General features: G+C 50.6%; 48 protein-coding genes and 10 tRNA genes (2 of these 58 cut by a window edge). 25 read left to right on the top strand and 33 right to left on the bottom strand.

Annotated elements, in window-relative coordinates; translation table 11 throughout:
- Positions 1-173 carry the 3' portion of an outer membrane beta-barrel protein gene (locus BGL48_RS08430; RefSeq protein ID WP_069362242.1) on the top strand. Its footprint begins 415 nt before the window's first position, so 173 of the gene's 588 nt are visible here — the last part of the coding sequence; its start codon lies off the left edge, out of view; it ends in the stop codon at positions 171-173.
- 416 nt (positions 174-589) lie between these two features.
- Positions 590-1759, top strand: a complete 1170-nt coding sequence (locus tag BGL48_RS08425; RefSeq protein WP_069362241.1) for an MFS transporter — start codon at positions 590-592, stop codon at positions 1757-1759.
- Positions 1760-1905: 146 nt separating this feature from the next.
- On the opposite strand, the gene BGL48_RS08420 is transcribed toward BGL48_RS08425, so the two are convergent.
- Together BGL48_RS08420 and BGL48_RS08415 are read right to left on the bottom strand one after the other, a co-directional pair.
- Positions 1906-2790 (bottom strand): sterol desaturase family protein, encoded by an 885-nt coding sequence (locus BGL48_RS08420; protein ID WP_069362240.1) that lies wholly within the window; start codon positions 2788-2790, stop codon positions 1906-1908.
- A gap of 159 nt (positions 2791-2949) precedes the next feature.
- A tRNA-Ser gene (locus tag BGL48_RS08415) sits at positions 2950-3040 on the bottom strand.
- A 182-nt stretch (positions 3041-3222) separates the two neighbouring features.
- Between BGL48_RS08415 and BGL48_RS08410 the strand changes: the two genes are divergently transcribed.
- Positions 3223-3582: a HopJ type III effector protein gene (locus BGL48_RS08410; protein WP_069362239.1), complete on the top strand. Its 360-nt coding sequence runs from the start codon at positions 3223-3225 to the stop codon at positions 3580-3582.
- A 72-nt stretch (positions 3583-3654) separates the two neighbouring features.
- Here BGL48_RS08410 and BGL48_RS08405 read toward each other — a convergent pair whose 3' ends face one another.
- Entirely contained in the window at positions 3655-4641 is a 987-nt protein-coding gene (locus tag BGL48_RS08405; RefSeq protein WP_069362238.1) for an arginine deiminase-related protein, read from the bottom strand.
- Between the two features lie 327 nt (positions 4642-4968).
- Between BGL48_RS08405 and BGL48_RS08400 the strand changes: the two genes are divergently transcribed.
- Positions 4969-5940, top strand: coding sequence for a sensor domain-containing diguanylate cyclase (locus BGL48_RS08400; protein ID WP_069362237.1), 972 nt, complete (start codon positions 4969-4971; stop codon positions 5938-5940).
- Between the two features lie 23 nt (positions 5941-5963).
- On the opposite strand, the gene BGL48_RS08395 is transcribed toward BGL48_RS08400, so the two are convergent.
- From BGL48_RS08395 to BGL48_RS08375, 5 genes are all read right to left on the bottom strand, one after another.
- A tRNA-Gly gene (locus tag BGL48_RS08395) sits at positions 5964-6039 on the bottom strand.
- A gap of 151 nt (positions 6040-6190) precedes the next feature.
- Positions 6191-6267: transfer RNA gene (locus BGL48_RS08390), tRNA-Met, on the bottom strand.
- 36 nt (positions 6268-6303) lie between these two features.
- A tRNA-Gly gene (locus BGL48_RS08385) sits at positions 6304-6379 on the bottom strand.
- 151 nt (positions 6380-6530) lie between these two features.
- A tRNA-Met gene (locus BGL48_RS08380) sits at positions 6531-6607 on the bottom strand.
- A 28-nt stretch (positions 6608-6635) separates the two neighbouring features.
- Positions 6636-6709, bottom strand: a tRNA-Cys gene (locus tag BGL48_RS08375).
- Positions 6710-7045: 336 nt separating this feature from the next.
- On the opposite strand from BGL48_RS08375, the gene BGL48_RS08370 reads away from it, so the two are divergent.
- Positions 7046-8542: a M20/M25/M40 family metallo-hydrolase gene (locus tag BGL48_RS08370; RefSeq protein WP_176719649.1), complete on the top strand. Its 1497-nt coding sequence runs from the start codon at positions 7046-7048 to the stop codon at positions 8540-8542.
- A gap of 97 nt (positions 8543-8639) precedes the next feature.
- Here BGL48_RS08370 and BGL48_RS08365 read toward each other — a convergent pair whose 3' ends face one another.
- The 3 genes from BGL48_RS08365 to BGL48_RS08355 all read right to left on the bottom strand — a co-directional run bounded on the left by BGL48_RS08365 (position 8640) and on the right by BGL48_RS08355 (position 11348).
- The gene (locus BGL48_RS08365; protein WP_069362261.1) at positions 8640-9206 is read right to left on the bottom strand and encodes an alpha-ketoglutarate-dependent dioxygenase AlkB family protein; all 567 of its coding nucleotides are present in this window, start codon (positions 9204-9206) and stop codon (positions 8640-8642) included.
- Positions 9207-9322: 116 nt separating this feature from the next.
- Positions 9323-9931 carry a 2OG-Fe(II) oxygenase gene (locus BGL48_RS08360; RefSeq protein WP_069362235.1) on the bottom strand — a complete coding sequence of 203 codons (609 nt, stop codon included), beginning with the start codon at positions 9929-9931 and terminating at the stop codon, positions 9323-9325.
- A 121-nt stretch (positions 9932-10052) separates the two neighbouring features.
- Entirely contained in the window at positions 10053-11348 is a 1296-nt protein-coding gene (locus BGL48_RS08355) for an NAD(P)/FAD-dependent oxidoreductase (protein ID WP_069362234.1), read from the bottom strand.
- 297 nt (positions 11349-11645) lie between these two features.
- Between BGL48_RS08355 and BGL48_RS08350 the strand changes: the two genes are divergently transcribed.
- The 7 genes from BGL48_RS08350 (at position 11646) to BGL48_RS08320 (ending at position 20163) form a co-directional block, all read left to right on the top strand.
- Positions 11646-12689, top strand: coding sequence for an ABC transporter substrate-binding protein (locus BGL48_RS08350; protein ID WP_069362233.1), 1044 nt, complete (start codon positions 11646-11648; stop codon positions 12687-12689).
- A 167-nt stretch (positions 12690-12856) separates the two neighbouring features.
- Positions 12857-13867: a low-specificity L-threonine aldolase gene (gene ltaE / locus BGL48_RS08345; protein WP_069362232.1), complete on the top strand. Its 1011-nt coding sequence runs from the start codon at positions 12857-12859 to the stop codon at positions 13865-13867.
- A gap of 173 nt (positions 13868-14040) precedes the next feature.
- Positions 14041-16413 carry a Lon protease family protein gene (locus tag BGL48_RS08340; protein ID WP_069362231.1) on the top strand — a complete coding sequence of 791 codons (2373 nt, stop codon included), beginning with the start codon at positions 14041-14043 and terminating at the stop codon, positions 16411-16413.
- Positions 16414-16636: 223 nt separating this feature from the next.
- Positions 16637-16864, top strand: coding sequence for a FeoA family protein (locus BGL48_RS08335; protein WP_069362230.1), 228 nt, complete (start codon positions 16637-16639; stop codon positions 16862-16864).
- Complete coding sequence (gene feoB, locus BGL48_RS08330; protein WP_069362229.1) at positions 16864-19191, top strand: Fe(2+) transporter permease subunit FeoB; 2328 nt, start codon at positions 16864-16866, stop codon at positions 19189-19191. The genes BGL48_RS08335 and feoB overlap by 1 nt, the downstream gene beginning before the upstream one ends.
- Positions 19142-19363 carry a FeoC-like transcriptional regulator gene (locus BGL48_RS08325; RefSeq protein WP_069362228.1) on the top strand — a complete coding sequence of 74 codons (222 nt, stop codon included), beginning with the start codon at positions 19142-19144 and terminating at the stop codon, positions 19361-19363. Before feoB ends, BGL48_RS08325 begins: the two co-directional genes overlap by 50 nt.
- A gap of 155 nt (positions 19364-19518) precedes the next feature.
- Positions 19519-20163: a Fic/DOC family protein gene (locus BGL48_RS08320; protein WP_069362227.1), complete on the top strand. Its 645-nt coding sequence runs from the start codon at positions 19519-19521 to the stop codon at positions 20161-20163.
- Here the strand turns inward: BGL48_RS08320 and BGL48_RS16225 are convergent.
- From BGL48_RS16225 to BGL48_RS08295, 6 genes are all read right to left on the bottom strand, one after another.
- Positions 20146-20298 (bottom strand): hypothetical protein, encoded by a 153-nt coding sequence (locus tag BGL48_RS16225; RefSeq protein ID WP_167483330.1) that lies wholly within the window; start codon positions 20296-20298, stop codon positions 20146-20148. The genes BGL48_RS08320 and BGL48_RS16225 overlap by 18 nt on opposite strands.
- 179 nt (positions 20299-20477) lie before the next feature.
- Positions 20478-20564 (bottom strand) — tRNA-Leu (locus tag BGL48_RS08315).
- Between the two features lie 39 nt (positions 20565-20603).
- Positions 20604-20679: transfer RNA gene (locus BGL48_RS08310), tRNA-Gly, on the bottom strand.
- 35 nt (positions 20680-20714) lie between these two features.
- A tRNA-Met gene (locus BGL48_RS08305) sits at positions 20715-20791 on the bottom strand.
- 25 nt (positions 20792-20816) lie between these two features.
- Positions 20817-20890: transfer RNA gene (locus BGL48_RS08300), tRNA-Cys, on the bottom strand.
- A gap of 238 nt (positions 20891-21128) precedes the next feature.
- Positions 21129-21716: a TfoX/Sxy family DNA transformation protein gene (locus BGL48_RS08295; RefSeq protein ID WP_069362226.1), complete on the bottom strand. Its 588-nt coding sequence runs from the start codon at positions 21714-21716 to the stop codon at positions 21129-21131.
- A gap of 301 nt (positions 21717-22017) precedes the next feature.
- Here BGL48_RS08295 and BGL48_RS08290 point away from each other — a divergent pair, with 301 nt between their 5' ends.
- From BGL48_RS08290 to BGL48_RS08280, 3 genes are all read left to right on the top strand, one after another.
- The gene (locus BGL48_RS08290; protein WP_069362225.1) at positions 22018-22605 is read left to right on the top strand and encodes an LON peptidase substrate-binding domain-containing protein; all 588 of its coding nucleotides are present in this window, start codon (positions 22018-22020) and stop codon (positions 22603-22605) included.
- A gap of 135 nt (positions 22606-22740) precedes the next feature.
- Positions 22741-23664 carry an HDOD domain-containing protein gene (locus BGL48_RS08285; protein ID WP_069362224.1) on the top strand — a complete coding sequence of 308 codons (924 nt, stop codon included), beginning with the start codon at positions 22741-22743 and terminating at the stop codon, positions 23662-23664.
- A 110-nt stretch (positions 23665-23774) separates the two neighbouring features.
- A complete protein-coding gene (locus BGL48_RS08280) occupies positions 23775-24683 on the top strand; it encodes a lysine exporter LysO family protein (protein ID WP_069362223.1) in 909 nt (302 codons plus the stop codon).
- Between the two features lie 58 nt (positions 24684-24741).
- Here BGL48_RS08280 and ptsG read toward each other — a convergent pair whose 3' ends face one another.
- The 14 genes from ptsG to yceD all read right to left on the bottom strand — a co-directional run bounded on the left by ptsG (position 24742) and on the right by yceD (position 37313).
- The gene (ptsG, locus tag BGL48_RS08275) at positions 24742-26172 is read right to left on the bottom strand and encodes a PTS glucose transporter subunit IIBC (protein ID WP_069362222.1); all 1431 of its coding nucleotides are present in this window, start codon (positions 26170-26172) and stop codon (positions 24742-24744) included.
- A gap of 614 nt (positions 26173-26786) precedes the next feature.
- Positions 26787-27566 carry a TatD family hydrolase gene (locus BGL48_RS08270; protein ID WP_069362221.1) on the bottom strand — a complete coding sequence of 260 codons (780 nt, stop codon included), beginning with the start codon at positions 27564-27566 and terminating at the stop codon, positions 26787-26789.
- A 1-nt stretch (position 27567) separates the two neighbouring features.
- Positions 27568-28560, bottom strand: coding sequence for a DNA polymerase III subunit delta' (holB, locus tag BGL48_RS08265; RefSeq protein WP_069362220.1), 993 nt, complete (start codon positions 28558-28560; stop codon positions 27568-27570).
- Positions 28557-29195, bottom strand: coding sequence for a dTMP kinase (gene tmk, locus BGL48_RS08260; RefSeq protein WP_069362219.1), 639 nt, complete (start codon positions 29193-29195; stop codon positions 28557-28559). The genes holB and tmk overlap by 4 nt, the downstream gene beginning before the upstream one ends.
- Complete coding sequence (gene mltG / locus BGL48_RS08255; protein WP_069362218.1) at positions 29192-30208, bottom strand: endolytic transglycosylase MltG; 1017 nt, start codon at positions 30206-30208, stop codon at positions 29192-29194. The genes tmk and mltG overlap by 4 nt, the downstream gene beginning before the upstream one ends.
- Positions 30202-31011 carry an aminodeoxychorismate lyase gene (gene pabC / locus BGL48_RS08250; RefSeq protein ID WP_069362217.1) on the bottom strand — a complete coding sequence of 270 codons (810 nt, stop codon included), beginning with the start codon at positions 31009-31011 and terminating at the stop codon, positions 30202-30204. The genes mltG and pabC overlap by 7 nt, the downstream gene beginning before the upstream one ends.
- A gap of 108 nt (positions 31012-31119) precedes the next feature.
- Positions 31120-32358: a beta-ketoacyl-ACP synthase II gene (gene fabF / locus BGL48_RS08245; RefSeq protein WP_069362216.1), complete on the bottom strand. Its 1239-nt coding sequence runs from the start codon at positions 32356-32358 to the stop codon at positions 31120-31122.
- Between the two features lie 92 nt (positions 32359-32450).
- Positions 32451-32687 carry an acyl carrier protein gene (gene acpP / locus BGL48_RS08240; protein ID WP_046075439.1) on the bottom strand — a complete coding sequence of 79 codons (237 nt, stop codon included), beginning with the start codon at positions 32685-32687 and terminating at the stop codon, positions 32451-32453.
- A 157-nt stretch (positions 32688-32844) separates the two neighbouring features.
- Positions 32845-33579 (bottom strand): 3-oxoacyl-ACP reductase FabG, encoded by a 735-nt coding sequence (gene fabG / locus BGL48_RS08235; RefSeq protein ID WP_069362215.1) that lies wholly within the window; start codon positions 33577-33579, stop codon positions 32845-32847.
- 67 nt (positions 33580-33646) lie between these two features.
- Positions 33647-34588, bottom strand: coding sequence for an ACP S-malonyltransferase (gene fabD / locus BGL48_RS08230; protein WP_069362214.1), 942 nt, complete (start codon positions 34586-34588; stop codon positions 33647-33649).
- Positions 34589-34606: 18 nt separating this feature from the next.
- A complete protein-coding gene (locus BGL48_RS08225; RefSeq protein ID WP_069362213.1) occupies positions 34607-35566 on the bottom strand; it encodes a beta-ketoacyl-ACP synthase III in 960 nt (319 codons plus the stop codon).
- Positions 35567-35574: 8 nt separating this feature from the next.
- Complete coding sequence (gene plsX, locus BGL48_RS08220) at positions 35575-36597, bottom strand: phosphate acyltransferase PlsX (protein ID WP_069362212.1); 1023 nt, start codon at positions 36595-36597, stop codon at positions 35575-35577.
- A 9-nt stretch (positions 36598-36606) separates the two neighbouring features.
- Positions 36607-36777, bottom strand: a complete 171-nt coding sequence (rpmF, locus tag BGL48_RS08215) for a 50S ribosomal protein L32 (protein WP_046075434.1) — start codon at positions 36775-36777, stop codon at positions 36607-36609.
- 5 nt (positions 36778-36782) lie between these two features.
- Entirely contained in the window at positions 36783-37313 is a 531-nt protein-coding gene (yceD, locus tag BGL48_RS08210; RefSeq protein WP_069362211.1) for a 23S rRNA accumulation protein YceD, read from the bottom strand.
- Positions 37314-37639: 326 nt separating this feature from the next.
- Here yceD and BGL48_RS08205 point away from each other — a divergent pair, with 326 nt between their 5' ends.
- The gene (locus BGL48_RS08205) at positions 37640-38233 is read left to right on the top strand and encodes a Maf family protein (RefSeq protein WP_069362210.1); all 594 of its coding nucleotides are present in this window, start codon (positions 37640-37642) and stop codon (positions 38231-38233) included.
- 76 nt (positions 38234-38309) lie between these two features.
- Here BGL48_RS08205 and BGL48_RS08200 read toward each other — a convergent pair whose 3' ends face one another.
- Both BGL48_RS08200 and rluC read right to left on the bottom strand, forming a co-directional pair.
- Positions 38310-39026 carry an HAD-IA family hydrolase gene (locus tag BGL48_RS08200; RefSeq protein ID WP_077458559.1) on the bottom strand — a complete coding sequence of 239 codons (717 nt, stop codon included), beginning with the start codon at positions 39024-39026 and terminating at the stop codon, positions 38310-38312.
- A gap of 4 nt (positions 39027-39030) precedes the next feature.
- Entirely contained in the window at positions 39031-39993 is a 963-nt protein-coding gene (gene rluC / locus BGL48_RS08195) for a 23S rRNA pseudouridine(955/2504/2580) synthase RluC (RefSeq protein WP_069362209.1), read from the bottom strand.
- Positions 39994-40687: 694 nt separating this feature from the next.
- Between rluC and rne the strand changes: the two genes are divergently transcribed.
- The 9 genes from rne to BGL48_RS08150 all read left to right on the top strand — a co-directional run.
- Positions 40688-43636 carry a ribonuclease E gene (rne, locus tag BGL48_RS08190; RefSeq protein WP_069362208.1) on the top strand — a complete coding sequence of 983 codons (2949 nt, stop codon included), beginning with the start codon at positions 40688-40690 and terminating at the stop codon, positions 43634-43636.
- A 308-nt stretch (positions 43637-43944) separates the two neighbouring features.
- Positions 43945-47349 carry a hybrid sensor histidine kinase/response regulator gene (locus tag BGL48_RS08185; protein WP_069362259.1) on the top strand — a complete coding sequence of 1135 codons (3405 nt, stop codon included), beginning with the start codon at positions 43945-43947 and terminating at the stop codon, positions 47347-47349.
- Between the two features lie 875 nt (positions 47350-48224).
- Positions 48225-49913 carry an ABC transporter substrate-binding protein gene (locus BGL48_RS08180; RefSeq protein WP_069362207.1) on the top strand — a complete coding sequence of 563 codons (1689 nt, stop codon included), beginning with the start codon at positions 48225-48227 and terminating at the stop codon, positions 49911-49913.
- A gap of 83 nt (positions 49914-49996) precedes the next feature.
- Positions 49997-50989, top strand: a complete 993-nt coding sequence (locus tag BGL48_RS08175; protein ID WP_069362206.1) for an ABC transporter permease — start codon at positions 49997-49999, stop codon at positions 50987-50989.
- Positions 50986-52014 (top strand): ABC transporter permease, encoded by a 1029-nt coding sequence (locus BGL48_RS08170; protein WP_069362205.1) that lies wholly within the window; start codon positions 50986-50988, stop codon positions 52012-52014. The genes BGL48_RS08175 and BGL48_RS08170 overlap by 4 nt, the downstream gene beginning before the upstream one ends.
- Positions 52011-52997, top strand: coding sequence for an ABC transporter ATP-binding protein (locus tag BGL48_RS08165; RefSeq protein ID WP_069362204.1), 987 nt, complete (start codon positions 52011-52013; stop codon positions 52995-52997). Before BGL48_RS08170 ends, BGL48_RS08165 begins: the two co-directional genes overlap by 4 nt.
- A 27-nt stretch (positions 52998-53024) precedes the next feature.
- Positions 53025-54020: an ABC transporter ATP-binding protein gene (locus tag BGL48_RS08160; RefSeq protein ID WP_069362203.1), complete on the top strand. Its 996-nt coding sequence runs from the start codon at positions 53025-53027 to the stop codon at positions 54018-54020.
- A 20-nt stretch (positions 54021-54040) separates the two neighbouring features.
- On the top strand, positions 54041-56017 hold the full coding sequence (locus BGL48_RS08155) for a glycoside hydrolase family 9 protein (RefSeq protein ID WP_069362202.1): 1977 nt from the start codon (positions 54041-54043) through the stop codon (positions 56015-56017).
- On the top strand, positions 56017-57671 hold the 5' portion of the coding sequence (locus BGL48_RS08150; protein WP_069362201.1) for a beta-N-acetylhexosaminidase. Its footprint extends 310 nt past the window's final position; only the first 1655 of its 1965 coding nucleotides appear in the window; its start codon is at positions 56017-56019; its stop codon lies beyond the right edge, outside the window. Before BGL48_RS08155 ends, BGL48_RS08150 begins: the two co-directional genes overlap by 1 nt.

Below are 57671 nucleotides of genomic sequence, written 5' to 3'. Positions count from 1 at the left end.
TCAGAGACTCTGGCCTAGCGAGCGACGTCAATCTCGGCCTTGGGTATCGTTTTAACTCCGGTATCGCTTTGGAAGGCGGTCATAAATACGGCTTAACGAAACAAAAGTATGCGGAAGGTATTTCCTTCAAGAACCCAAGTGTGTTTTACCTCGACGTTAACTATAAATTCTAACAACACGCTCACAGACGACAGTTGGCTAAACTTACGCGGACAGACCGTTTAAGCTAAGACAAAGACACTATCTCACCCCTTACCCAAATAGGCATCCACTCAGTGGGTGCCTATTTTTCTTACAATAGCGATGATTGGTTAAATACCAGTTCTAAGTGTCAACTCAATCACCCATTGATATAAAGGCCGACTCATCGCGCCCTTTATTATAGTCAATTGTTTACTCTGTAAAAAATACTTGCCTGCTCCTCTACCTATATTTGCTGGCGAGTGTTTTCGCCCAATGTAATACTTTGTTACATTTCCTGGACATTATAAAGTTGTACGCTTGATAAGGGGCTCTTTCCCCATCGTCATCTGCGTGTAAATTGACGGCATACCCGCAACTTTTCAAAGACTCACGCGCTAGGCTATCCATGAAAAACATTTTATTTTTACCCATTGCGATGTTTGCGTTCGGTATGGATGCCTATGTCGTGGCAGGCATTATTCCGGAAATTTCCACCAGTTTTCAGATCACAGAAGCACAAACCGCACAAATGGTGACGGCTTTTACCTTGTGCTACGCCCTTTCTGCGCCAATCTTGGCGACATTGTTGGCAGGCTTTCCGACCAAAAAGGCACTCGTGCTATCGATGCTGGTGTTTATCGCCGCTAATCTTGTCACCATTTTCAGCACGCACTTAACCATGTTACTGGCAAGCCGCGCGCTAGCCGGCATAGGGGCCGGCATTTTCTCGCCTTTAGCCGCGGCAAGTGCCGCCTCTTTGGTGCCAGCAGAGAAGAAGGGGCGTGCATTAGGGCTGTTGTTGGGTGGTATGAGTGCGGGTACCGTTGTTGGGGTTCCCGTCGGTCTCGCTCTCGCCACTTGGCTTGGATGGCAAGGCGTGTTTGCCGTCGTGATCGGTATCGCGCTCATTGGGCTTATTGGCGTGGTGCTGGGTGTTCCTCAGATCTGTGTCGCCCCGCCGCCATCGCTAAAAGCACGCGTCGCGTTACTCGCCAGTCGGTCCGTGTCTGCCACCATTAGTGTCACCTTCTTGACGGCTGTCGCCAGCTTGGGGCTCTATTCTTATCTCGCACCTGTGATTACGGGCATCACACAAAAAACCAACCTCACGCCATATTTATGGGTTTGGGGCCTAGGCGGCATGGTAGGCAGCTTCACCATCGGCCATTTAATTGACTGGGTAAAACGTCCAAGGACAATCCTGCTCAGCGTTCTGACGCTCATGTTCGTCGCCATCTTCAGCATTCCGAGTAGCTTGCCGTTGCCCTCAATCATTGCCTTTGTGCCATTCTTTTTATGGGGTGCGGCCGGTTGGTCGTCGCTCGCACCACAGCAACACACACTGATTAGCCTCCAACCGGAGCAAAGTGCCGCCGTTGTCGCACTCAATAGTTCATCAAACTACCTTGGTGGTGCGGTGGGTACCCTTTTGGGTGGGCTGTGGCTCGGCCACGGGATTTCCGTGATTCAGCTTGTCTACGCTGCCGCCGCGGTAGCGGCCGTAGCCATCGTTATTCAGGTTGGGATTCTGCGCCAAGGCGCCAACGCCGTGACAAAGGAGTGCAAAAGCATCTAGCCTGCTAACAATCAACTCGGCTCATATTTCAAACGTTGCGTTTACTCGCCTCCATAGGCAGGAATGCTACACGTGGCGGTGTTGGCACCCGATAACAATGAGTTATATCCTCAAAATGCGTTTGCTTGCAGCAAGCCAGCAAACTGCTACCTCTTACGTGATGCTTGCTCGTCTGTCGTGTGACCTTGTGCGTGTCCTGGCGGTGCAAACAAGCACTGCCATCGTTGCCGAAAATTCAAATCAGGCTGCGTGACATCGCGCCACATTTGTTGCCATTCTGCAAAGGTCACCACCAGAGGGTTGAAACTGTTTACTGGCTTGGGGATCCCATAGCGCACCGGTTCAGATTCCGGCTCGAAGGTGCCAAATAATTTGTCCCAAATGATCAAAATGCCCGCGTAGTTTTTGTCGATGTACTGGGGGTTCACGCCATGATGAACGCGATGATGAGACGGGGTATTAAAAACCCATTCCACAGGCCCGAGTGTCTTTATCCATTGAGTGTGGACAAAAAACTGTAACCCTAAATTCAGCAGCACAACAAACACCACCCATTGCGGCGGAAATCCAATCACCACCAGCGGCAGCCAAAACAGCCACATCCCTGCCAGCGGATACATTAAGCTTTGGCGAAACGCGGTGCTAAAGTTCATCCGCTCTGAGCTATGATGCACCACATGCGCCGCCCACATCCAGCGAACACGATGGCTGGCGCGGTGGAACCAGTAGTAACAAAAATCTTGTGCGACCATCAGCAACAAAAACAGGCTCACCGACATCTCAATGTCGAACAGCCGCCAGCCAAACCACCATAAATAGACCTTAGCAATCAGCAACCCGGTCAGTAGATCGGCAGCTTGATGCAGCCCCGCCAAGGTAAAGTTACAGAGCACTTCCGGCACGTGATAACGCGCATTATCGCCCAATTTCCCCCGGCGCAGCGCCACCCAATACTCCCCCAGCATGCATAAGAAAAACACGGGAGCCAATACAAGCAGTAGCCATTCTGGATGGGAGATCAGTTCAGTCACGGAGCCTTTATCGCACAGTACAGTTTCTTAACATATTAGGTGTTTCAGCCCAACCTGTAAGGAAAAGCATCACCAAGCTGTTAGTTTGCGCACAAAAGGAGAGTAAGCGGATATACAGATACAAAAAAGCCGCTGATTTCTCAGCGGCTTTTCGGTATGTGGCGGAGGGACAGGGATTCGAACCCTGGAAGGGCTATTAACCCTTGCCGGTTTTCAAGACCGGTGCTTTCAACCGCTCAGCCATCCCTCCGAACTGGGTGGTATACTAATGTTGCCCCGAGTCAATGTAAAGCACTGCAACAAAAAATTTGGTTTAAGTGATGGATATTTATCCATTAGTCGCTTCTCTTGGCTTCACATTGGTTAAACAAGTTGGTACAACGTGCACATACTCTCGACGAGAGCTCGCATGTTATTAACTCAGGAACCAACATGACCTTAGACAGCTTTCTCGCTAAAGTCACTCAAACCCCAGATATGGTAATGTTTGACGAGACAATAGCGGTGATAGATGCCCATTACGACTATGCCCCCACTCGATTCACTAACGGTGATCTGGCTAATAAAGCAGGCCAGAACACAGGGTCTTGCAAAGTCCTCGCATTCTGCCAGCTCCATGAGCTTACGGAAGCACAGACACTCTCCTGCTTTGGGGGGTATTATCGCGAGGACGTGCTGAGCAACCCTTCGGGGACGGATCACAAAAACATTCGCAACTTTATGGTCACTGGATGGAACGGTGTCTCATTTGACAAAATGCCACTTAAGGCCAAAACACGCGCGCACTCGTAGCATGAAAGCAACGTGAAACGGCGACCCTAAGTCGCCGTTTTGCCTATTAAACCGACGTTTTAACCGACGCCTTTAACCCGATATCGCGGCTTGATGACGAGGTAGAAATACTTCTCCCATCATACAACGCACGCTTCCCCCACCCACGGTTTCAATTGTGTTGACATCGACAGGTACCAATTTACCAAATTGGCGCAGCGTGCGTTTTTGCTCTTCAGTAAACGCACTGTAGGCCGACAATGACATGACGATGAGTGATTCACCATGGCGATTGCGCAATTGTAAAATATTGCCACAAAGCTGGTTCATTTGTGATTCACTAATGAATACCAAGGTTTTATCTTGACTCAATGTGTTACACACAAGATCGCGCTGCCCCGGTTCTATCACCTCATCGCACACAACGGCAAACTCTTCACCCACCGCCATCATCACATTGGTATGATAAACCGGATTGCCATCGCTCATTTCCGTGTTAAAGCTCACGACTTGTCGCATGCCTACCTTTGCTGCCCACTCAGTGAGCAAAATGCTGTCACAACGGTGTGAAAGCGCCGCATAAACACGCTGGTTGAGATGGTCGATAACCATCGCGCCCGTACTTTCAAGAAACGCATCGTCCTTGTCATGACACTTCACTTTGTGTACGTGATTGACGGCATAGCCTGCACGGTCTAATGCAGTCATTAAGCGCTCGGGTTTCACCTCTAACTGGCGGTTTGGGCACGCCATAGGGTAAAGGTAGAGCTCGCCACTGGGGAGCGTACTAAACCAATTATTGGGAAACACGGCATCAGGCGTTGCAGGGTCAGAGTCTGGGTACTCCATCACCACCACATCGATACCATGGCGGCGGAGGATCATCACCATGTTGTTGAATTCTGCCATCGCGCGCGCTTTTACTTCTTCATCCGGTAGTGACGGCGCATGCTGAAAACCATTATCCTCACTCGTTTGCGCATTAAATTTAAAATGGAGCGGGGGCACCATCACCACAGCAGACGCCGCATGTGGATGAGTCAGCGGATATTGGGTATCACAGCTCGCTAAAAACGCCATAAGCAAACCTTCTAAAACAACAAGTATTAAGAGTATAGAGTCGCTGTCACGCACGCGATCAATCCGGGTGCGTCACCGCCTCTTCCAACAGTGTGAATACTGAACAAGCGGAGGAAAATATCATTGAAACAAGTTTTTTACAAACTGAGTTTCTCAGCCTCTCGCACACCTACAGACACTTACAGCCAGTTCTCCTATATCTCACTGAATTAATGATCTTTTTAAAAGCTTCTCGGGGTGGCAGCGATATTCACCGCTCCGAACAATTATTGCCCCTACCCTGTGTGTGGTTGGCTACAATAGAAATAGCGGCAAGGAGGAAAAGGCATGGAAACGGCGCGCCCCACTCACAATGAGCAGCAAAGACTTCACGCATTGCACGATCTAGGCATATTAGATACTGGACACGAAGACAGATTTGAGCGGATTGTAAGGGTAGCGGCATACGTTTCTGACTGCCCCGTTGTCGCAATTAGCCTCGTTGATGAACAGAGACAATGGTTTAAAGCCAAGCGTGGTTTAGCCGTCAACCAAACAAGCCGCAGCGAATCGATTTGTGGTCATGCTATTCAGCAATTAGAGCCATTAATTGTTGAGGATACGCTCAACGACAGTCGCTTTGCTGACAACCCGTTGGTAACCGGCCCTCCTTATATCCGTTTTTATGCAGGTTTTCCCTTTAGCCTGGATAGCGAACACCTGCTTGGAACGCTCTGTGTGATCGATCATCACCCTCGCGAGCTTACGGATGCCTGTCAGCGCGCGCTGTCAGACCTCGCGCGTATCGTCGAGCATGAGTTGGTCATGACGCAACAAAATGTCATTGATCCGCTAACAGACGTCTTTAATCGACGTGGCTTTTACAGAGAAGTAAACAGTTATCTAACAGACGACGTTGTCATTGAAGATCAACATACGTTATTACACTTTGACGTTCGCCAGTTACAAGACGTCAACCAGCGCTATGGCAAGCATGCGGGCGACAAAGTCCTGAAAGAGTTTGCTGGCTGTCTAACAGATGTGTTCGGTGATTTGGGCTGGGTTGGTCGCCTAGAAGGCTGTGAATTTGCGATATTATTGATTCAACAGGATGTCGATGCGGTCGAAGCACAATTGGATCGCTTCTATCTCCGGCTTTGTCGCCGATTATCCTTAGAACGCTATCCGTTCAACTACTCAGTCGGCCTTGCGCACTTTTCGCAGATTGACGAAACCGTCACGCTAGAAACAATGCTTCTAGACGCTACAAGTGATACAAGGCGCTACGCTGTGCCTGAAGAAACACGTCATATAGGGTGAAGTCGATGGAGAGTTATGAAGATTGGAGCGACATACGAGGTTCGAACTCGTGACCTCGACCTTGGCAAGGTCGCGCTCTACCAGCTGAGCTAATGTCGCCTTATGCAATTAAGCGTTGCATGACGCTGTGTAAAATTGGTTGTGAGGAGCTGATTTAACGCGGAATGCAATTCGCGCCGTGCAACGGCGCCGACCGAAGGTCGTATTGACTTATCATCAATTGTTAAGTGCTTCTTCAGCAACCTAAAATTGGTTGCGGGAGCTGGATTTGAACCAACGACCTTCGGGTTATGAGCCCGACGAGCTACCAAACTGCTCCATCCCGCGTCCGTAACATCAATACTGCTTGATGTGGGCAAAACTTGGAGCGACATACGAGGTTCGAACTCGTGACCTCGACCTTGGCAAGGTCGCGCTCTACCAGCTGAGCTAATGTCGCCTTATGCAATTAAGCGTTGCATGACGCTGTGTAAAATTGGTTGTGAGGAGCTGATTTAACGCGGAATGCAATTCGCGCCGTGCAACGGCGCCGACCGAAGGTCGTATTGACTTATTATCAATCGTTAAGTGCTTCTTCAGCAACCTAAAATTGGTTGCGGGAGACGGATTTGAACCGCCGACCTTCGGGTTATGAGCCCGACGAGCTACCAAACTGCTCCATCCCGCGTCCGAATTATACTGCACTAAGAGAAACATGGAGGCGCGTCCCGGAGTCGAACCGAGGTCCACGGATTTGCAATCCGCTGCATAGCCACTCTGCCAACGCGCCTTAACGCTGCTGCCTCTTGAGTACGGGGAGGCATTCTACGGATTAACGTGATCGAGTCAACACTTATTATTTAAAAAAAGTGTCACCTGCCTGTTTTGCAAACGAAAACATCAAAACCCATCCAGTTTGCGGATCTTTTCAGCATGGTTTGCCTTTTTATTATTCACTTCCTGTTTTATCTTCGCCTTATCTCTTATTAACATTTTTGTGACAAGTTTCATGTCCACAACATGCCTGTCTTAATTTTTAAACAACGTGTCTTTTTCCTCTACAGTGAATGGGTTGCAAGGAGTAATGCGACGCTATGTAAATCAAGGAGGAAACATGAAATACAAAATGACAATGCTCGCTTTCGCGCTGGCCACCAGCTTTGCCCACGCGGGTCAAGACGACGATAAAGTCTGGATTTCCATTGGCGCTGATGCACAACAAACGGCGCGTCATGCTGGTGCCAGACCGATGTTGTCACACGCTGTTGCAAGTAATGGCAAAGCATGGGTAGGTGAAGTCAGTGAATCTCAACTGGCCGCGCTGTCTCATGAGATGCATGAAAATCATCACCGCTGTGGTGGCTATATCGTGCACACCTCAGCACAAAGTGCCATGGCAGCCAGCAATATGCCGGTGTCCCGCGCAAGCTTTACGCCACCGACCATCAGTCAGCAGGCACTCGTAATGCCTTGGCTGGACCAAATTCAATCAAGTTTAATCGTGAATACCATCGATCGCCTGACCGACTTTCCCAACCGCTTCTACACCACGACATCGGGCGCACAAGCATCCGATTGGATAAAGGCACGCTGGCAATCGCTCGCTCAGGGGTTAAACGGTGTGGCAATCTCTCAAGTGTCGCACAGTGGTTATAACCAAACGTCGGTTATGATGACTATCGAAGGCACAGAAAGCCCTGACGAATGGGTTGTGATTGGTGGGCATCTCGATTCCACCATTGGTGCACGCACAGACGAGCAAAGTATCGCACCTGGCGCCGATGACGATGCCTCCGGGATTGCAGCAGTGACAGAGATCATTCGTGTTTTATCGCAGAATGACTTTCAACCAAAACGCAGTATCGCCTTTGTCGCTTATGCCGCCGAAGAAGTTGGACTTCGTGGCTCGCAAGCTATCGCCAACCAGTTTAAACAACAAGGCAAAGATGTACGTGGCGTGTTGCAGCTTGATATGACCAACTATCAAGGCTCAGCAGAAGACATTGTCTTTATTACCGATTATACCGATAACGGCCTCACCCAGTATCTCACTCAGTTACTCGATACCTATTTGCCTACACTCAGCTATGGCTTTGATACATGTGGATATGCGTGCTCCGACCACGCGTCTTGGCATCAAGCAGGTTATCCTGCAGCCATCCCGTTCGAAGCAAAATTCAATAACTACAATCCCAATATTCATACCCCTCGCGACACACTCGCCAACAGTGATAGTGAAGGGCGTCATGCGGCTAAGTTCACCAAACTCGGTTTGGCCTATACGGTAGAGTTAGCTAACGCTGCCTCCCAGCCCAATCCTGGTAATGGTTTGAAGCTCGGTCAGCCTGTCGACAATATTTCAGGTGCCCGTGGCAGCGAGCGCACCTATCGCTACCCGTTAGAGACCACCAGTGATGTCGTCATCCGCACATACGGCGGTACTGGCGATGTGGACCTTTATGTTAAACAAGGTGGTCAAGTTAGCACTGATAATTGGGATTGCCGCCCCTATCAAGGTGGAAATAACGAAATCTGCCGGTTTGATGGCGCATCGCCCGGCGAGTTTTCAGTCTTGCTTCGGGGCTATCGGGATTACCAAGGCGTCAGCTTGATTGTTGAATAACCGCAATCGCTCAAATAGGTAACGGCGAGCGACTCATCGGCTCGCCTTCTTACAGGCTTTGTGAGTAACCGTGAATGAAAGGCGCCCGCGTGGCGCCCTATTTGTCAGAGGGGGTAAGGAAGCGAAATGTTAAGTTGATTCGCTCACTCGTTGGCTTTTGCGTTTTCGGCAAACTGTGCTGCCAATGTGTTTGGGTTGTGCCTCTCATCACCAGCAAGGATCCATGATTCAATAAAACCTCACGCTTTTCTTGCCGCTTAGGATGGCGAAAAAGAAAACGACGGCTCGCCCCCAAGCTGACAGAGGCAATCGTAGGTTGCTCCCCCAGCTCAGGCTCATCATCTCGGTGCCACCCCATGTAATCGCTACCGCTGCGATAGCGATTTAACAGAACAGTGTTAAAGGAAGTCTGACACTGCGCCTCTACCCAACCTTTGAGTTGGCGCAAGGGATGTGTCCAAGGCAGCGGCTGAAGCGTGAGTCCGCTGTAGGTGTAAGGATGATCACCATACCATGCCAATAGACGTGGCTGCATCACGGTGCGGCCAAACAACGAAATCGGCAATTGTTGCCAGGGGGTTTGCGCGAGTAAGGTTGAGAACAATGTGTCTGCACACCCCGCTGATAGCCACTCAGGCCACCAATCCACCTGAGCATCAGGCATATCAGTGTTCGGGTGGCTATCAAATGCCGCATCAGAAAAGAAACTTTGTTGCTCGGGAGAGCGAGCCATAAAACACTGCCTCGTTCAATACTGTTAGACAGTGAGTATGGCTGTCGTTAGCGGATTGGATCAACGCGCTGCCCGCTCATACCATTCAATCGATACCAGCCGGCAATACTAAAACGCTGTCTTTTGGCGGGAAGCACCTCATGAGGGAAAGCTTCGGATAAAAACGTCACCAATCGTCCCGCTTTCGGCCATAACGTTTGTCGATGGCTACCGTCGGGGTTGTAAATGACGATTTCGCCCCCGTCTTGTTCAGACCAATCTTCATTAAGATACAACACGGTGGTCACTTTACGGTTTGAGCGCCCTTCGAAGGCATCATAATGTTTGGCATAAAAGTCACCAGGGTTGTACTTGGCAAAATGCGCTTCATATTCAAATAGCCCCAAAAAAAGGTGACGATTGAATGCCTGCTGAAGATCGGCCATTTTAGCTAGTAATGCATCCACGGCAGGCTGGCTCCCTCGTTCTAGCCAGTGAATTTTATCCCGACGAATTTGCGTATTAGTGTGCTGTTTTTGTTCGCGCCCAATCGTGGCTTGCGCCCATTGGGCGGGCAGGCATGTGTGTAAGTCATGCACCTCTTGCGCTGACAAAAATCCGTCACACACACTGAGTCCATGTGTCGCAATATCATCGATGATAGCCAGGTTGCTCAACCACTTGTCTCCGCCTAGAAATGGAGACGTTACCTTACTGCCTTTAACCGGCAGGACAACATGCGTTGTTTATCGTGACCATAAGCATAACTCATCGATAGCGTCACTCTCTCTCAACATATCAACCGAGCAAATCCTCGAGTTTTGCTTTCCAAATCGCGAGCGCCAGCGCTGGGCTACGTAGCATTTTTGGCGTGGGTATCCAGCCATGTTTGAGGCGAGCAAACACATCAAAGCGACTGGCTTGGCCATCGATGGCCTCGGCAACCACTCGTCCCGCAATATTGGTTAATCCAACGCCATGCCCCGTATATCCATGTGCGGTATAAATATCATGACCTAAATGCGCAATGTGCGGCATATAACTACGCGTCACAGCAAACATTCCGCCCCAGTGATAGTCCATCTTTACCTGGCCCAGTTGAGGGAAAACCTTAGTCATCCGATGGTGGAGCCGCTGCGCCGAATCCTTATACTCGCGATTAAACGGATGATTGACGCCACCAAACAATAAGCGTCCCTCTGCCGTGGGACGGAAATAGTCTAAACAGTTGTTGAGATCCGACATCGCCATGCGATTGGTAATTGGCATACGCTCACCAAGCGGTTCGGTCACAGCAATAAACGAGGCAACGGGCAGAACCTTGGCTTGTGCTTGGCGGTGTAAACCCTCTAGATACGCGTTACAGGCAAGCAAAACGCGGGGCGTATTCACTCGACCTTGAGGTGTGATCACCGCATGAGGTTGCCCTTTGACCAAACGTGTAGCAGGAGTGTGCTCATAGATTTTCACCCCCATTTGCTCAGCCGCACGGGCAAGCCCCAGCGTGTAGTTCAAGGTATGAATATGCGCACTGTTGGGGTCATATAACCCTCCGAGGTATCGCTCGGTGTTAGCAACCTCCGCCACTTGCGCTTTGTCCCACCACTGGGCGTCTGGGTATTGGTAACGCCCTTGCTTTAATGCATGCCAGCTTTGCAGCTCCTTTTGCTGCGCGGAATTTAAAGCAAGCTCGATATAGCCCGGTTGAAAGTCACAGTCAATCTGGTGATGCTGGATCCGTTCGCGAACGATATCAACGGCTTCAACCGACAAGTCCCACAACTGTTTGCCCCACGCTTGCCCATAGGTTTCATCAACTTCTCTCAGCCCAAGGCAATACCCCACGAGACACTGGCCACCATTGCGGCCAGACCCTCCCCATGCCACTGTTTGTGCGTCTAGAACGGTGACACTATAGCCACGCTGTCGCAATTCAATGGCGGCGTTCAGGCCCGTTAAACCCGCCCCAATAATACACACATCTGCCTCTTGTGTGCCTGCCAGTGTAGGAAATGACAGCGTTTGGTTTTGGGTTGCAACATAGTAATTTGTCGCCGCGTTGAAGTCATTATCAGGTCGAACCGTCTTGACCATGCTCTCAATGGTTACTCTTGTTATCAAAAAAGAAAAAGTATTAAAAAACCAGCAGTCTGGTTTCGCGCCATCACACGCTCAGAGGCGGCAAATACTGGCACTGTCCTCCCTCTCTGGCAAGCTATTATTCTCGTCACTTTACCCGGCCATTTGGGGGAGATGGCAACCGATATGCTAACGTTAGCAAGGTATTGCCCCCTATCAAGGTTGGTAAAAAAACTCGTTGACACTAAGGTCAAGTACAATATGATGCGCTCGACGTGTACTCGGCCAGTCAGCCATTGAAGGATCATGACAATGAAAAAAATGTCTCACGGAATCACCGCCACAACACTTGCGCTTTCAGCCCTCTTTGCAAGCGCCGTTCATGCAGACGATAAGGTACTCAACCTCTATAACTGGGCAGAATACATGCCAATGGACGTGATTGAAGCGTTCGAAGAGGAGTATCAAGTCGACGTCAATTACTCGACGTTTGAGAGCAATGAAGCCATGTATGCCAAGCTCAAACTCCTGAATAGCGAAGGCTACGATCTGGCATTTGCCTCAACCTATTTCATTGAGCGAATGGTCAATGAAGAAATGCTCGCCAACATTGATAAGAGCCAAATCAGTCATTTTGACAACCTGCGCCCAGGCTTACTGGGTCAACCTTTTGACAAAAATAATGACTATTCGCTGCCGTATGTGTTTGGTGTGACTGGCATTAGCTACAACAGTGATTATGTCGATGGCAGTAAAGTGGCCAAGTGGGCAGACTTATGGCGCGACGACTTCAACGGCCAAGTCATGCTCTTGAATGATGTGCGTGATGTGTTTGGCATGGCGTTGAAAGCACAAGGTCATAGCATTAACAGCACCGAAGAGGCTGAAATTAAGCAAGCCTATGAATACCTCCGTGAGTTGCGCGACAACGTGGTGGTGTATAACTCTGATGCACCGCATGTGCCATTTGTAACCGGTGAAGTGAGCATTGGCCAACAATGGAACGGTAATGCTTACATGGCGCAACAAGAAATCGAAGGCATTGAGTTCGTCTACCCACAGGAAGGGGCGATTTTATGGATGGATAACTTTATCATCCCCAAAAACGCCGAACACAAGACCTTGGCACACCAGTTTATCGATTTTATGTATCGCCCTGAAAATCAGGCGAAACTGGTGGAAGAATTTGGCTATCCAGCTCCGAACACCAACGCGGCTGAGTACTTAGAGGCCGAGCTAAAAGAGAACAGCACCATCTTCCCATCCGATGAAGCGGTGAACAAAGGTGAGTTCACCAATGATGTCGGTGAAGCGGTGAAAATCTATCAAAAATACTGGCAGATGTTGAAAAGCTAATCGCGCGTCTGTGATAACAATTTTCCCCAAGGCCTCATACGAGGCCTTTTTTATTATCTAAGTCAATATCTCACGCTTGTCACTATTTTTAGTCAATGGGTTTTTGCTATGCTCAACGTAAACACGCATTAATCCACTTAAATCACTGACGACAAGGACGTTATTCCATGATTGACTTTCGCTCTGACACCGTGACCCAACCCGATGCATCCATGCGAGACGCCATGGCTAACGCCCCTGTCGGCGATGATGTGTATGGCGACGACCCAAGCATTAACGCGCTGGAAACATGGGCGGCTGAACGACACGGTTTTGAAGCTGCACTTTTTACCACCTCGGGAACCCAAGCTAATTTATTGGCCCTGATGGCGCATTGCGAGCGCGGTGATGAGTATGTGTGTGGTCAGCAAGCGCACAATTACAAATACGAAGCAGGCGGTGCGGCCGTATTGGGCTCGATTCAACCCCAGCCCATTGAAAATGAGCCAGATGGGACCTTGTCTTTCGATAAAATCGCGGCGGCTATCAAGCCCGATGACTTTCATTTTGCCCGCACTAAGCTGCTGAGCTTGGAAAACACCATAGGTGGTAAAGTCTTACCTCTGTCCTATTTAGCCAAGGCTCGAACATTTTGCGACCAACATCAACTACAGCTACACCTTGACGGCGCAAGGGTTTACAACGCGGCTGTCGCACTAGAAGTGGACATTAAGGCGATCAGTTGTCACTTTGACTCGATGACAATTTGTCTATCCAAAGGATTAGGCGCACCTGTCGGCTCACTGCTACTCGGCTCGAAAGCCCTGATCAGTAAAGCCCGGCGTATTCGCAAAATGCTCGGTGGCGGCATGCGTCAAGCGGGCATATTGGCGGTTGCTGGCTATAAAGCACTGACCGAAAACGTAGAACGCTTGGCGGAGGATCACGCGAATGCGCATTACCTCGCCAGTGAGCTGGAAAAACTGAACGGCTTTTCCACTAGCGGCTATCCTGTGCAAACCAACATCGTTTATGTCGATGTGGCCGAAACAATCAATCATACACGCTTGCAAATGCGGCTGATGGAAAAAGAGATCCGCGTTTCTCTGTCTGGCAAACCAGCCCGTTTGGTAACACACAAAGACATCTGCCGCGCAGATATCGATACTCTGATCGCCGCGATTAAGGCCTCTCACTAAACCGTTCCAATGTACGATCGCACCGGGCCTAATGGCCCGCTTTGTACACAAAACCATCAGAAAACTCAAAACTGTGACCCCATCACAGCTTTCTCCACCAAGGTCACTAAAACAATCACTTACAGCCGCTACACTGAAATAATCACCGACACAATGCCAATATGGGAAGCGCTATGGCTATCACTCCGCTAAAAAGCGATCGTTTATACCGTGAGTCCAGCTTAAAGCACAGTGACATCACTTCAACCAAACACCTTGCGCCGCTTGACGAGATTGTCGGCCAAGATCGTGCTCGTCATGCGGTTGAGTTCGCGATGTCCATCAAAGAGAAGGGCTACAACATCTATGCCATTGGCCAAAATGGACTGGGCAAACGCACCATGATGATGCGCTACCTCAACCAACACTGGCAAAGTGAGTCACCGGTTTATGACTGGTGTTATGTCGCTAATTTTCAAGAGGCGCGCGCACCAGAAGTATTGAAGTTGCCTGCGGGTAAAGGCAGTGAACTCAAAAAGCACATTGAGCAACTGATGGGCAAACTGGCCAACGCCCTGCCCATGGCGTTTGACAACGAAATGTATTACCAGCGGGCAGAAACACTCAAAAACCAACTCACAGAGCGCCAGCAAAGTGTGCTTCAAGGCTTGAGTGACACGGCAGAGAAAAACAGTGTGAGTTTGACCATCACGCCCCAGGGTGATTACCAATTTGTGGCCTTAAACGGCGAGGAGCCTCACACCGAGGAGACCTTTGACGCTCTCTCGCAAGACGAGCAGATGGCCTTTGGCAAAGTCATCGATAAGTTGGAGACGGAACTGCGAGGTGTTGTTCGCCAACTTGGCGAATGGGAGTCTGAGTACGCGGAAAAGCAAAAAGCGCTGGATGAGGATATCGCCCAAGACGTCATCACCACCCAAATGGCACCGCTTAAAAAACAGTTTGCTGACTTGCCTGACATTTTAGCCTTTTTAGACGCCATGCAAGCTGACATGCTCGAGCACCTTGATATTTTCCTTGAAGACAGTGAGGAGCAAGCTGCACTTGCGTATGCGGCGCTGGATAAAAAACTCCCTCGCCGCTACCAAGTCAATGTGTTAGTCAGTCAAAATGACGCACAAGCGCCGATCGTGGTTGAGGATAGCCCTAGCTACCACAATCTGTTCGGTTATGTTGAGAATGCCACGTTTAAAGGCACGGTGTTTACCGACTTTTCATTGATTCGTTCAGGCAGCCTTCACCGCGCCAATGGCGGCGTATTGCTGATGGATGCCATTAAAGTCCTCGAGAAGCCCTATGTATGGGATGGTATCAAACGCGCTCTCAGTAGCCGCCAGTTGAGTGTGAGCGCTCTGGAGCGAGAAGTGACCTTAAGCGGGACCGTGTCTCTCGATCCGGCGCCGATTCCTCTGGATGTTAAAATCATTTTGTTTGGCGACTACCAAACCTATCAGCTACTCCAGCGCTACGATGCGGAGTTTATTGAGCTGTTTCGGGTCACCGCGGATTTTGAAGATGACATGCCGCGCACAGAGAGCACCGAGCAGCAATACGCCAAGTTCATTTCAAGCATTATTCATGACAGCCATTTGCTCCACTGCAGTCGCAGCGCCATTGCGCGTATTATTGAGCACAGTGCGCGACAAGCCGAGGATCAAAACCGCTTATCATTGCACTCCGCCGATATTGCTAACCTGTTGCGCGAGTCTAATTATTGGGCGAATCACGCTAACGCAAACAGTATTGGTGCCCTGCATGTAGAAAAAGCGCTCGCCAGCCGCAATATGCGCGTGAGCCGCTTGCGTGACAGCATGATGCAGAATGTGGAAAACGGCGTCACACTGATCAACACGCACGGCGCGGCGCTGGGTCAAATCAATGGCCTGTCGGTGCTGAGCACATCGGATTACAGCTTTGGCTTACCCAACCGCATCACCGCAACCACGGCGTTTGGGGAAGGAGAAGTGCTGGATATCGAGCGAAGTGTCAAACTCGGCGGCCGTATCCACTCCAAAGGGGTGATGATCTTATCGGCGTACTTGGCGAATTTACTAGGAAAAACGGACACCATCCCACTCAAAACCCATCTTACCTTTGAGCAATCATACGGCGGTGTGGATGGCGATAGTGCTTCCATGGCGGAGTTCTGCGCGATTTTTTCTGCGATCACGGATGTCCCACTTCGACAAGACATTGCCATTACGGGGTCGATGAATCAGTTCGGTGAAGCGCAACCTATTGGTGGGGTCAATGAAAAAATCGAAGGCTTTTTTGATGTGTGCACCCTAAAAGGCCCAAGCAGCACCCAGGGGGTGATCATTCCTACTGCCAATGTCCAAAACCTGATGCTCCGCAAAGATGTGGTACTGGCGGTAGAAAAAGGCGAGTTTCACGTATACGCCGTCTCACATGTCAGTGACGCCCTGGCTTTATTAGCGGGACAGGCCGCAGGCTTTGGCCCTGACAGTGATAACGGGTCTGGACTGTTAGCCATCGCGATCGACAAACTGAATCAACAGCGAGCGGCACATCAACCCCAAAAATAATCGACACCCATCAGCCTAACTCAATACTGAATGCGGCCAATCGGCCGCTTTTTTATTCCGGCTTTTTCGCGGCACTTACATATCATTCGCCATATCAACCCTTTACTTTGTTGTGACACATCTCACGCTCTCCGCTCGCCGCTTAACTTGATCCTACGCAAAAAACAGAGCCGTTTTTAAGCGTAATATGCAATGAAAACCATTCTTATTTGGATCTTGCACTATGAAACTGTCCACGCTTGGTCGCGGCCAATCCGCGCGTATTACCAGTGTCCATCATGTGCCCGCGTCTGTTCGTCATCGTCTCGCGGTCATGGGTGTGATTCCAGGCACAGGCGTTGAGCTTGTCAGGCGCGCGCCATTGGGTGATCCACTTCAGATCCGCCTCGACAGTGAACAACTGATCGTACGTCGCGAAGTCGCCAAACTGATTGATGTGGAGGTAATCTGATGAGTTCACGCCGCATTGTACTTGCAGGCAACCCAAACTGCGGGAAAACCACCTTATTTAATGCGCTCACCGGCTCACAACAAAAAGTCGGAAATTGGGCGGGCGTCACTGTCGATAAAAAAGTCGGTACGCTGAGCCTCGACCACACCGAGTGTGAACTCACCGATTTACCCGGCCTTTATGCACTAAACGCAGGCTTTGACGCCAGTATTGATGAGCAAATAGCCACTTACGCCATCGATAGCGGCGAGAACGATTTTATTATTAATGTCTTAGACGCCAATTGCCTAGAGCGCGGTCTATACCTCACCCTTCAACTGCGTGAACGCGGTGTTCCTATGGTGGTGGTGATTAACAAAATGGATTTGCTTGATCGTAATGGTCAACAACTCGACACCGCCAAATTACAAACGATGCTGGGTTGTCCCGTGTTAACCGTCACCGCATGCCAGCCAGCGACCGTCGACACATTGCGCCACCAACTCGCCCACCTGGCCACCCATTTACCCGTTTGTGAGGCAATGTATCTGAACTACGGTGCGGCATTAGAGAACTGGATTCAAAGCCAGCTTGGCGCCCGTTTTCTTCATGCAGCCGCTGCACAAGTGAATCAACGCGCGCACCTGCTTGAGTGCTTGGAGCGGGGCCGCTTGCCTGATGGTAGCACCGAGGCTGACCAGCAGCAGTTTACGATCGCAAACCAAGCCCTTTCAGACTTAGATACTGACATCGCCATTGCGGATACGCGCTACAGTGCGATTCGTGACATGGTTCACCAGGCTCGCCGCGAGCTTCGCCACCTCAGTCGCAATAATACCGAAAAGTTAGATAAGGTCCTTCTCAACCCCTTTTTATCACTGCCTATTTTGCTTGCTGTCCTCTATGCGATGTTTGTGTTTGCCATCAACATTGGCGGAGCCTTTATCGACTTTTTCGATATTGCCGCCGGCGCGATACTTGTCGATGGTACCCATCAGCTTCTTGACGGCATACTGCCGACGGCGATTGTCACTATTCTCGCCGATGGCCTCGGGGGAGGTATTCAAACCGTTGCCACCTTTATTCCTGTTATTGCAGGCTTATACCTATTTTTAACGGTATTAGAAAGCACAGGTTACATGGCACGTGCCGCCTTTTTATTAGACGGTTTAATGCAAAAAATGGGGTTACCGGGCAAAGCCTTTGTGCCCTTAATCCTCGGCTTTGGCTGTACCGTTCCTGCCGTGATGGCAACGCGCACATTAGAACAGGTTCACGAGCGCAAAACCGCAGCCGCGATGGCGACATTTATGTCCTGTGGCGCCCGCCTTCCGGTATACGCCCTCTTTGCCGCGGCGTTTTTCCCACAAAATGGTCAAAACCTTGTTTTCGGCCTCTACTTACTTGGCATTATTGCTGCGATCATCACCGGCCTGATACTGCGTCATACCCTTTATCCAGGGCATAGTGAAAGCCTGTTGATGACACTTCCAGACTACGAACTGCCGCGTGTGCGCCATGTGATGAGCAATACCTGGCAAAAGCTGCGTCGATTTGTTCTGGGTGCCGGTAAAACCATTGTTATCGTGGTAACCATTCTGACCTTCTTTAACTCTCTGGGCACCGATGGGTCGTTCGGACACGAAGACAGCGAGTCTTCCGTCCTGTCGAAAACAGCACAAGTAATCACGCCGGCCCTATCACCTATCGGGATTGAAGAGGATAATTGGCCTGCTACCGTCGGGTTGGTGACGGGTCTGTTTGCCAAAGAGGCGGTGGTCGGCACCTTGAATAACCTTTATGCGCCCAGCGAAGAAGCGGAAGAAGAGCCCACACTGGGAGAAGCGCTGGTCGAAGCGGTTCAGAGCATTCCGGAAAACTTATTTGGCATTGATTATACCGACCCATTGGCTATTGACGTCGGTGAGATTGAAAACACCGAAGCCGCCGCACAAGCGCAAGAAGTCAGTATGACAACGTTTGATAATTTGCACCGTCAATTCACTAGCACCGCCAGCGTAATGGCTTATCTTATTGTTATCCTGCTTTATACCCCATGTGTTGCCGCTCTAGGTGCCTACACACGTGAGTTTGGTCGCCGGTTTGCCCTGTTTGTGGCGAGCTGGTCAATGCTGCTAGCGGTAAGCGGTGCCACGCTATGCTACCAATTCAGTCAGTTGAGTGTCGCCACCACGCCAGCCACACTCTACATCACTGGCCTTTGTGCCTTACTGATTGTCGTGGTAGCACTCATGCGCTATGTCGGCAAACATCCCCATTGGTTTAAGGAGACCTACTATGATCCTGCAAAAGCTCAAAGCCAGTGTCATTCAGGCGGGTGTCATTAGTCGCCTCGATCTCGCCAACCAATACGGGATCAGTCCTGATGGAATCGACGCCATGATGGCAACCTGGGTCAAACGCGGGGTGGTTATTCGACAATCGGGGCGTAAGGATCCGCAAGATATCCACTACCGTTTGGCACACCAGAATGAAATACAATGCTTCAGCATTATATAGCATCGTAGCCATCGCCATTTTACTAGGCAGCTTTTAAGCTGCCTTTTTATTACCTACCGTCTTCTCTCGCCCTCCCCTAACGTTGATGCACCTCACTATACCTCCTTGAGCACGCTGTTCTATGATAAAAAGAGAGCGATGTGAGGGTGTAAGCCATGAGTCGTTATCAAACCCAATCAAGCGAGGCACAGTACCAGCCCGGCTCTGGTGAGCAAGTGCTTAAAAATCATATTGGGGTGACGGAACCAACCGAAATGGACGATATCGAGGCTAACTTGCTCTCGAAATTGTACGAGCGGGTGTTCACCGGCGGCCATTTCCCGCGCCAATTAAGATTTGGCACCCTCGCCAGCTGGCATCGACAATGGCTGGGCAATGTTTACCCATGGGCAGGTCAGGTGAGAAATGTTGAGCTAAGTAAAGGTGGATTTCGTTTTACTTCCCCCAAACAGATTGGGCCCTGTTTGCGGCAGTTTGAAAGCGCCTTCCTCAGCCAATACCCTGAGGTATCTGTGATGCCGCGCGCGACACTCATTCGTTACCTTGCACAAAGTCATGTTGAGTTGATACTTATTCACCCATTTCGAGAAGGAAATGGACGTATATCGCGATTACTTATTGATGTGCTATGCCAACAGGCAGGGTTAGGACTGCTGGACTATCGGCTTTGGGAGGAAAACAAAGATTTTTACGTTGCCGCCATCCAAGCGGGGGTTGGGCATGATTATCAGCACATGGAACGGCTCATTGACGACATTTTGCCGCGTCATCCACTCCCCATCTCAATCGGCGAGCGTTAGGTTTTGATACTTATGTTTATTGGTTTTCAGTCTTGCTTCCACTTCTTCTGTTGATGCTTGCGTCTCGATTGCGGTCGAGCTTGCCACTGCACGCTCTATCATAGCGGGCGTGATTTTTTTTGCTTTTTTCTGCATTAATCGCCTTTTCACAGTCACACTTGTCATCATTGATTAAATTTTAGTCAAAAAAAGGCGTCAATTCAACGCGGAGTGCGGTCTATTTTCTGCAAAATTGTGAAGCACAACGTGCAGACTGAGCACGGAGCAAAACATACAAAAACGGCGACCCTAAAGGCCGCCGTCTTGTTCATTAATGGTGCCCCGGGCCGGACTTGAACCGGCACAGCGCGAACGCCGAGGGATTTTAAATCCCTTGTGTCTACCAATTCCACCACCAGGGCACACAATCTTTTCAGCCGCTTTCGCCACTGTTTTATATTTGGAGCGACATACGAGGTTCGAACTCGTGACCTCGACCTTGGCAAGGTCGCGCTCTACCAGCTGAGCTAATGTCGCTTATTTATTCAAACGTTAATTAACGCTTGGAAAATTGGTTGCGGGAGGCGGATTTGAACCACCGACCTTCGGGTTATGAGCCCGACGAGCTACCAAACTGCTCCATCCCGCGTCCGTATTGTTTTAGCCAGAGTTCATGGAGGCGCGTCCCGGAGTCGAACCGAGGTCCACGGATTTGCAATCCGCTGCATAGCCACTCTGCCAACGCGCCTTGGCGCTTCACCTCTCGGCTAAGTGGTTTGAATTCTACATAAGTTTTTTCACCTGTCACGAAAAAATTATCATTTTAGCGTTTAACCGACGATTATTTATCCAAACATAACATTTCACTATTCTCTCGGCGCTAAGTGAGCCCACAAAAGGCCGATCAACGTAGCGACGAACGCAACATTGACAATAATGCCAGCCCGATTAATCAGGGCTGGCACCTACCTACATTAGTGATTCACCTAGACATCCGCGAGCAGGCGTTCGCGTTCGTCTTTTTCAATCAGTTCCCAATGACGACCTTGCTGCGCCCCCACGAGCTTCCAAAGTAGATTGATATCGATATCTTTACCGTGTGTCATTTGCACTCGACGAAACATTTCTTGCGGCGCCATGCTGTAAAACGTTGATACGTCCTTTACACCCGACTTTTTTAACATCCTTTCAATGGTTAAACGTAAGTTGGGTAAATCCCGCAACCGAAGACTGGATGCCGATACTTTCTGCGCTTTATCTTTGATCGCACGCTGTAACGACTGCTCAATCATCGCAGGCAAATCAGGATCATGACCTAAGTAGAGTGCGGTTACATCATAATAGTTAACCACCGCTGAGGTGCTTTTCTTCACATGAACAAATTTATCACACCCTTTAGCGATCAACTTGTCGGTGAGTTGGCCTCCCCCTCGTAGATAAACATGCTTTCCAGTAAGCAGCGCAAACATCGCCTCTCGACAGAAAAAGCCAATACCACCAAACATAGAGCGTTGCTCCATCTCCCCATAACTATCCAGAAAACGCATTAATTGGGCTTCAAATTGCTTCGCCATCGAAAACTCTCCTTCAGCGAATAGATGTTCATATCCAGCCATCAGCCGGCCCATAAACATGACTGATAATTTAGTCAATGTGCATGATTATTTTAACGGGAGGAGGTTGCATCAAATGACAATCAAATACTATGCATCTGATCACTTATCTTTAAATAGTCCTTTCATTGAGTGTGGTTTTTGTCACATTTATTACAAACATTTTTTCTTCGTTAAATAAAGTTCTCGACACATCTATGCTTAACTCATCGTCACGAGTGCGCTAAATTGAGAGTGATAGGCGAATAGTCAGGGAGCCGACATGTCGAGACACCCGCTGTTAATAGAAGCAAGTCATTTATTGCCTGGGGGATTGCACAGCTATGTGCTGTCTGAGTCATGTTACTTACAAATGCTTCAGCAGGCAGGCGAACCACCGCGTCTTTTGGTCGCGATGAAAAATGAGGATGAGGGTCAGCAGCGGCCGCACGCGATTTCTCCTATCGTCACGCTTTGCGAGATTGCAGACTTCAACCGTCATGGTGCGCATGAAATTGCGTTGACGTTACAAGGGATTGAAAGTGTCAAGGTGACTGCGATCGACGCGGGTGAAGGTGACGTCAATATGGCGCATTATACGCCGTTACCAAAATGGCAACGCCACACAGTTCCCGACCACTACCTCTATCTGAGTGAAAAGCTGCAGCAATATTATCGCTCGAATCCGACACGCCACGAACACTTCCAGTTAACGCAGTACGATGACATTGGCTGGGTCTGTCTTCGCTGGTTGGAGTTACTTCCTATCGAAGTGAAGCAGAAACAGCTTCTACTGTCCCAGCCGACTGCCTTATTGGTGGCCGAGTTTATTGATAAATTATTGCGGTATCCGCTTATTGACGACGACTAAGTCAGCGACAGATGAAGGGAGTTGTATAAATTATCATCAAAGACGCCAGCAGGCTCACCGATTGAGAGAAAGGCGGTTCTCTTTTATTCTGCGCCCCATTACTATGCAGGCTGCTGACAAATACTATCAGGACTTATGGATCATCTTTCATTTTTTTGGGTCTCACCGGATCGTGATAAGTACTTACGTTCCCTAGAAACCGAGTTTTATAAGCGCGCCGTCGAAAGCATCCGCGTCAATCGTCTCTCCCTGCCCCCTTTACCGGATGCCGTTCTATCAATACAACGGGCCAGTAAGCGATCGGATACCACCATGCGGGATATTGCCAATCTCTTACTGGAAGATCCGAGTTTATGTGGGGCCGTGCTTAACGCCGGGAATTCTGCTTTGTTCGCGCCTCGCGCGACAGGCCAGTGCAAAGATGTTCAAACCGCCGTCTCTCGACTTGGCGTTGATCGCGTTTTAGGGATCATCACAGCCGCCGCCGTCTATCAACTTAAGAGTGATGCCTCATTTTCCAAGGCCTGCAACGCGCTATTGAAAAAAAGTGCGCAAAAATCCCGGGAGCTTGCCGCTGCGATGGCATTGGTGACGCAAAGAGTCAGGAACTACTGTGATGAGCCGCTTTCAGTGGAACCCGAAAAAGCACTGATAGTGGGTTTGCTTGCGGATATTGGCTTATACAGCGTGATAGGCGAGTTCCAACGCTTTATGAATCAGGGCCACTATCTAAAATTTGACATTGCCGAGCGCGTCTTCTTTTCACTGGCGGGCGACTGCAGTCGTCTTGTGCTCAAACAATGGCAGTTTGACCGTGACTTTATCGAAGTCGCCATCAACAACAAGCTTTACACAAAGCCACGCCCCGATATCACCTATTTAGATATCGCGAGAATGGCAAATCACTTGTTAATGTTTCGCAATCAAGATGACGCGATAGAGGATCATGAGGTGGAAATCACTGCGCCTGGCGCAGAAGCGTTATATGAGCTATCCAGCCTCGACGACAAAGAGTTCTCGCGCCAGCTACACCAAGTCATGGACGCAAGCAGTATCTGACACAAACCAGGGTGGTCTTCCCTTTCACCACCCTTGTCTGATTTTATTGACCCACCTATTAACCGGTTGATAACCTCAAGCTCTACTTTCTTAACACCGAGCACAATCAGATGTTTTCAGGGATGCTACTCATCTTCTCGCCGCTTATTATCGGCTATTTAATCCCCATTAAGCAGGTGCGCTACCTCAACGCTGTCAATACCCTGACGATGCGGCTAGTGATGGTCATTTTAGTGTTGATGGGCTTAAGCCTCGCAGGCTTAGATAACCTCGGGCAACATATTTCCACCATTTTGTATTTCGCGGTCACTTTCTTTATTTGCATTGGCGCGACCAATCTGCTTGCCCTGCCTGTTCTCGATAAGCTCTTCCCAACCGAGACCCATGGACACCAACATAAGCTAACCCTCAGTACCATGATGTCAGAGTCCGGTAAACTGATTGCCGCGGTGGCCGTTGGCTTAGTCGTAGGGCTATTGCTCAATCACGATCTGTCTTGGGTCGATACGGCCAGCGAAGGGATTTTATTACTGTTGCTCTTACTGATTGGCATTCAGTTGCGTAACAGTGGCATGACGCTGAAGCAAATCATCCTCAATAAAAGTGGACTGATGATTGCCGCTCTCGTTGTCGCGACCTCCTTGCCCGGTGGCTTGCTGGCAGCATGGTGGTTAGATATTCCCTATCATCACGGTTTAGCGATGGCCTCTGGATTTGGCTGGTACTCATTGGCGGGGATCTTGATGGGCGACGGACTGGGACCAGTTTACGGCGGAGCATCATTTATTCTCGAGCTCGCACGAGAGCTAATGGCGATTATGATTATTCCAATATTAATCCGACGCTACCCGCTCACCGCAATTGGATATGGCGGTGCCACTGCAATGGATTTCACCTTGCCGATCATTCAAAGCACTGGGGGTATTCGCTGTGTACCGATTGCCATTGTCAGCGGGTTTATTCTCAGTTTATTAGTCCCTGTTTTGATGTTGTTCTTTCTCTCACTCGGTACCAACTAAAGAAAAAGGGGTAGCAAGATGCTACCCCTTTTCATATTTGCTGGTTTAGCGCATGCAATTATTGGCTGCGCATCCAGTTATCCATTTCAGTACGCAGGTTGTCTGACTTGGTACCAAAGATAGCTTGTACGCCACCTGATACCACAACCACGCCCGCTGCACCTAGCTGCTTAAGCTTGTCTTGGTCAACAATTTCAGTGTCAGCCACTGAGACACGTAGGCGAGTGATACACGCATCAAGACCAGTGATGTTATCTTTACCACCGAATGCCGCTACCAGGTCGCCAGCAAGTTCAGAGCCTGTCGCGGTTGATACGTCAGCGACCGTCTCGTCTTCACGTCCAGGCGTTTTCAGGTCAAGGGCGCGAATCACCACACGGAACACGATGTAGTAAAGAACCGCATAACCAAGGCCAAGTAGCACCAGCGTTGTCACGTTCTCAGCACGTGGCATTTGCACGATGAAATCGATAAAGCCGTTCGAGAAAGTATGGCCGTGAACAACGCCCAGTGCGTTAGTCAGCACATACGCTGCACCCGCCATGATGGCGTGGATACCATACAGTACTGGCGCGATGAACAGGAACGAGAACTCGATAGGTTCAGTGATACCGGTCAAGAATGAGGTCAGTGCACCAGATGCCATGATACCCATGATTTTGGCACGGTTTTCTGGTTTGGCAGAGTGTGCGATAGCAAATGCCGCCGCAGGTAGACCAAACATTTTGAACAAATAACCGCCTGCCAGCTGACCAAAGCCGTTGCCCGCTTCACGCGTTGCATCGTTAGCGGTCAAGAAACAGGTCATGATGCCGTTTACTTGCTCGCCGGCGTTGTTCACACAGCTGCCCGCTTCATAGAAGAAAGGCACGTTCCAGATGTGGTGTAGACCGAATGGGATAAGTGCACGCTCTACCACACCATAGATACCAAATGCGGTCACAGGGTTTTGTTCGGCGGCCCAGTGAGAGAAGGTAGCGATACCACTGCCGATTGGTGGCCAGATAACAGAAAGGATCACACCAAGCGCGATAGAAATGAAACCGGTAATGATTGGCACCGACCGCTTACCGGCAAAGAAGCCAAGGTAGTCAGGCAGTTGAATCGTGTAGAAGCGGTTAAACGTCCACGCCGCGACACCACCGGCGAGAATACCACCAAGCACACCTGTCTTGATTTCTTCAGCGCCCATGACTGGTGCCATGACATCCAGTGTCGCCACCATGATGCCGTAACCGACAATGGCAGACAGACCGGATACACCATCGTTATTGGTGAAGCCTAGCGCCACACCGACGGCAAACAGCAAGGCCATTTGACCAAATACAGACCCACCAGCTTGTTCCATCATGTGTGAAACAATATCTGGCATCCAGCTAAAGTTGGCTGCACCAACACCCAAAAGTATACCTGCGACCGGAAGCACAGATACTGGAAGCATCAGCGCCTTACCGACTTTTTGCAGGTTAGCAAAGAGGTTTTTTGACATAGTTCTTGCTCCTGACAAGGACGTTTAACAATGTGTTTCTGAAGACAGACCTTTCGATTCCCCCGCAAGAGGTCGCACGATACAACAGGTGCCCAGAGAACAAACGATTTGTGATTATTGAACTCACCCAAACTATAAGGGGCGAATCATCACCTTGCCCATCAGTAACGATTTTACTGATTAAAAAGTAAATATAGATCACAATTAGAATTGGCGATAAAAAAAGCAAAAATAATCATAAGATCATGATTTAAAATGACAAAAAATCCATTCCCTAGGGGAAACGATACGAGCAAAAAAATAGCAACCCTCTCACCCCTAACGTTATTTTACGTAACGAATTAATACAGCACGTAATATAATAAGTTTAGGTTGATAAATATCAATAAATTCAGGTAGTTATATTTAAAATTGCGCGAGATCAATCTTGATAGGCTAGCGATATAAATCGGTTATTTTGGCGCAAATATCACCAAAAAATGACGCCAAATTAACCAGGCGGGATGGCGCCATCTCAAAACTAATGAAATCAAAAAGCGGTGTTTTCTTACGGCGAGAAGTGCTTGGCGTGCTAAGCACGAAAAACGCCCGACAAGATTATCGGGCGACTTGAATTATTGCGGGTTTGCACCAGAAAAAAGCGCAAAAAAGTTACGGCTGGTGATGTCACAAACCGTTTCCACCGATTCACCTTTTAACATCGCGACGTACTCAGCGACTTCTTTCACATAAGCCGGCTGATTTTGCTTGCCACGATGGGGAACAGGTGCCAAGTAAGGCGAGTCTGTTTCAACCAGCAGGCGGTCAAGCGGGATGCGACGCACCACATCTTTCAGCTCTGTGGCTTTATTGAACGTCACTATTCCAGAAATTGAAATGTAGAATCCCATCTCAATCGCTGCTTGTGCCATTTCATAGCTTTCTGTAAAGCAGTGTAGCACACCGCCGACGCGCTCAGCGCCTTCCTCACGCAGAATCGCAAGTGTGTCTTCACGTGCCGCGCGCGTATGGATAATCAAGGGCTTGTTGAGCTCAACCGCGAGGCGGACATGCTGACGGAAGATCGCTTGCTGCTGCTCGGCAAGCTCTGGCTGATAGTGGTAATCCAGCCCTGTCTCTCCCACCGCGACGACACGCTCATCAGCGGCTAAGGCTTTCAGTCGGTCATAATCGAAACCATTTTCAATATCCAAAGGATGCACGCCACATGAGGCAAAAACATGCGGATAAGGTCGGATCATGTCTAGCATCGCCGGAAAACTATCTAGCGTGACTCCCACCGAGAGAAAATAGTCGACGCCCCTTGCCTGCGCTTTATCTAAAACATCGGCAACATTCTGGTGCAGCGAGTCGTAATCCAGTTTGTCGAGATGGCAATGAGAGTCTATTAACACGTTATTCTCCAATCGATAATAACCACTGACTAACCACCAGTTCGGTATTTAGCCCTGTATGAATTTGTAACTGACGCTGTAATTGATGCAGCGCGCGTAATAATGAATGAGCTTGCTGAGTGGTCAGTGCATTGGCCACTTCCGCCACCCGTTGGTGATGATGCCGATGCACAATGGTTTGTCCCACACCTTGACGCCATTTAAGTACATCAAGCAGAAAATGACTGAGCCAGTTCAATGAAGCGGGATAGTGTGCGACCAAGACCTCAATAGTGTCAAATAAGCCTGCTCTCTCACACACATAGGTAGAAAACCCTTCCACCACAGCATGGTGATGATCTAACCCGCCCGATGCCACAAAGTCACTGGCGGCCAAGGGCGCGCCACGGTATAAACCCACCGCATGGTCTGGTACCGAACGCTGTAATGCTTGCTCGATCCACGCCTTGGCTGTGTCAGCCTCCGCCTGCGGAGCCTTCCACACACTACAGCGACTGACAATGGTCGCAAGTAAACTATCCAGCGAGTCTGTCAACAATACGAAGTAACACCCTGAGGGTGGCTCTTCTAGCGATTTAAGCAACGCATTGGCCGCGGCTTCCCCTAAACGTTCGACACACTCGATAACAATAAAGCGCGCCCCGCCCAATTGCGACGTTTCCAAGGCTTGCCGTTGCACCTTGCGGACTGCATCAATACCAATCTGCTTGCCGGGTTTCTCGGGGGCGAGCCAGTGAATATCAGGATGGTTACCCGCCGCGAAAAGCTGACAATGATGGCAATGACCACAAGCGCTATCGGTTTGGTCGCTACACAGCCTTACCTTGGCAAGCTGGCTAATCAACGCGCGACGTCCGCTGCCCGGGGGCGCGGCCAACAAGAGCGCATGCGGAAACCTTGCACTGATCAATAGCTGCTGCCAATGCGCCCACACGCCTTCAAACCAGGGATAAACGCAAGGCGCGGGATATGCCAATGTTATCTTGTCACTCATACGCCTGTCTGCTGCTTAAGCCAGTTTTTTAGTGCCGTCTTAATCTGAGCGGTCACTGTGTCTAGCGACTGGCCCGCATCAATCACCACCATACTGGGATCGTCGTTTGCCAATGCCAGGTAGCGCGCTCGCGTGCGCTCAAAAAAATCAAGTTGCATTTTCTCAATCCGGTCCAGATCACCACGGCCACGCGCACGTGCCAGGCCTACCTCTGGGTCGATGTCCATATATAGAGTCAGTGAGGGAGCAAACTCTCCCAATACCGTTTCTTTGAGGCTCTGCATCAGCGACGTGTCCATACCCCGTCCCCCACCTTGATAAGCCTGTGATGACATATCATGGCGATCACCCACTACCCATTGACCCTTTGCCAGGGCGGGTTTAATCACATTTTCGACAAGCTGTACTCGGGCGGCATAAAGCATGAGCAGCTCGGCTTTATCCGTGAGCGGTTCATCCGGGTGGCCTTGTTTGACAAGCGTTCGCAACTGTTCGGCAAGCGGCGTACCACCGGGCTCTCGCGTGGTGATCACATCTTTGATGCCGACGTCGAGTAACACCTGTTTGATCTGATTGATGGCCGTACTTTTGCCCGCGCCTTCAAGGCCTTCTACAACGATGAAATGGTTCTTCATTGATTCTTCAACACTTTTAGATAATCACGCACGGCCCGATTATGTTCGGCCAAGGTGGTAGAAAATTGATGGCCGCCTTTACCCGTGGCGACAAAATAGTAGTAATCCGTTTTTGCTGGCTGCGCCGCGGCAAAGATCGACGCTTTACCTGGCATTGCGATCGGCGTCGGGGGCAAGCCATTAATCACATAGGTGTTGTAGGGGGTCGGTGTGCGCAAGTCACGCTTACGAATATTCCCCTCATACTTATCACCCATGCCATAAATCACGGTGGGATCGGTTTGCAAACGCATACCGCGTCGCAACCGATTCACAAATACCGACGCCACCTTTTCGCGTTCACTCGCCACCGCGGTCTCTTTTTCAATGATGGAGGCCAATATTAATAGCTGATAAGGGGTCTCAATCGGCAAGTCCTCGATACGTTGCTGCCAAGCCTGCTTCAAGGTCGATTCCATTGCACGCGCGGCGCGTTTTAGCAATGCCATATCGGTATCTCCCACGTCATAAGCGTAGGTTTCAGGTAGCAATAAGCCTTCCAATTTATCGTGACTGATCCCTAACGCGTCAGCAATGGCGGCCTCACTCATCCCGATTAATGTTTGTTCGAGATGCGGGGCTGATTGGATTTGATTACGCCACTGAGCGAACGTACTCCCTTCGACAAAGGTGATTTCATCTTGATATTGCTGGCCTGAACGCAGGGTCGCGAATGCCTCAGCCAACGTTTGTCCAGGTTGGATCTGAAAGGTGCCCGCTTGTACCCGAGTCAGCTCTGGATAAATCCGTGGCGCAAATTTCGACCAGATGCTTGACGCCATCCAACCGTTGTCTTCAAATTTTGCAATGACCTTATGGTAATGTGCACCGCTAGGTACGGTGAATAGCTGAGGCGTCTGCAAGGATAACGGCGTAGAAATAAACGCCTTCGTTTGCCAAAGTACCCCAGCGACTGAGGCCAAGACTATCGCCATCAATACGCCCATCAGCCCCAAAAATCGCTTTTTTAGCACGCGTTTAACCTCTGTTGTAATCGCCTTGTCAGCGTATGCGTTGTATAGCTTGTTTCATTGATGGATATCACTGGCACCACCTTCATCAAGGTATTGCAAACAAACACTTCATCGGCACGCCACAGCGCCGCCTCATCGACCGCGACCGTTTTACATTGGTAGTCCGTGAAACCTTCAATCACCGCCATCACTTTTTCTCGCATTAATCCCGCCACACCGGCATAGGCTAAATCAGGTGTATAGATGACATGGTCTTGGCACCAGAAAAGGTTAGATGCCGTGGTTTCAACTAGGTTGCCAAACATGTCCGCGACTACGAAATCATCGGCCTCGGCGTCTTCCAGTGCCAGCTTTAGGCATACCTGCTCTAACCGATTGAGATGTTTAAGCCCCGCCAAAGGTGACGCACCAAGTTGTATGTGCGTCGTCGCCAACGCCACGCCATGCTGTTGCCAGTGATGATAATGGCGTGGATACGGATGCAGGCTGACAATCACGGTTGGCGACGAGCAGCCTTTAGGACTGTAACCGCGGCCCCCCTGCCCTCGGGTGATGATCACTTTCAACACCTGTTCATCCTGCGAATGCTGACACGCTTGATCGAGCGTTATTGCGAGTGCCGACCAATCGACCCCGCGAATGGCTAATCGCTCACAAGTGCTTTGTAAACGCAGTATATGGGCATCACGGTCAAGTAATAGACCCTGATACACATGGCCAGTGGTGAAACAGCCATCACCAAATTGGAGCCCTCGGTCAGCGACCGCTAGTTCGCGACAAGGGTGTCCGTTTACCCAGTACATCTATCAACCTCGACAATCAACTCATCTTACCGACAATAAAAAACGGCCCGAATCGTCGGGCCGTTACTATAGCAAACTCTTTTTAGGCTGTATAAACGCCGATGCGCATTACAGCTTTTTGAAGATCAAAGAGCCGTTGGTGCCACCAAAACCAAAGGAGTTACACAACGCGTACTCCATTTTTACGTCACGCGCTTCGTGCGGCACGTAATCTAAATCGCAACCCTCATCAACATTATCAAGGTTGATCGTTGGTGGGACGGCTTGGTCAATCAGCGACATGGCAGTGATAATAGATTCAACAGAGCCTGCCGCACCCAGCAAATGACCCGTCATCGATTTGGTTGAGGAGACCAACATGCTATCAGCTGCGTCTCCCATTGCACGACGAATCGCCTTGCTTTCCGCCACATCACCCGCTGGAGTCGATGTACCATGCGCGTTAACGTAGCCAATTTGTGCCGGGTTGATACCCGCATCACGAATCGCCGCTTCCATCGCCAGTGCCGCACCTGAGCCGTCTTCACTGGGTGACGTCATATGGTAAGCATCGCCACTCATACCAAAACCGGCTAATTCACAGTAAATGGTCGCACCACGTGCTTTCGCATGCTCGTATTCTTCAAGCACCATCACGCCTGCCCCATCACCCAGCACAAAACCATCACGATCTTTGTCCCATGGGCGAGAGGCCGACTGTGGATCATCGTTACGTGTTGATAATGCTTTGGCGGCGGCAAAACCGCCCATACCAAGCTCGGTGGAGGCTTTCTCTGCGCCGCCAGCAACCATGGCGTCTGCATCACCGTATGCAATCATACGGGCAGCATGACCAATATTATGCAGGCCTGTGGTGCATGCGGTTGAAATCGAGATGTTTGGGCCACGCATGCCGTAGTTAATCGACACGTGCCCTGCAATCATATTAACGATGGTTGATGGGACAAAGAAGGGGCTGATTTTACGCGGACCTTTGTCCATATACGCACGATGGTTTTGTTCAATCAAACCAAGACCACCAATGCCTGAACCTATCGCGACACCTATACGGTGTGCATTATTGTCATCCACTTGCAATCCGGAGTCTTTAATGGCTTGCACACTGGCAGCAATGCCGTATTGGATGAACAAGTCCATTTTTCGTGCATCTTTTTTCGACATGTAGTCTTCACAATTGAAGTCCTTAACCATGCCGGCAAATTGGGTGGCAAAGTGAGTGGCATCAAAATGCTCAATCGCGGAAATACCGCTTTGCCCGGCTAGCAGAGCTTTCCATGAAGACTCAACTGAGTTACCCACGGGTGACAACATACCCATGCCAGTCACAACAACACGACGCTTAGACACGATGATATTCTCCGGAGAATATTAGTTTGGAAATTAGAATAGCTTAAAAAGAACACAGGCGGTCAAGGAGACCGCCTGGTAGGATTCTGAGATTACGCTGAAGCGCCGACAACGTAGTCGATGGCTGCCTGTACAGTAGTAATCTTCTCTGCTTCTTCATCTGGAATCTCTGTATCGAATTCCTCTTCAAGAGCCATTACCAGCTCAACGGTATCCAGAGAGTCCGCGCCCAAGTCGTCTACGAATGAAGCTTCGTTTTTCACTTCTGCTTCGTCGACACCTAGTTGCTCAACGATGATTTTCTTTACGCGTTCTTCGATGTTGCTCATATTAATACTAGTCCTTACAAGATTCGCAGATGCGATATGTGCTGTAGTTTATTCATTAATGTGGAAGTTGCAAGACCTCCACGGCTGGTCAAACCACGATTTGGGGACAAATCAATCGGAGTTTGACGTGTGTCATTCGAGATTGCAACGGTCTCGATCAAATCATGTACATACCGCCATTGACGTGCAAGGTCTCACCCGTCATGTAAGCGGCATCATCAGAGGCTAAAAACGCCACCGTTGCAGCAATCTCTTTTGGATCACCCAAACGCCCTGCTGGCACTTGTGCCAGAGTCGCAGCGCGCTGTTCATCATTTAGCGCCTTGGTCATATCGGTTTCGATAAAACCAGGGGCGACCGTATTCACTGTGATGCCACGCGCAGCCACTTCACGTGCCATGGATTTGGTAAAGCCAATCACGCCTGCTTTTGCCGCCGCATAATTTGCCTGTCCCGCATTACCCATCACACCGACCACAGAACCAATATTAATGATTCGGCCACAGCGTTTTTTCATCATCGCACGCAATACTGCCTTTGATAAACGGAAGATCGACGTCAAGTTGGTGTCCATAATGTCCTGCCACTCGTCGTCTTTCATCCGCATCAATAGGTTATCACGAGTGATACCGGCGTTGTTAACCAGAATATCAACATCGCCAAATTCTTTTTTGATCGTATCAAGCACCTCTGCGACTGACTCTGTCGAGGTCACATTGAGTGCCAGGCCTTTACCGTTTTCACCGAGGTAATCGCTGATTGCCGCGGCGCCTTTTTCGCTGGTCGCCGTACCAATTACAGTGGCACCACGCTCCGCTAAAAGCTCTGCCGTGGCTCGGCCGATCCCACGGCTTGCGCCTGTCACCAGCGCTACTTTTCCGTCTAGTTTCATTCGGTTACCCTTTTAGTTGATTCTGCCGACATACGCCGGCAGTCACAAAGTGTCTTCGTAATACGGTTTATGCCTTCGCCGCGGCAAGGCTGGCGCTATCATTGACCGCCGCGCTACTCAACGCCTTGTTGATGCGTTTGGTCAAGCCAGTCAATACTTTGCCAGGGCCAAATTCCAATAGCTGCTCCACACCTTCAGCCGCCATATGCTCGACCGTTTCAGTCCAACGTACCGGGCTATGTAATTGACGCACCAAGGCTTCTTTAATTGCAGCCGGCTCTATCGGCGTTGCTACATCTGCATTGTTGACCACAGGAACACGTGGTGCATTAAAGGTGACCGATTCCAGTGCTTGCGCCAGTTTTTCTGCTGCTGGCTTCATCAGCGCACAGTGAGAAGGCACTGACACGGGCAGCGGTAATGCACGTTTTGCGCCCGCGTCTTTACACAGGGCGTTAGCACGCTCAACCGCTTCTTTATTCCCCGCAATCACCACTTGGCCTGGCGAGTTGAAGTTAACCGGTGAGACCACCTGACCTTGCGCCGCTTGTTCGCACGCCGTGGCAATCGCGTTATTGTCGAGACCAATAATCGCCGACATCGCGCCAATACCCGCTGGCACCGCCTCTTGCATCAATTGACCGCGCAACTCGACAAGCTTAACGGCTTCTTTAAAATCCAATACACCCGCACACACCAAGGCAGAATATTCACCCAAACTATGACCAGCAAACATCATGGGCGCCGCACCACCTTGAGCTTCCCATACACGCCAAATAGCAACAGACGCGGTGAGTAACGCCGGTTGGGTGCGATGGGTTTCATTTAAGTCCGCGTCAGGCCCTTGCTGGACCAATGCCCAAAGGTCATAGCCAAGCACGTCTGACGCTTCTGCAAACGTCTGCTGCACAACGCCATATTGTTCGGCGAGCTCCCCGAGCATACCCACGGCTTGCGAGCCTTGACCGGGAAAGACAATCGCGGTTGAAGAACGAGCTGTTGAAGACATAGCTGTTTTCCTATTTATTTAAAATCTGACTAACGCTGAACCCCACGCGAATCCGCCGCCAAACGCCTCAAGTAAGAGTGTCTGGCCTCGTTGGATTCGCCCATCGCGCACCGCCTCATCAAGGGCAGTTGGCACCGATGCGGCAGACGTGTTGCCATGGCGGTCAAGCGTCAATACCACTTGATCCATCGACATCGCGAGTTTCTTCGCGGTCGCTTTAATAATCCGGTAATTGGCTTGGTGTGGTACCAACCAATCGATATCTGATTTTTCAATTTGGTTGGCCTGAAGCGTTTCTGTCACAATATTGGCCAGTTGTGTTACCGCTACTTTGAAGACTTCATTCCCCGCCATATAAAGCCACGCTTCATCGGCTTCTAACGATTGACCACGCTCCGGATACTTAAGTTTCAATAGCTCGCCAAATTTGCCATCAGCTTTCAAGTGTGTGGACAAAATACCATCATTTTCATCGGCAGAGAGCACGACGGCACCTGCACCATCACCGAACAAAATGATGGTGGAGCGATCATCGGGATCACAGGTGTGAGACAGGCGATCTGCGCCCACCACCAGCGCATTTTTAGCCAGGCCGTTTTTAACGTATTGATCCGCCACACTGAGTGCATACACGAAACCAGAGCATGCCGCCGCGATATCAAAGGCGGGGCACCCTTTAATCCCCAACATGGCTTGCACGTCACAGGCAGCCGCGGGAAACGCACGCTCACCACTAGTGGTGGCAACAATAATCAGGTCGATGTCATGTTTATCAATGGCAGCCATATCTATCGCCTGTACGGCGGCCTGATACGCCATCGAGGCAACGGTATCTGTCGGTGCAGCAATGCGACGCTCCTTGATCCCCGTACGGGTCACAATCCACTCATCACTGGTGTCTACCATTTGTTCAAGGTCAGCATTGGTGCGAACCTGTTCAGGCAAATAGCTGCCTGTGCCCAAAATCTTACTATACATGAAGACTACTAATGCCTCTCGAGAAGAACTGCCTCTAAACGGTCACTTATCTTAGTTGGGATTTGCCGTTCGACCTCGTGCACCGCCTCAAAAATAGCGTTTTCGTAAGCGGCGATATCAGCGCGTCCGTGGCTTTTTACAACGATGCCGCGCAATCCTAGCAAACTTGCGCCGTTGTACTGGTCGGGTTTCAGCTGTTGGAGTTGATTTAATAGATCAGAAAATAGCCATTTCGCGATCCAACGCTTAATAGGATGCGGGTGGAGATGGGCTTTCACCTTGTCGATGATCAAACGTGCCACTCCCTCGCTGGTTTTTAGCGCCACGTTGCCGACAAAGCCATCACAGACAATCACATCCGTCTCCCCCGTGTAGATCTGGTCGCCCTCTACGTAGCCGGTGTAACGCACGGACTCACTGTGCTGCAAGAGATCAGCACAGCGACGCACCAAATCATTGCCTTTGATCGCTTCCTCACCAATATTTAATAGGCCGATACGCGGGGTATGGCCTAACTCAGCCTCCGCTAACACCGCGCCCATCACCGCGAATTGGAATAAGGTATCGGCATCACAGGCCACATTGGCACCTAAATCCAGCAACCATTTACGTTGATAATTGGCGCCTGGTAAGGCTGTTACGAGGGCGGGACGATCAATGCCAGGCAAGAGCTTGAGCAAGTACTTGGATAACGCCATTAGCGCCCCGGTGTTCCCTGCACTCACACACGCATCCGCCTCACCACTGGCCACCTTTTCCAGTGCCACGCGCATAGACGTGCCATGGCTGCGGCGCAGCGCCGTAGACGGACGCATATCATTAGGGATCTCGTCCGGGGCATGGACGATAGATAATCGGGAATGATGCTGGGCATTGAGCTGGTTCAGTGACGCCTTAATGTGGTGCTCGTCGCCCACTAGGATCACGTTTAGGTCCGCAAAACGTGACAATGCCTGCACGGAGGCAGGCACTGTGACTTGGGGACCGAAATCCCCGCCCATCGCATCGAGTGCAATGGTTAACCGAGTCAAGGGTCAACCTTACTTGTTGATAACCTTGCGGCCACGGTAGAAACCGTCTGCAGTCATGTTGTGACGCAGGTGAGTTTCACCGCTGGTTTTGTCTACAGATACAGCTTGAGTACCCAGTGCATCGTGTGAACGACGCATACCACGCTTAGAACGGGTTTTACGGTTCTTTTGTACGGCCATTGACCCTACTCCTCGTTACTTTGCTTTAAGTTTTTTAGTACGGCAAACGGATTTGGACGCTCATCAGCAAGTGGGATTTCCCCATACACCATGTTCTCTGCACTAACTTTACAGTCGGTGTCTTCGTGCATGGCGACTTGTGGCAAGGCCACAATCAACTCGTCTTCGACTAATTGAATCAGATCAATCTCACCGTTTTCGTCGACTAATGCCGGCTCATAAGCATCCGGTAAATTGCCAACCTGGTCATCATTGAAAACCGGGCTATAAACGAATTCAGTTTCATAGCGATATGAAAATGGCTCCCAACAACGTTGACACTCAAGACTCACTGTGACGGTCGCACGACCGGTGACCGTTTTGAGCCCTTGGGCGTCAATGTCGAACGAAAGCATCACTTCCGCATCACTATCGATGCTTTGGGTTGCCTCACCGAGACGCACTAAACGCTGCTTGTCTACAAGACCATCATAGTCAAGTTGCTTTTGTGCACAACGGAACGGATCAACCGTCAGCGGTAGCTTTACCTTCTGCATAGGGCGCGAATATTAGCCTCCAAATGCGCTGGAGTCAAAGAAAATGTTGCCTGTGTCAGGCGCGAAAGGGTGATAGCGACAAAAGCGCACATTCCATCGGTGATCGGGATGCCGCTGGTGCTTTGTCCATTCGTACCAGCAACAATGAAAACCCACCCTTTCACCGCCGTCAATAAGTCAGCTAGGCACACCGCTACGGCTTTGCCCGACTCAAAGTCGCGCCTACCATTTTTTCAGGTTAGACTGAGAGTTGGAAATAAACAATCACTGATGCGGGTTGTTTTTTGGTCAAATCTAACCCTGCGCGCAAGAAAGAAGGATCGCTCATGCACTCCACACAACCACCAAAAATTGTGCTGGCCTCAAGTTCTCCCTATCGTCAGTCTATCTTTAAAAAGTTTGCGCTGCCTTTCACGGCCTTCTCTCCTGCCATTGACGAAAGTCGGCAGGAGCACGAGCGTGCGACTGACATGGTTGAGCGCCTGGCACTCGAAAAGGCCATGGCAGGGATGCCGCTATTCGATAATGCGCTCATTATCGGTTCAGACCAAGTGTGTGTAATAGACGAGGAGGTGTTAGGCAAGCCGCATGAGCGAGAGGTGGCGATCGAACAGCTAAAACGCGCAAGCGGCAAGCAAGTCACCTTTTATACAGGGATTGCATTGATAAACAGTGACACGGGGGAGCATCAATCGGACGTTGAACCCTTTCATGTCGATTTTCGTGAGCTAGGCGAACAAGAAATTATTCGTTATATCGACAAAGAACTGCCGCTAGATTGTGCTGGCAGCTTTAAATGTGAAGGTTTGGGCATTGCCCTTTTCAATGCGATGCACGGACGCGATCCGAATACCCTTGTTGGTCTGCCGTTAATACGCTTGCGTGAAATGCTAGAAAAGGAGGGTATCTCTGTTATTTAATGCGCTAACTCATCATCAGCGCACACGTAGTTGCAACCTTACCAGCACGCAACTTAAGCACAATCAAAGCGACCAATTAGCTCACCAGCTCATTTAGGCTGTTTAATACCGCAACGGGTTCAAACGTCGAAAGGCTGGCAGAGTCTTCTACGCCCCAAGTAACCGCGAGCCTTGCCATATTCGCATTGATGGCTAGTTGCATATCATGCCCGGTATCGCCAATCATCAGCGCTTTATCCCGTGGCATGCCTGTATGCGCTAACACTTCATCCAACATTTGAGGATCCGGCTTAGAGGCCGTTTCATCGGCGCATCGCGTCACCGAAAACAAATCCTGAGTTCCCGTCTCGGCCATCGCCCGATCAAGCCCAGCGCGTGATTTCCCGGTTGCCACCGCCAATTGAAACCCCTGCGCTTTTAGAGACATAAGGGTGTCTTTCACGCCAGGGTATAGCTGACACGGCGTCGGGTTATCGTGCACAAACTGTTGGCGATAGTGGTGAATCCAATCGCCATACCATGTTGGATCTGCATCAGGGTAAAGTCGTTGATAACCTTTTTCTAAACTCAGGCCAATCATGGTTTGCAAACGCTCAGGCGGTAAAATGGGTAGTTGCCCTGTCAAACGAGCCGCCGCATCCAGGCTGGAGACAATGCGCCCAATCGAATCCATCACAGTGCCATCCCAGTCAAAGATCAACAATGAGTATGGAGCAAGCACTGAATGCGACGTTTGGCTGATCTGGCTTTCGCCAGATTGCCAAGCAGATGTAAGCGGTAATTCGACAGTCATGCATTTAACCTCTAGATGATGCGGTCTTTGCCCGTAGTCCCTCAAGCGCCCGCTCAAGCTTGGGCTCCATCGGTGCATTGAGCGTCATGCTTTCATCCTTGTTCGGGTGTCGGAAGCAGATGGTGGCCGCATGTAAAAATAAACGATCCAACCCAAACGACTTGGTATACGCATCAAAACGGGGATCGCCATAGCGGTCGTCCCACGCCAACGGGTGACCCATATACTGAGCATGCACACGAATCTGATGCGTCCTCCCGGTCACAGGGCTTGCTTGCACTAAGGTTGCTTCAGCAAAGCTCTCAAGCACTTTAAAACGGGTTTCCGACGGCTTCCCCTTTGAATTGACACGCACAATACTGTTCACCTCATTTTTCAGTAAAGGTGCCGTAACTTTGCGCTGTTTAGTCGGCCATTTGCCCATCACCAAGGCATAATAGTCTTTGCGTACCGTTTTTTCGCGAAATTGCGCTTGCAGATGGCGCAACGAAGACCGTTTTTTAGCAATCAATAAGATCCCGGAGGTGTCTCTATCAATCCGGTGCACCAGCTCCAAAAAGCGCGCTTTGGGACGCAGTGCGCGCATTGCCTCTATCGCGCCAAATTGTAGCCCACTTCCCCCGTGCACCGCGGTACCCGAAGGCTTATTGAGCACAAGTAGGTGGTCATCTTCATAAATAATGCAATGCTCAAGCGCAGCCACTTTGTCTAATTTGGTACTGGGGGCAGCTTTCTCATCGCGCTCTGGAAGGCGGATGGGAGGCACCCTCACCACGTCTCCGGCTTGCAGCTTATACTCTGGTTTTATGCGTTTTTTATTAACTCGCACTTCTCCTTTACGAAGCACGCGATAAATCATACTTTTGGGGACGTTTTTCAGCTGATTTCGCAGAAAATTGTCGATACGTTGGCCGGCGATGTCGTCATCGATGTCGATGAATCGCACTTGAGTTTTTTGTTCTGTCATAACCTTCATTCTACCGCTAAGCACAGCGACATGCACCTGCTACGGCAAGTTATCCCTTACCTAGCACAGCGACGGGCTGTGCTCGCCCCCATTACCGCGAGAAGCACAAAGGCATCATCGTGCAAAAAAACACCACATCTGCGCGGTTTTACTACCAAGACAACATAAGCGAATAAAGCCGATTGCTGGACTTTAGTCTCCCTGCTATAGTTGCGGCGTTAATCAGAAAAGCAAACGCTTATCTGAAACACAGTTTATCGCCTGTGACAGCGACTTCATCAGCGGAACATGCATTTTTCGATAAAAAGCTGAGTCTGCGATGAATCCATCAAGCGATAGCTGTATGCGGTGACATCCGTAAAAGAACCATAATTCCGAATGCTTTTAAGGCGTTACGCGGCAATTGGCGTAAGACGTAAACCAAAAGCACCCGTTTAGTGTGTTGACACGAGACCGTTAGTCAGTGTCAGAGCTCTCCGCCATCGGTAAAAACGGCGGACGCCAACTGCGTAATCCGGTGAGCCATAAAAACCGTTGCAGCTGGCCGATTAAAACTTGCCCGAGCGCACCCCTGATTTTCTCCAGCCGGGAGGCTGCACCATATCAGACTTGGGGTCAGGCAGCATTGACGACTGCTCTCGTCATCAACCGCTAATAACAACGATAAATAAATGAGAACAATCAGATGAAAAGAATGTTGATTAACGCAACTCAGAAAGAAGAGTTGCGCGTCGCATTGGTCGACGGTCAACGGCTATACGACCTCGATATCGAGAGTCCTGGCCATGAGTCAAAAAAAGCGAATATCTACAAAGGACGCATTACCCGTATCGAACCTAGCCTAGAAGCGGCATTTGTTGATTACGGCGCCGAAAGACACGGTTTTCTCCCTCTAAAAGAAATCGCTCGCGAATACTTCCCTTCCGGTTATACCTATCAAGGCCGCCCAAACATCAAAGATGTGGTGAAAGAAGGCCAGGAAGTGATTGTCCAAGTAGACAAAGAAGAGCGCGGCAATAAAGGGGCCGCCCTGACAACGTTTGTGTCGCTTGCGGGGAGCTATTTGGTATTAATGCCAAACAACCCACGTGCTGGCGGGATTTCTCGTCGCATTGAGGGAGAAGAGCGCAGCCAGCTTAAAGAAGCCATGTCTGGCCTCGAACTGCCGCAAGGGATGGGCTTGATTGTACGCACCGCAGGTGTGGGTAAATCGGCCGAAGAGCTTGAGTGGGACTTGAAAGTGCTGCTCAATCATTGGCAAGCGGTGAAAGAGGCAGCTAACGCCAACCCTGCGCCTTTCCTTATCCATCAAGAAAGTAACGTGATTGCCCGTGCGATCCGTGACTATTTGCGCCGTGATATCGGTGAGATCTTGATTGACAGTGAGAAGGTCTTCCAACGCGCGCAAGAGCACATCAAGCTGGTTCGTCCTGACTTTGTCAGCCGCATCAAGTTTTATGAAGGTGAAGTGCCGCTATTTAGCCACTATCAGATTGAAAGTCAGATCGAATCTGCCTTCCAACGCGAAGTGCGCTTACCCTCAGGTGGCTCGATTGTCATTGACCCAACCGAAGCCCTGACCTCAATCGATATCAACTCTGCCCGAGCCACCAAAGGCAGTGATATTGAAGAGACGGCGCGGCAAACCAACATCGAAGCAGCAGAAGAAATTGCCCGCCAATTGCGTCTGCGTGACTTAGGTGGCTTGGTCGTGATCGACTTCATCGATATGACGCCTGTCCGCCACCAACGCGAGGTGGAGAACAAATTGCGTGACTCTGTCCGCATGGACCGTGCACGGGTACAAATCGGCCGTATTTCACGCTTTGGTTTGCTGGAAATGTCACGTCAGCGCCTCAGCCCGTCATTGGCAGAAGCCAGTCATCATATTTGCCCGCGTTGTAAAGGCACCGGTGTGATTCGTGACAACGAGTCACTGTCATTGTCGATTCTTCGTCTGATGGAAGAAGAAGCAATGAAAGAAAATACGGCGCAAGTATTGGGTATCGTCCCGGTCCCCGTCGCTTCTTACCTGCTTAACGAAAAGCGCCGCTCGGTCCAGCACATTGAGAAATACCACAATGTCAAAGTGGTCGTGGTACCCAGTGCCGACATGCAGACGCCACACTTTGATGTGGTTCGCGTCCGCGGCGGTGAAGAAATGGCGAACCTGTCCTATCAGTTGCCTAGCCAGATTGATGCGCTCAAGGAAGTAGAAGCCCGCGAAGAGCCACAACAAGCGCGTCCAGCGAAAAAACGTGAAGAGCCTGTATTACAGGGATTTGCGGCGCCAAGCTCGCCAGCACCCAGTGCAACCAAAGCGGCTGCGCCAACCGATGAGCCAACAGCGACAACCCAGCCAGGCCTGTTCGCCAAAGTGAGTCAGTTCTTCTCGCGCTTGTTTGCCGCGCCCGCTGATGATGCAGCAACCGCTTCATCGTCACAGCCTGCCGCCCAACCTGAGCCAGCTCAGACAGAGCAAAGCCAGAAGCCATCACACAGCCAGCGCAATAAGTCACGTAGCCAAAACAAGCCACAAAACCGCGACGAGCAAAGTGATAGCAACAACGGTGAACGTGGACGGAATAACAAACAACGCCGCCAGAATAAGCCGCAAGAAGAACGTCGCGATAATAATCGTAAAGGGAAGAAAACCCGTAACGATAACCGCAACGACAAAGCGAAAAAGCCTGCGGCGCAGGAAGACGCTAAGGCAACCAAGCCACAGGCTGACAAAGCGGATAAAAGTAATAAGCAACCCGATCAAAAGACAGAGAAGACCGAACAGGTTAAACAACGCCGTCAACGTCGTAAGCTAAATCGCAGTGTCCGTATCAACAAAGACAATGCGGATAGCCAAGTGGCGGCCGAGGTAACACCTGACCAAGGTAAAGACTTGCAGCAAGTCGGGGCAGAAGTGGCGCAGCAAGCCAAACAGCAGCCTGATAATGCCAAGAAAGAAGGTCAGCAGGACAAGCGCCGTAACCGTCGCTCACCGCGCCACCTTCGCGCCAGTGGGCAGCGTCGTCGTCGCCGTCCAATGGTGAAAAGTCCAATGCCGCTGACTACCGGTATGGCGTCACCCGAAATGGCGATGGGCAAGGTGTGGTCGGCAGAGCAGCCGGTGAAAGTCAAACAAGACCGTCGCCGCCAAGACAAGCGCCAAAACAGTAAGGCTATCGTCAGTGGTGTTGCCCGTCCAGAAATGGCCATGGGTAAAGTCATTATCATGCAAGCTAAATCGGAGGAGACAGAGTCAGTGTCGACCCAACCGATGGCTTCGACAAGTGCCTCTGAACCAGCGCCACAACCGGCACAAAGCCAAGCAACACCGGTGGTCGATGCGATGCCAAATGTCGCGATGACAGACGCGCCAACGGCAACCCCTGAGCAAGACTCAGAGGTCGATTTGGTGACCGAGAAAGTGATTGAGCGCGAAGCGGAAATCAATGCCCCGACGGCAACGATTCAATACCGCCGAGCGACATCACCGATGATGAAAGCACCGGCACCGAACGAACCAGTTGATCACAGCCCGGTGGCCATCGCTACCTTTAAAGCGCCTAACCCAGCAGCGAAAGCAGCAGGTAGCGCCGAGGCACGTGCATCTGCCTACGCACCGGCGACCAAACCTCAGTACTAATTCCGTTTACCTTCGGAATGCTAAAGGCCTCGGCATCTGTCGAGGCCTTTTTATTTGACCGTTGTTCCATGCAATCACGTGGGCAAAACATACGCAATCTTGCAGCGATACACGGAAAAGTGCGTCGATCCACACGCTTCCATCGCGACTTCCTTGTCAAAGAAAAAAAACTCAGTAACGTCAGGCATAAGATGATTGTCGTGTCGTCACACGACTCCCAACTCTTTTCGCCAGAGATACAGACTCATCAGGGGCCAACATACCGGCCACGATATTGGCAAGTTGCTGTAGGGAAGATGCTGTTGCTTATGAAATCCTTGTTTACTGCTTACCCATTTAAACGCCTCCATCACACCTTGATGCTGGCCTTTCTGCTACTGAGTCTCCTCCCTCTCATCGTGGTCGCTTTGTTTTTTCTCAACGCCCATAGCCAAGATCTCCAAGAGCAAAGCACAGCACACCTTTTATCGGTTCGCGACAGTAAGCAACAGCAAGTCAACGATTATTTTGCTGCCAAAGAGGCGGAAGTCCTTGGGTTTGTCGCCTCGGAGCTAGCCTACGCCAGTGGTGGTCATTTTTATGGTTTGGTCAATGCGTTTCAGCGACTACGACCAAACATCGACGCGGCACGTGACTACGCGCAACGTCGCTATTATCTTGGGTCCGGTGAAAGGGTTAAAACGCCTGTGCCCAAGGACGATCCCCATTATTCCGCCACCGAGCGTTATCGGCTGCTCCATAAACGCTATCACCGCGCTTATCAAGCTTTGATCGCTCGCGCCGATTTTGACGACTTACTCTTGGTCGACAAGCAAGGCAACGTCACCTATTCGGTGAAAAAGCTGGGCAACTTTGGCACTAACTTACTCTCAGACCCGCATCGTAATGCACGATTAGGGCAGACGTTCGCGGCCCTGAAACAGCAAACGCAACAGACAAAAGGGAAGTTAGATCCGACCCCTAAGGTGATTATCTCGGACTTTTCCGCTGAAGAGACCGACGCCCCGGTGGCATGGCTTGGCGCCCCTATTATTCAGCAAGGGTATCTGCATAGCTACGCGCTGTTCCGGCTTCCTAACCATGCCCTTACTAAGCTGATGGCACCTAGAGAAACCAATGCGATTGAAACGCACCTCGTCGGCGATGATGGCAAGACTCGAGCGCATTTAACCAGCAAAAGTCAGCTGATCAGTAACACGCCTGCCGTAGAAAAAGCCATAGCCGGAGAAACGGGTGTCACCCGCTATCAAACCCAGTCAGGCCAAACCATGCTCGCCGCTTACACCCCCATTCGCACCCACGGCCTGAAATGGGGACTCGTGGCTGAAGTCCCCACGCAAGTCGCCTACGCACGTATCCACCAGCTACAACAGCTTTTTATCGTCGCCATGTTACTTGCGATTCTCGCGGTGGTGATTGCCTCGCACTATATGTCCAACTTTATTACTCGCCCACTGCTTCAGCTTACATGGGCGGCCGAAAAAGTCAGTGCGGGTGACCTTGATACCCAAATCCACCACACGCGTCGTCGTGATGAAATCGGGCGTTTGGCGATTAGCTTTGCCCGTATGCGCCATGCCATTCGCGAAAAACTAGACTTAATCCGCCAGCAGAATCAGACCTTAGAAGCTAACATCACCACCATACGTGCTCAGAATGAAGAGCTGCATGTCGCCAACAAGCTGAAAGATGAATTCTTGGCCACCACCTCTCATGAACTTCGCACTCCATTACACGGCATGATAGGGATTGCCGAAGCACTGATTGACGGTGCGAACGGTCCGATTAGTCGCGACCATCAGTATCAACTGTCGATTATCGTCAACAGCGGCCAGCGCTTGGCCAAGCTGGTCGATGACCTCTTGGACTACCACAAAATGCGCTATGGGCAATTAGACTTGGAGCAAGGCCCTGTCAACCTCAATGCCATCACTCAGCTTGTGCTGTCACTCGCCAAGCACCTTAAAAAAGATAAGCCGCTAAACATCATTAATCAGCTCAGCGACACGCCAATCTGGGTACACGCAGATCCCCAACGCCTTGAGCAAGTTATGTACAATTTACTGGGAAATGCGATTAAGTTCACCGATGCGGGTAAGATTGTTATTAGCGCCGACACCTTGGACGATCGCGTTCGCATCCAAGTGGTTGACACGGGTAAAGGGATCCCCGCAGAACAGTTAAGTACCGTTTTTGAGCCGCTCGCACAAGCAGTAAGTAGCCACTATCATTATCAACACGGCGCAGGTCTTGGTCTCTCCATCAGTCGTCAACTTGTCGAGCTGATGGGCGGCCAGCTTTACGTCAGCAGCCAGCCACAAGTGGGCACCACCTTTAGCTTCACCCTTCCGCGTGTCGATGAGCCCCCGGTGTTGAGCACCGATCTTACCGCCTTCTCTACCCAGCACATTCATCAAGATGACACGAGAGAGGCGCTCGATCACGCCGCCTCGGAAGCCGTTGAACAAAGTAGTAAGAACAACGGGTTACATATTTTAGTCGTCGATGATGAGCCCACCAATCAACAAGTACTCACCAGCTTTCTAAATATTGAAGGCTATCAGGTCAATACAGCAAGCGATGGGCGCACAGCGATTGATCATATCACCACCACAAAGCCAGATCTCATCTTACTCGACGTGCTCATGCCCGGCATGAGTGGATTCGAGGTCTGCGAGCAGCTGCGAGAGCGCTTTGACCATGCTGCCCTTCCGATTATCATGCTGACCGCCTTAAATCAGCCTGATGATCGCATCTATGGCTTTGAGGTCGGCGCAAATGATTATCTCTGTAAGCCCTTTGACAAAAGAGAGCTTGCCGCACGGATAGCCACACATCTTGCCGCCAGCCAAGCGGAACAACGCCGCCAAGAAAACCAACGCCTCGAGCAGGCACTTGAACAAAGTGCCCGCCAACAAGCCAGCCTACTTGAAACCCAGTCTTGGTTGATTTCACAGCTCTCTCTCGCCCCTGAAGCCATGTTAGGTATGCGAAGAGATGGCCAGGTTCGCTTTGTTAACCAAGCGGCAGCCTCCTTATTTGGGCGTGAACAGGACGAGGTAAAACGGATGCACGGTCAAGCCTTAGTGAAAGCGCCCGAGCAGGCCAATCATATGGAGCGCTATCAAGGCCCACTGACCATTTATATTGAAGGACAACCCCAAGACGTTGACGGTATGCTGCTGCGTTTTCCAGCCGAGTCTGACATTGATAGCCTGTATGTCATCAACACAGACGCGCCCGTGTCTCAGTCTCGTATACAGAGTCTAGAAAGCGCCATCGAAGCCTTATCTGGCTACGCATTAGGCGGAGACTCGCGCCAACTTGAAACGCTTAAAGCGATGGGCGGGGAATTTGAAGCCCTTGCGGAAAAAGCGCAACACCAACAGCAAGATAAAACCAACACACGTAGACAGCTAATTGTTGATGCCATGGTAGCCAGCTTAGATTACTGGGAAGAAGCCACAGGCAAAAGCAAATTCGATTTTGCCGAGCAAAGTGGTCTCTGGCGCGTCTACCTTGATCGTAGTAGCTTACAAACCCGCACACTGGATAAGTACCTGCTCATCGAAACCCTGCCAAAAACTCCGCGGTGGCGCACGGTGCTGAGCTCCATTCGCTTTATCCTCGATCATTGCGATAAACGCAGTCCGACCCGCACTCAGCTGGAGTCCTATTACCAACAACTTCGCCAGCTACTGCTAGACGACTAGCAACACACCCACCACTGCAATAAAGTGCCTTCCCTTTTGGGGACAGGCACTTTTACCCTTACTAGGACAGGCACCTTAGTCATTAGGTGCCTGTCCCCGATATCTCTAATCTATCACTGTCACCAATAAAGTGTCTGTCCTCACTATCATATTTCCTTATTCCAATTGGGACAGACACTTTTAACCCCCTATCAGGACAGGCGCATCGAAATAAGTGAGCAAACCTCGGAGCAAATCCCGGTGACTGTCCCATTGGGGGGTTATTGGCGGATCTCAGACGTGCGTCTACTGACACTAATGGACACTAATATGCCTGTCCTCTGACTGACGAACTAAAATCGCTCATTAATAATCTTTGCGAACCAACCTTATTTCAATCGCAATACTTCTTAGCAAAAATCCCCTTTTATGTCGGATATAACTCAGAAATGCGCGACTTGTCACAACAAAACAACCGATGATTTTTCTTGGTGAAAAATAAGAGCGTTTTGGTGTGTGACATGTATCACCCAAAAGAAAAATAACCATAACCTAATGATTTTAATGCCATTAAAATTCCACCCAAGGTCGTTACCGGTAGTGAGTCGTGATCATCTTTTGAGCGTAACTACCTTTGGGGCTGTTTTTTTTAACAAAAATAACGTCAACGTCGTGCTTTTTTACGGTTTTAACGATTATTCACATTGCAGCCTTCGCTTAACTTGGGCTTAGTGAGGGTGTTTGCTGGCCTAGTACAACAAGTATCCCTTGGGTCATCCCATCCATAATCACAACGTAAGGGTCGGCAACACAGTAAGCTTGAGCTCGTGAAGGTTGTTAGCAACGAGTTCATCACTATCCATCACGTGAACTGAAAGCAACAGTAAGGAATGGCTATGTTTTCGAGTAACATTAGAATTGCCAGCAAGACCCTACTTGCCTCTGCAATTATCGGTGCGCTGAGCGCAAGTGCTGGCGTCAGTGCCGCCGAGCGCAGTGAGCTCACTATCCACCCGAAAGAATTCAATACTTTTGTCCGTAACTTTAACCCTTTCCTCGGCGCTACCTATCTGCACACCACTACTGACTTTATCTATGAGCCTTTAGTGGTGTTTAACGAAATGAAAGGCAACCAGCCTGTCTTTCGTCTCGCGAGCGGCTATGAAATGGCGGATGATCTGAAAAGTGTCACCTTCACCCTTCGTAAAGGCGTGAAATGGTCAGACGGTGAAGCCTATACCGCTGATGATGTGGTGTATTCGTTTGATTTAGTCAAAAACCACCCTGAATTGGATCAATCTGGCATTAACCAATGGGTTGATGATGTGAAAAAGGTCGACGACTATACCGTCCGCTTTGAGCTCACTGAGGCAAACTCCAATGTACCCTACGAAATTGTGAAAGTACCTGTGGTACCCGAGCATGTCTGGAAAAATGTTGAAGAGCCTGCCTCTTACACCAATGAAAATCCGGTAGGCTCTGGTCCCTTCACCACTATCGATACCTTCACCTCTCAGCTCTATATTCAATGTCGTAACCCGTATTATTGGGATAACGACAACCTCGATGTTGACTGTCTGCGCGTACCACAAATTGCCAATAACGACCAGTTTTTGAGCAAGGTGATCAACAGCGAAATGGACTGGACCTCATCGTTTATTCCTGACATTGATCGCACCTATGCCGCGGCCAATCCAAACCATCACTATTGGTATCCTGCCGCCGGCACCCAAGCTTTTATGGTCAATTTTAATGACCCTGATCCTGCCAAGCGTGAAGCGCTGACGAATGTCGACTTCCGTCGCGCATTTTCGATGGCGCTAGACCGTCAAACCATCATTGATATCGCCTTTTATGGTGGTGGTACGGTGAACGACTTTGCGTCTGGCTTAGGTTATGCCTTTGAGTCTTGGTCCGACGAAGCGGTGCATGAGAAATATCGTCAATATAATACATACGATCTAGACGGCGCCGAAGCACTGCTCGCCAAAGCCGGTTTTAAAGATCAAGACGGCGATGGCTTTGTTGAAACCCCGTCAGGCAAATCGTTTGAGCTCGAGATCCAATCCCCTAATGGCTGGACCGACTTCAACAACACCGTTCAGCTTGCGGTTGAGCAACTTGCCGAGGCCGGTATCAAAGCCAAGGCACGTACCCCAGACTTCTCAGTATACCGCCAAGCCATGCTCGAAGCCGATTACGACGTTGCTTACACCAACTACTTCCATGGTGCTGACCCTTATACCTATTGGAATAGCGCGTATAACTCCAACCTACAGGAAGGGGATGGCATGCCGCGGTTCGCGATGCATTACTACCAAAATGCCGAGCTCGACAAGCTGTTAGACAGCTTCTACAAAACCGCGGATAAAGCTGAGCAGCTAGAAATTGCCCACCAAATCCAAGCGATTATCGCCAAGGATCAGGTCACCATTCCGGTGCTTTCTGGCGCACAAATGTATCAATACAACACAACCCGCTTCACCGGTTGGTGGAACGAAGACAATCCGAAAGGTCGCCCCTCTATCTGGGCCGGCATTCCTGAGCGTCTTCTTCATGTGCTGGACCTTAAGCCCGTTCAGTAACCAATATCGGGCGCCTTGCGCGCCCGCTTTTCCTCGATGTTCACACCACGAACATCACCACTTCGCTGCGTAAGGTGTGGGTTATGGGTTATTTTTTCCGACGGCTAACTTTTTACATGATTGCCCTTTTAGTGGCAGCAACACTTAATTTTATTATTCCTCGAGCCATGCCCGGTGATCCTGTCACCATGATGTTTGCCAACGCCTCGGTGCAAGTCACCCCAGAGCGGATTGAGGCAATGAAACAACTACTGGGCTTCGTCGATGGCCCACTCTATATGCAGTATTTCACCTACATGAAAAACGTGCTGAGCTGGGATTTAGGCACCTCTATCCAATTTTATCCGTTGTCGGTAAACGAGCTGCTGGGCAAAGCCTTTGGTTGGTCGCTGTTTCTCGCCGGCAGTGCGGTGCTGCTGTCCTTCTCGCTGGGCTCGATTTTGGGGATTTTTGCCGCTTGGAAGCGCGGCGGAAAATACGATGCTGTGATCACCCCAGGAATGCTGATTATCCAAGCGGTGCCTCAAGTGGTTATCGCCATGTTGGCGCTGTTTATTTTCGCCATTGGGCTGAAATGGTTTCCAACCGGATACGCCTACACGCCGGGTGTTACTCCCGACTGGACCAGCTGGACCTTTATTAAAGATGTGGCCTATCACGCCGTACTCCCGCTTTTTTGTGCCTCCATCATTCAAGTAGGCGGCTTTTTGGTCAACATGCGTAACAACATGATTAACCTGCTTGCGGAAGACTACATCACCATGGCCCGCGGCAAAGGGTTAAGCGAAAACCGCGTGGTGTTTAACTATGCGGCGCGGAACGCGCTCTTACCCAGTGTCACCGCGCTATCAATGTCGCTAGGTATTGCCATCGGGGGCCAACTGATTGTGGAAATCATTTTTAACTATCCCGGCCTTGGCTCAGTGCTATTGAATGCGATCAACGCGCGTGACTATCAAGTCCTACAAGGCCAGCTGCTGATTATGACCTTGTTTATGCTCTCGTTTAACTTAATTGCTGACATGCTGTACGTGGTGCTTGACCCACGCCTGCGAACAGGAGGGAAAGAATCATGAAAGATCTCCTCACGCTTATCGTGCGCAACAAAATCGCGCGCGCGGGCTCCATTATTGTCGGCTTATTTATCTTAATGGCGATATTCGCCCCATTGCTAAGCCAGCATGCACCTGATAAACGCACCGGTAACCCACATGAATACCCAAGCTTTGTGGTTAAAGCCGCACAAGCCAACCCAGACGGCTGGGTCGCCACGCACTTAGCCGATCACCGCCGTACCTTATTGATGTCAAAAGACGCTGAACATGTCCTTGGCACTACCCGTATGGGCCGTGATGTCTGGTCGCAGTTGGTACATGGCGCCCGAGTTTCGTTAGCGGTGGGTTTTGGGGCAGGGATCACCGTGTGTGTGCTCGCCACTTTAATTGGCATTACCGCTGGCTATTTAGGCGGTTGGGTTGACGATGTGCTCACCGCCGCGATGAACATTATGTTGGTGATCCCGCAATACCCGCTCTTGTTCGTGCTCGCCGCGTTTATCGGTGAAGCCGGACCGCTGACGATCGCCATCATTATTGGCTGTACCTCCTGGGCGTGGGGCGCACGGGTGGTTCGCTCGCAAACCCTTGCCCTGCGCGAAAAAGAGTTCGTGAAAGCCGCCGAAGTGCTGGGTGAATCGCGCTTTCGTATCACCTTTGTCGAGATCTTGCCTAACCTCGTGCCCATTGTTGGTGCCAGCTTTATTGGCTCGGTGATGTATGCCATTGCCATGGAGTCCATTATCTCTTTCTTGGGCCTTGGCGATCCCAACACCATCAGCTGGGGGATCATGCTCTACAACGTACAAACCTCGTCATCCATGCTGATCGGCGCTTGGTGGGAGCTACTCGCGCCTTGTATTGCGCTGACCTTACTGGTTACAGGGCTTGCCTTGCTCAACTTCGCGGTGGATGAAATTGCCAACCCGCAATTACGTGCGCAAAAAGGGATGAAGCGCTGGAAAAAACTCAGCCAACAAGAAAAGAAAGCCCGCGACGAGAATCCCGTTGCCGAACACATGCTGATCAGTGGAGATAAATCATGAGTCGCACCCCACTTATCTCAATCCGTGACCTGTGCGTGGACTACATTACCGATGCCGGTGATGTCCGAGCCTGCGATCACGTCAATTTTGACATTGCCCCCGGTGAAGTATTCGGCCTGGCTGGCGAATCGGGATGCGGTAAATCCACCGTTGCCTTTTCGCTGATGCGTCTACACAAGCCACCTGCATTTATCACCGGCGGAGAAGTCATCTTTAACAGCGAGAATATCCTCGATTACAGCGACGCTCGGATGCGCGACTTTCGCTGGCGGGAGATGTCGATGGTGTTTCAAAGCGCCATGAATGCCCTCAACCCAGTGCTGACGCTCGAAGAGCAGTTTTGCGATGTGCTGATGCGCCACACCAACCTGACCCGTAAACAAGCAGTAAAACGGGCCCAGGGCTTGCTGGAAATTGTCGATATTCACCCCAGCCGTCTGACCGATTATCCGCACCAGTTTTCGGGCGGGATGCGTCAGCGCTTAGTGATAGCTATTGCGCTGGCCTTGAACCCGAAAATGATCATCATGGACGAACCCACCACCGCATTAGACGTGGTGGTACAGCGTGAGATCTTGCAAAAAATCTATGCGTTAAAAGAAGAGTTTGGCTTTTCGATTCTGTTTATCACCCATGATTTATCGCTCATGGTCGAGTTCTCCGACCGGATTGGGATCATGTATTCCGGCGAGCTGATTGAGGTCGCGCCGTCCAAACAAGTACTCACCAATCCGTATCACCCCTACACCGAAGGGCTGGGCAGCTCATTTCCCTCACTCACCGGGCCGAAGCGCCAACTGGTGGGTATTCCAGGTAATCCGCTCAACTTACTCGAAATCCCGACCGGCTGCCGCTTTCAAGCACGTTGCGCGCAAGTGCATGAACAGTGTCGAACCACCCAAACCGTGCTACGCCAAATCGAACCGGGCCGGTATTCCAACTGCCATCTATACGGCGAGCCCATCGCCCAACAAAAAGTCTAATAACGCGCCAATGTGAGGAAGTCAGTGATGAGTACAGGTTTTGGAGAATTGCTAGTTGAAGGGAAAAACGTGGTGAAAGATTTCCCCATCAACAGCCACGCCCTTAAACAACCCATGATGCGAGCGATCAATGAGGTATCGTTCAAAATGTACAAAGGCCGTGGGCTTGCCGTGGTGGGGGAATCAGGCTCGGGCAAATCCACCACCGCGAAAATGATCGCAAAAATGTACGCCCCGACCGACGGCTGCATTGAATATCGGGGCCGCGATATTACCACCATTAAAAAACGTGATGAGCTAATGCGCTATCGCGAAGGCCTGCAAATGGTCTGGCAAGACCCTTTTGGCTCGCTCAATCCCACGCATAATGTATTTCACCATATTGCGCGCCCGTTATTGATCCACAAAAAAGTCGCCAAGCGCGACAAAGCCCAATTGAAAGAACGGGTATTCGAACTGCTCGAGCAAGTAGGCCTCACTCCGGCCAAAGAAACGGCGGAAAAATTTCCCCATCAGCTGTCGGGCGGTCAACGTCAGAGGATAAACCTGGCGCGTAACATCGCCGTGGGTGCGGAAGTGGTACTCGCCGACGAGCCTACCTCGATGCTGGATGTGTCGATTCGTGCCGGTGTGCTTAACCTCATGGAAGAGATGAAAGTGGAGAAGCAAATGTCGCTGCTCTACATCACCCATGATATCGCCACCGCGCGCTACATTGCCGAAGACTTGGCAGTGATGTACGTCGGCCATATGGTTGAATGGGGCGACACTGAAGAGATTATTCATCGCCCTCAGCACCCTTACACCCAGTTATTGGTCTCAGCCGTACCCGACCCGAGCAAATCCATTCACGAAGAGTTAAAGGGCAACAAGGGTGAGATCCCACTGTGGACACCAGATTCCGTCGGCTGCCCTTTTTCCGGCCGCTGCCCGCATGCCACCGCTAAATGCACCGAGCAGCTACCCGGCGTGACCAAACTCGCCGACAACCACTACGTGCGCTGCTATTTGTACGAGCAATAGCGACCAATAAGGATACCATCATGCAAGTGCTGACCAATCACATTGGCTACTCGTTACACGGTGACAAATACGCGGTGATCGTCAGTGACAGCGACCGCCTCACCGGCACCCCCGTGGCACTGATTTCTCTGCCCCCCCTTAAGGGGACAGGCACATTTAACACTGCCGATAAAACTGCCTCCTCTTCTGGTGGGGACAGACACTTTAACGATGCCGCAGAAGATGCAAAAAAAAGTACCGGGACAGACACTTTTGTTCGTGGGACAGACACAGTATCACTCGATAACGTGGTGGCGCAGTTTGAGTTACACCAAGGCACACAGTTAAGCAACTGGCGGATGGGCACGGCTTATACGCTCGATTTTTCTGCCTTTGCACATCGCGGACGCTATCAACTCGTGCTATTAACAGACACACCGCTATATTCCCATCCGTTTGAGATCACGGATAATTGCCTGTTTCACACCACGTTTTCCGATCTGCTCCATTACTTTAAATCGCAGCGGTGTAGCGGTATCTATGAACACGCGGATCAGCGCGCCAAGGTATTTGGCTCTGATGAACGCGTGGATGTGTCCGGTGGGTGGTACGATGCCTCTGGCGATGTGAGCAAATACCTGAGCCACCTTTCCTATGCCAATTACTTCAATCCGCAACAAATCCCGCTTTTAGCTTGGGGGCTGGCCGATCTTGCCAGCCAGTTTAGCTCGGACACGCTCCCCGCATTTATGCGCACGCGCTTAGCCGATGAAGCGAAACACGGCGCCGATTTTCTTCTTCGTATCCAACACCCTAGTGGTTTCTTTTACATGACGGTGTTTGATCAATGGTCGAAAGACCCGGAGCGCCGCACCCTTTGCGCTTACGCGACGCAAGATGGAATGATGAGTGAGGCTTACCAAGCCGGTTTTCGGCAAGGCGGCGGCATGGCGATTGCTGCCCTTGCCGCCGCAAGCCGAGCCCCTCTTTGCGCGGAGCCTAACCACCAAGCACGCTATTTAGACGCCGCCATTCGCGGCTACTGGCATTTAGTTGAACATAACCATCATTACCTTGATAACGGTGAACCCAACATTATTGACGAAACCTGCGCCCTTCTCGCCGCATGCGAGTTACATCACGCCACTCAATCTACCGAGGAGCAACCTACCGGGGATAGTCACGCTTATTTAACGGGACAGGCACCTTTAGGTTCAGGGGACAGACACATTAGTGCGAACGGTGACTGTCCCTTCTTGAGCGAGGCTCGAGGCTGGATGCAAAAGCTGGTCGCACGGCAACGCAGTGATGAAACTTGCCAGTATTATTGGTCAGCAAATGCTGATGGGAGCCGCCCCTTTTACCATGCCGCTGATGCGGGTCTACCCGGGTTGGCATTAACTCGCTATCTCGATGTGGAAACCGACCCCAGCCATCAGGCTATCGCACAAACAGCCCTGGAACGCGCCTGCCAATTTGAGCTCAACCTAACACAAACCGCCGATAATCCATTCGCGTATCCGCGTCAGTACGTCAAACCCGTCGATGGCGTCAAACAGGTGCGTCATTTTATTCCTCACCACAATGAAACCGGCTATTGGTGGCAAGGCGAGAATGCACGCCTGGGTTCACTGGCGACCTTTGCGTGTCATGCCACGCGCCATATTCGTGACGATGCGCTGAATACTGCCCTCCACACCTTTAGCCAACGGGCGCTTAATTGGATCCTCGGTTTAAACCCATTTGATATCTGTATGCTCGATGGACATGGCCACAACAACCCAGATTACCTACCGCACTTGGGGTTTTTTAATGCCAAAGGGGGGATCTGCAATGGCATTACCGCAGGGATGGAGGATGAAACACAGGTTGCATTCAACCCCGCACCATATTGCGATGATATGGCGCAAAACTGGCGATGGGGCGAGCAGTGGTTGCCACATGCAAGCTGGTTTATGCTCGCCATCAGTGCGCAAACACTGATTGGCAACGGCCACTCGAACAAGGAGAACGCGTGATGACTTACCGCCTCGATCTTAGTGTGATCAACGAGTATCCCAATGACACCCCGCCGCGCAGCCGAATGGGGTTAACCTTACATAATCTCACCGACCGTTCGTTGGAAGCGCTGTCCATTGCGGTACTGTTTGATCGCTTCATCGACCCCAATACCCTTTCACAAGGCAGTATTGAGCAAGTTGGCAGCTATTGCGTCATTACACCGGCGCATCAAACTCTCGATGCCAATCAGAGCTTATACATCGAGTTTGATGCCCACACGCCGCCATTGCGGTTCCTTTGTGCGGGCTTTAAAGATGCACTGCTCTATGCCAATGGCGAGCAATATTCAGTGATGCTCACTCCCATTAACTTGGCACACACTCATACCACACGATCAACGATTCCAGATGTTCATCCCGCAGAGCACGCCATTATTCCGGTGCCCAAATCAGTGCGCCACCAGCCAGGGTACTTTACGCTTTCACCCACAACACCGTTAATCGCGGTGGATTCACAGGCCCTTCCCGCCGCGCAGTGGCTAAGCAACGAATGGGTTCGCATGTATCCGCAAGCTGATATTGCACTCGACCCACGCCACCAAGATGCGGTCACTGGCGATCATGCCATTATCTTACGGCCGTTACCCGACTCTGCACTTCGAGATATCACAAACCGTGATGAGGCCTATCAGCTCACCGTCACCGACCAAGGCGTGGTGATCCAAGCCTGTGCTGAACGCGGGTTTATTCACGGCTGCGCATCGCTATTACAGCTTTGCCAAGAGCAAGATACACAGCTTCGAATACCGGCAATAAAAATCAGCGATGCACCACGCTTTGCTTACCGAGGGATGATGCTCGATTGCGCGCGCCATTTTCATTCGGTGGACACGGTAAAGCGACTGATTAACCAGTTAGCCTATTTTAAATTCAATACCTTTCACTGGCATTTAACCGACGATGAAGGCTGGCGACTGGAGATTAAAGCTCTGCCTGAATTGACGCGCTATGGGAGTCAACGCGGTCCCAATACCCGCATTGCCCCGCAGTTCAGTCACATTGCAGAACGTCACGAAGGTTATTATCGCCAAGAAGACGTGCGTGACGTGATTGAATACGCCGCGGCCCGTGGTATTACCGTCATTCCAGAAATTGATATTCCCGGCCACTGTCGCGCAGCCATCAAAGCACTGCCTGATTGGCTACACGATGCCGACGATGGCTCTACTTACCGCAGCGTACAGCACTACACCGATAACGTATTATCGCCAGCCCTCGATGGCACCTACCGGTTTTTAGATACGGTATTAAGTGAAGTCGCCGAGCTTTTCCCCGCCTCATGGGTTCATATTGGTGCCGATGAAGTCCCTGACGGGGTATGGACGGATAGCCCAATTTATCGGGACAGACGCATGAACGGAGAAACGACCGCTTCCCTACAGGGACAGATACTAACCTATGCTGAGCAAAAGCTTCGCGCCTTGGGCAAACGTATGGTTGGCTGGGAAGAAGTGCAGCACGGCGATAAAGTGAGCAAGAATACCGTGATCTATTCATGGCAAAGCGAAGACGCCGCACTGCATTGTGCGCAGCATGGTTTTGATGTGATTTTAACCCCCGGTCAGGCGACCTATCTCGATATGGTGCAAGATTATGCTGCCACCGAGCCTGG

It is taken from the genome of Salinivibrio sp. SS3 (assembly GCF_001722105.1).
GTDB lineage: Bacteria > Pseudomonadota > Gammaproteobacteria > Enterobacterales > Vibrionaceae > Salinivibrio > Salinivibrio kushneri.
This window is presented reverse-complemented; position numbering and strand designations above follow the sequence as displayed.

Excerpts from the sequence above, each read along its gene's own strand:
- BGL48_RS08370 (WP_176719649.1), top strand. The coding sequence starts at position 7,046 with ATGACAATGCTCGCTTTCGCGCTGGCCACCAGCTTTGCCCACGCGGGT.
- BGL48_RS08335 (WP_069362230.1), top strand. The coding sequence starts at position 16,637 with ATGAAACTGTCCACGCTTGGTCGCGGCCAATCCGCGCGTATTACCAGT.
- BGL48_RS08290 (WP_069362225.1), top strand. The coding sequence starts at position 22,018 with ATGTCGAGACACCCGCTGTTAATAGAAGCAAGTCATTTATTGCCTGGG.
- BGL48_RS08320 (WP_069362227.1), top strand. The coding sequence starts at position 19,519 with ATGAGTCGTTATCAAACCCAATCAAGCGAGGCACAGTACCAGCCCGGC.
- BGL48_RS08405 (WP_069362238.1), bottom strand. The coding sequence starts at position 4,641 with ATGGCGTTTTTAGCGAGCTGTGATACCCAATATCCGCTGACTCATCCA.
- feoB (WP_069362229.1), top strand. The coding sequence starts at position 16,864 with ATGAGTTCACGCCGCATTGTACTTGCAGGCAACCCAAACTGCGGGAAA.
- BGL48_RS08200 (WP_077458559.1), bottom strand. The coding sequence starts at position 39,026 with ATGACTGTCGAATTACCGCTTACATCTGCTTGGCAATCTGGCGAAAGC.
- BGL48_RS08400 (WP_069362237.1), top strand. The coding sequence starts at position 4,969 with ATGGAAACGGCGCGCCCCACTCACAATGAGCAGCAAAGACTTCACGCA.
- BGL48_RS08280 (WP_069362223.1), top strand. The coding sequence starts at position 23,775 with ATGTTTTCAGGGATGCTACTCATCTTCTCGCCGCTTATTATCGGCTAT.
- BGL48_RS08410 (WP_069362239.1), top strand. The coding sequence starts at position 3,223 with ATGACCTTAGACAGCTTTCTCGCTAAAGTCACTCAAACCCCAGATATG.
- BGL48_RS08355 (WP_069362234.1), bottom strand. The coding sequence starts at position 11,348 with ATGGTCAAGACGGTTCGACCTGATAATGACTTCAACGCGGCGACAAAT.
- BGL48_RS08295 (WP_069362226.1), bottom strand. The coding sequence starts at position 21,716 with ATGGCGAAGCAATTTGAAGCCCAATTAATGCGTTTTCTGGATAGTTAT.
- fabG (WP_069362215.1), bottom strand. The coding sequence starts at position 33,579 with ATGAAACTAGACGGAAAAGTAGCGCTGGTGACAGGCGCAAGCCGTGGG.
- yceD (WP_069362211.1), bottom strand. The coding sequence starts at position 37,313 with ATGCAGAAGGTAAAGCTACCGCTGACGGTTGATCCGTTCCGTTGTGCA.
- BGL48_RS16225 (WP_167483330.1), bottom strand. The coding sequence starts at position 20,298 with ATGCAGAAAAAAGCAAAAAAAATCACGCCCGCTATGATAGAGCGTGCA.
- BGL48_RS08205 (WP_069362210.1), top strand. The coding sequence starts at position 37,640 with ATGCACTCCACACAACCACCAAAAATTGTGCTGGCCTCAAGTTCTCCC.
- BGL48_RS08180 (WP_069362207.1), top strand. The coding sequence starts at position 48,225 with ATGTTTTCGAGTAACATTAGAATTGCCAGCAAGACCCTACTTGCCTCT.
- BGL48_RS08175 (WP_069362206.1), top strand. The coding sequence starts at position 49,997 with ATGGGTTATTTTTTCCGACGGCTAACTTTTTACATGATTGCCCTTTTA.
- rne (WP_069362208.1), top strand. The coding sequence starts at position 40,688 with ATGTTGATTAACGCAACTCAGAAAGAAGAGTTGCGCGTCGCATTGGTC.
- BGL48_RS08285 (WP_069362224.1), top strand. The coding sequence starts at position 22,741 with ATGGATCATCTTTCATTTTTTTGGGTCTCACCGGATCGTGATAAGTAC.
- BGL48_RS08170 (WP_069362205.1), top strand. The coding sequence starts at position 50,986 with ATGAAAGATCTCCTCACGCTTATCGTGCGCAACAAAATCGCGCGCGCG.
- BGL48_RS08325 (WP_069362228.1), top strand. The coding sequence starts at position 19,142 with ATGATCCTGCAAAAGCTCAAAGCCAGTGTCATTCAGGCGGGTGTCATT.
- BGL48_RS08225 (WP_069362213.1), bottom strand. The coding sequence starts at position 35,566 with ATGTATAGTAAGATTTTGGGCACAGGCAGCTATTTGCCTGAACAGGTT.
- rpmF (WP_046075434.1), bottom strand. The coding sequence starts at position 36,777 with ATGGCCGTACAAAAGAACCGTAAAACCCGTTCTAAGCGTGGTATGCGT.
- BGL48_RS08350 (WP_069362233.1), top strand. The coding sequence starts at position 11,646 with ATGAAAAAAATGTCTCACGGAATCACCGCCACAACACTTGCGCTTTCA.
- BGL48_RS08425 (WP_069362241.1), top strand. The coding sequence starts at position 590 with ATGAAAAACATTTTATTTTTACCCATTGCGATGTTTGCGTTCGGTATG.
- fabD (WP_069362214.1), bottom strand. The coding sequence starts at position 34,588 with ATGTCTTCAACAGCTCGTTCTTCAACCGCGATTGTCTTTCCCGGTCAA.
- BGL48_RS08365 (WP_069362261.1), bottom strand. The coding sequence starts at position 9,206 with ATGCCTGATGCTCAGGTGGATTGGTGGCCTGAGTGGCTATCAGCGGGG.
- rluC (WP_069362209.1), bottom strand. The coding sequence starts at position 39,993 with ATGACAGAACAAAAAACTCAAGTGCGATTCATCGACATCGATGACGAC.
- BGL48_RS08185 (WP_069362259.1), top strand. The coding sequence starts at position 43,945 with ATGAAATCCTTGTTTACTGCTTACCCATTTAAACGCCTCCATCACACC.
- pabC (WP_069362217.1), bottom strand. The coding sequence starts at position 31,011 with ATGTACTGGGTAAACGGACACCCTTGTCGCGAACTAGCGGTCGCTGAC.
- ltaE (WP_069362232.1), top strand. The coding sequence starts at position 12,857 with ATGATTGACTTTCGCTCTGACACCGTGACCCAACCCGATGCATCCATG.
- BGL48_RS08165 (WP_069362204.1), top strand. The coding sequence starts at position 52,011 with ATGAGTCGCACCCCACTTATCTCAATCCGTGACCTGTGCGTGGACTAC.
- ptsG (WP_069362222.1), bottom strand. The coding sequence starts at position 26,172 with ATGTCAAAAAACCTCTTTGCTAACCTGCAAAAAGTCGGTAAGGCGCTG.
- BGL48_RS08340 (WP_069362231.1), top strand. The coding sequence starts at position 14,041 with ATGGCTATCACTCCGCTAAAAAGCGATCGTTTATACCGTGAGTCCAGC.
- acpP (WP_046075439.1), bottom strand. The coding sequence starts at position 32,687 with ATGAGCAACATCGAAGAACGCGTAAAGAAAATCATCGTTGAGCAACTA.
- BGL48_RS08160 (WP_069362203.1), top strand. The coding sequence starts at position 53,025 with ATGAGTACAGGTTTTGGAGAATTGCTAGTTGAAGGGAAAAACGTGGTG.
- BGL48_RS08155 (WP_069362202.1), top strand. The coding sequence starts at position 54,041 with ATGCAAGTGCTGACCAATCACATTGGCTACTCGTTACACGGTGACAAA.
- tmk (WP_069362219.1), bottom strand. The coding sequence starts at position 29,195 with ATGAAGAACCATTTCATCGTTGTAGAAGGCCTTGAAGGCGCGGGCAAA.
- holB (WP_069362220.1), bottom strand. The coding sequence starts at position 28,560 with ATGAGTGACAAGATAACATTGGCATATCCCGCGCCTTGCGTTTATCCC.